The organism is uncultured Psychrobacillus sp., assembly GCF_938022135.1.
GTDB lineage: Bacteria > Bacillota > Bacilli > Bacillales_A > Planococcaceae > Psychrobacillus.
The window spans coordinates 1-46,869 of sequence record NZ_CALIED010000085.1 but is presented as its reverse complement, the minus strand read 5'-3'; the positions used below and the strand labels follow the sequence as shown (position 1 = coordinate 46,869).

Genomic DNA, 46,869 nt, shown 5'->3' with positions numbered 1-46,869 from the left:
CAATCTTCACAATTTCAGGAAGCTTGGCAATATCCCCATCCATCGAGAAAACTCCATCGGTAATGATCATGACTTTGTTATACAATCCGGACTCCTTTGCTTGACGTGCTTTTGTCCGTAAATCGTCCATGTCGGAATGGAGAAAGGGAATAATTTTCGCCTTGGATAATCGGCATCCATCAATGATTGAAGCATGATTCAGTTCATCTGAAAGAATGGCATCATGTTTATCCATCACTCCTGAAATCGCTGCCATATTACAGTTAAATCCAGATTGATAAGCAATGGCTGCTTCTGTATGTTTAAATTCAGCAAGCTTTTCTTCTAGCTTTACGTGTAGATCTAGCGTTCCGTTAATCGTACGTACCGCTCCTGCTCCAACACCATATTTATCTATCGTTTCTTTTGCAATACGCTTCAACTCATCATTTGTAGCTAGTCCCAGGTAATTGTTTGAGGATAGATTGATTAGCTCGTTACCGCCAACTATAATTGTTGGTCCGTTCGCTCCCTCTACTGGATCGATTTCGTTATATAGACCTTGACTCTTTAGTTGCTCTAGGTTTTCTGTCAGAAAACTATTTAATACATTAGACAAGTTCATCTTCCTTTCACACAAATATTCCACTTTATTTTACCATTGTTGTAGAAGAAAGACTAAGATATGTCCCTTTGAAAAATCAGAGCTCCCCGCAAATAAAGAAAAGCGAGTAGGAAACCCTACTCACTCAACTGTTTCTAGCATTCTATCGTGAATCTCTCTCCATTTTTCCTCATCTATTGCAGAGTCGTAAAGCGATTTAATAAGCTTCGCCTCTGCAAAATAGGTACTGATGTAATCCGTAGCAAGCTCCATTTCACTCGTATAAGCCTCTCGAATTTTCGTCAATTCATCTTCATCCCATTTTGTTTGGTCAATATATGGGAAGAAATCAACAATGTCATCACCCTCGCGTTCTGGATCGTAGACATGAGGACTTGTTGCATCAACAATGCTCAATTGAAGCTCTGGAACCACAACCCCGTCAATACTATTTGCATCGAGTCCGCACCAAATGTATTGAACATCTAGTCCGTGCGATTTCGCTTCTTCTCCAAACTTTTTCATAAAGGAGGACTTTCCGCTCCCTGGCAGTCCCTTTATATACAAGCGGGTTTTTAAATTTTTGGAAATGGAAGCAAACGTATCTTTTGCTCCTAAAGGTGTGAGCGAACCCATTAAACGATGAGTCAGCTTAGGTTTTTTTTGAAGCTTTACGAATCCTATATGCTTCTTTTGAAGTTCCTCTAATAAAGAATTAATGCCCTTCCAATCCATCCCCGGCTGGATGAGCTGCTCCCAATCATCATGGATGAGCTTAGCTCTGGATAGTGCTTGCAAGCCCTTCGCTAGCCAAGCCTCTCCCTCAAGGTGCTTATCACGGACAACTAGTCCCACATCACGAAGTCTGTCCGGTTGATAGGCGTCATAGTAAGTTACCCATTCATGACCAGTCCCATAGAAGAAGGGATCAATAGTATTTGTTTGAAGATAAAGTGTTTTTGTATCCACAATATAAACAGCCTCTACTGCGTCCTCATCTAGCGGATCTAAAAACCATTCCATATCATTGCCTCTCCGTATCGCTGCGTATCCAATTTCCTTTAACGTATCTGAGAGTCTAGAACTTGCTGGCCCTTTAAAAAAATATACCTTTTTTGCTTCCTGAATGATCTCCTTATAGAAGTTTTTAACACCTTGTCCTGTATAAGATTTGCCCATAAAGTGCGTAATTGTTCCGTTCAAATAGTCATCCTTTCTATGGTTCATTCAATAGATAATGTATGCTCCGCTAATTTAAAATATGAAAAAGCGCTGAGAATCATATATGCTTCTCAGCGCTTTTGTTCATGAAGGGTAGTGTATAGCCACTTATCTTTTGTAAATATTTTTGTGAGGCGGGTAATGTGTAATGCACGAGCTGGCCAAGACCAAACGCAATAAGGATAGTCCCAATCCCCACCGGTCCACCAAGCAGCCAACCGGCAATAGCTACGATAACTTCAATACCTGTCCGCACCTTCTTTAAGCTCCAGCCTGTCTTGTCCATTATAAAAAGCATTAAAGAATCCCTTGGTCCAGCGCCAAGATTCGGTGATACATAAATCCCGATCCCGATGCTCATAACTATTACCCCTAATATAAATATCACTGCCTGACCCAAGAATTCTGTCGGATTAGGCAAAAGCCAATTAAACATATCGATGAATGATCCTACAAACAAGATATTAAGCCATGTACCTAATGCAGGAATTTTTTTAGTGCTGATCATTGTAATGAAAACAATTATAATGCCTGTCAAAATAGCCCATGTACCAATGGATAACCCTAAATGATTAAAAAGACCAACGTGTAAAACATCCCAAGGTCCTATACCAAACAAGTAGCCTTTAATAGTCATCGAAATTCCTAATGACATAATCGTTATGCCCACTATAAAAAAGGCCCAACGCAAACCAAGTTCCTTCATAATTCAGTCCTACTTTCCTTTAACGAAAAAACCATTCTCAACTAAACAGTTGGAATGGAATCATTTCTAACTATATCTATTATAATCGCTTGAAGGAAGAATGCTAGTCCATTTTGGAATTGGTAATTAAAGCCGTTTTGCCATTCGTCATGTGAAGTAAGTCAGCTAGTGTCACCTTCACCTGAAGCCCTATCCTGCCTCCACTAACAATGATATAGTCATTATTTTCTGCGCTACTGTCCACAATGGTTGGAAATAACTTTTTCATTCCGATAGGAGAGCAGCCTCCTCTTATGTATCCAGTCGTCGGGAGGAGATCCTTTAGATGTAGCAGCTCCACCTTTTTCTCTCCAACCTCCCTTGCCACTCTTTTGAGATGTAACTCCTGGTCCACAGGGGTAATGCAGACATAATATTTGTTTGGTCCGGCTGTCACAAGTAGTGTTTTATACACGACAAAAACGGGGTAGCCTATTTTATTTGCTACAGTTACCCCATCCACTTGATCGCCAGTCAGCTCATATTCAATTAATTCAAATGGTATTTTTTGCTGCTCCAGCATGCGGACAGCATTGGTTTTTTGTTTTTTAGCCATTCTATTACTCCTATGCTATCTGGAAAAAGCTCGGTTGTTGATCAGAAAAGCCATACATTTTTAAATGAACCTGATAAGAATATTTGGCAATTGCCTGCTCCTTTAACCGCTTCGCTTGTAGATTTTGCAAATCATCCTCCAAAACCTTTGGTGTTTGAAAATCTACCTGCATAGAGCGATTAAACACTTCAGACTCTATATCCTTTTGTCGTTGAACCTCAATCTTGATTTGTCTATTCGCCATTTCATTTAACGTAAGCTGGGCTTGCTCTTGTCTAATTTTCGAGGTTGCACTTGCAGCGACCAATAAATGCTGTGGCGTTGCAGGTGTTTCTGCAAGTGCTTGACTGCGAACCTTTTCCAATAGTTCTATTGTCTTTTCAGGTGTCGGTCCTCCTATGCTTTGTATGGGAATACCCGGCCCCTTAATATCCATTATAGATTGCTTTTCCATTTGCTGAAACTCACGAATAGCAGCAGAAAGCTCTGGTGTGTCTTTCTCTTTTTCTTTATTCCCCAGTAAAAGTTCTTCTAAATCATTTAAAGAGGGAGTTTTTGGTAGGAAATACTCTGCGTGCCTTCTATATGCCTGACCTGCATCTTTACGTTGTACTGTCTTTATACTAGCCGTAAAGTTAGACATCCCATTGCCAGTCTCTTTAACTAAGCTCATCCTAATCACCATCCCTTCCGTACCTTATTGTTCTTTATAGTTTAACTAATTTGTCAAAATAATTAAATAACCTTTAGTCATAAGTTGATATGAGGCATAATAATCAATTAAAAATTTATGTATTTTTCTATCAATTAGTATAAAATACCTAATTTTATGAATGGAAATAAGACAGCTATAAAAAGATATAGCTGTCTGGTAATTTTCCCTTTTTTTACGCGACCATTTGACGACAAATTTCAGCACATTTACGACAAGATTCTGCACATTTCTGACAGTGTTCATGATCGTGTTTGGCACACTCTTCACCACACGCATCACAAATTTGAGCACAAAGCTTACAAATTTCCTGCACAAACGGGCTATTTCTTGTCATAGCCTGGACTGCATATGCACAAATATCTGCACATTCACGATCTAAACGTATGCAACCTGCCATCATTTTTACATGATCTTCCTTGAGACAAGCGTCATAACAATGATTGCAAGCCTCTAGGCATTCTAAACACGCCTTTATACATTCTTCATACTTTGTATTCATCATTAGTCCTCCTCAAGTTTTACGTAACTTTTATTATTTTTCCCTAACAGTTAAGATTTAAACAATAGAGCTTTCGGTCACTTAGCTTCTGATAGTTCATCCTCTGTAACCCATTTATGATTCTTAACCTCAGTATCATCGGTAGTCGAAACGTAATCAATCATGTAAACTGTCGTGTCCTCAGACGATTCAATGATAGCCTCTGCTCCGTCCATTCCATCCATGTGTTTAGCATTTAGTATCACATTAGAGCCAACTATTCCCTTGCCATCCGTAGCTTCTAATTCCTCATGTATTACCCATTTATGGTTCTCTACTTTTTTCCCATCCGTTGTAGACTCGTAAGTAACCGCATATACAGTTGTATCGAAGGCACCAACAATAGTAGCCTCTGCACCGTTCATGCCTTCCATATGATCTGCTTCTATTATGGCCTTGCTTCCTACTTCAAATTTAGGTTTCTCCGCCTCAGCCAAGCCCTCCGGAATTACTCCACCGTCGTCCATATGATCCATATGAGCATGCTCCTGCTCTGTAGTTGTGTCTTTTGCAGCTTCCTTACTATCATCACCACAGCCTGCCAGTAAAAATAATGAGCATAATCCTGTTATAGCTATCTTCTTCATCTATCTCGCTCCTCTTTATGCATCGTCTATATTAAATAGTATTTTTCTTATGTAAAGAAAACGACCGCCACTCAGCAGCCGTTTTCCTTATTACTCTATTTATCCAATTTAACGCGTTGTAAACGTAAAGCGTTCAAAACTACCGAAACAGAACTAAATGCCATGGCTGCTCCAGCAACCCATGGTGCGAGCAAACCGACTGCTGCGATTGGGATACCTAATACATTATAGGCAAATGCCCAGAATAGATTTTGCTTAATATTTCTCATTGTTTTGCGACTCATTATAATAGCATCCGCAATACTGTTTAAATCTCCGCGAATTAATGTAATATCAGCTGCCTCCATGGCTACATCTGTTCCTGTGCCAATCGCCATTCCTATATTGGCAACTGCTAATGCAGGTGCATCATTGATGCCGTCTCCAACCATCGCTACTTTTTTCCCCAAGGATTGCAGTTTTTTAATTTCCTCTGCCTTACCTTCAGGAAGCACCTCCGCTATAACATGGTCAATTCCAGCCTGTTTTCCTATTGCCGCAGCTGTTAGCTGATTATCACCTGTGATCATCATGACCTCAATGTTCATATCCTTCAATCGTTGAATTGCCTGAATGGAAGATTCCTTAATGGTGTCAGCAACAGCTATCATACCAGCGTATTTTCCATCTATACTTGCGAGCATAGCTGTCTTTCCTTGTGCCTCTAGTTCCTCCATTTGATTAAGAATGGCCGCTATTTGGACATTGTTTTGATTCATTAATTTTTTAGTCCCAACCAGTACTTCCTGATCATTGATCATTGCTTTTACACCGAAACCAGGAATTGCCTCGAAAGATGTGACTTGCTGCAGCGTTATTTCACGTCCTTTTATGCCATCCACAATCGCCTCTGCCAGAGGATGTTCAGACTGTTTTTCAGCAGCCCCGATATATGAAAGAAAGTCGAGTTCTTTTATTCCCTCTGCCACCATTACATCTGTTAGCTTTGGCTTCCCATAAGTGACTGTGCCAGTTTTATCTACAACTACCGTGTCAATATGGTGTGTCGTTTCTAAATGTTCGCCACCCTTAAACAATATTCCAAACTCTGCAGCCCGGCCAGAGCCAGCCATTATCGAAGTTGGTGTTGCAAGGCCTAACGCACATGGACAAGCTATGACGAGAACTGCTATTAACGCTTCCAGTGCTGGCGTAATTTCTCCGGGATCGACGAGGAGGAACCAAATGAGAAATGTAACAATTGCAATTCCTACTACAATGGGAACGAAAATCCCCGAGATTTTATCTGCCAAACGCTGAATAGGAGCTTTTGATCCTTGAGCGTCCTCTACTACTTTAATAATTTGAGCAAGCGCGGTGTCTCTTCCAATTTTTGTTGCCTGCATTTGAATGGATCCGTTTTTATTGATAGTTGACCCAAACAATGAAGCTCCAGGTACTTTATCAACAGGTATACTCTCTCCGGTTAGCATGGATTCATCAACTGCACTATTTCCATCTACTACTATTCCATCGACCGGAATTTTCTCCCCTGGCTTCACAAGGATCGTATCACCTACTAGCACTTCCTCAATGGGAATCATTAACTCAGAGCCATCTCTTAGTACCAATGCAGTTTTCGCTTGAAGACCCATTAATTTTTTGATGGCCTCTGATGAACGTCCCTTCGCCTTCGCTTCGAATAATTTCCCTAATAAAATAAGCGTAATCAGGACCGCACTTGTTTCAAAGTAAAGCTGAGCCGAATGGTGTTCACCGACCGTTATAATAGCTTGATAAACACTATAAAAATAAGCCGCCGATGTACCTAACACGACAAGGACATCCATATTAGCACTACCATTTTTCAATGCTTTGTAAGCACTAATATAAAACTGTCCCCCAATGATAAATTGAACAGGTGTTGCTAGTGCCATTTGCACCCACGGATTCATCAAAAATTCAGGTACATATAGAAACGTTGTAAAAGAAAAATGACCGACCATCGTCCATAGAAGTGGTAAGGAAAAGATCGCTGCAATAATAAACTTTGTCTTTTGCTTCTTGATTGCTTCCTCTCGGTAGTCAACCGTCTCTTTATCCTGAGATTTTATAATTGCCCCATACCCTAGCTTTTCTACCTTTTCGATAATGTCATTTACCGTAAGATTGGAAGGGTTAAATTCTACAGTTGCTCGCTCCAGCGCTAGGTTCACATTGGCAGAGCTTACACCTTCTAATCTATTTAAACCTTTTTCAATACGGGCTGAGCATGCTGCACAAGTCATGCCGGTAATAGCAAATTCTTTTTTTTCTTTCACCACACCATAACCAAGTGCCTCAATTTTTTTCTCAAAGTCTTCCTCTGTCACTTTCTCCGGGTCATATTTAATGACAGATTTCTCTAGTGCCAAATTAACATTAGCTTCTTCTACACCGTCCATTTTGTTAATAACCTTTTCAATTCTCGCGGAGCATGCTGCACAGGTCATACCTGTTATCTTGTAGCTGGTCTGCTTTATGTTGTTATCCATTTTCATTACCTCTCCTCACATACGGCTAGGGGGTATATTCAGATTAAATAAAGAGAGTGCTAATTAGCACCCTATCTATTATTGAACGTCGTAGCCTTGCTCATCGATCGCATCTTTAATTTTAGCTAGAGTAACTTTATCTTCTTCATAGGAAACATCTACTTTGCCCGATTCCAAATAGACTTTTACTTGCTCTACGCCATCAAGATTACCTACACTCGTTTCTACTGACTTAACGCAATGTCCACATGACATACCTTTAACTTCTAATGTAACTTGATTTAACATTTCCATTCCTCCTATTTTCTCATTAGTTTTTGAATCGTCACAAGTAATTCATCTAATACTTCTTCATCGCCTTCTGCTAGCCTTTCAGCTACGCAGCCTTTTAAATGCCCTTGCAAAAGAACTTTAGCGACGCTATTTAAAGCCGACTGAGTTGCCGACAGCTGAGTGATAATATCATCACAATAGATATCCTTCTCAACCATTCCTTTAATACCCCGGATTTGACCTTCCACCCGATTCAGTCTATTGGTTAAATCTTTTTTTACATGCTCAGGATGGTGACTTTTCCTACAGGACAAATCAGTTGGTAATATTATATTTTCCTCTATTACATTGTCCAAGTAACCAACCTCCTATTCTTATTTACAGTATATGATACCCTTTGGGGGTATGCAAATGAAATGATTTGAAATTTTCGAGAATAATAAATTCAAGTCGGATGAATAAAATGAAATAGAATAGTTCATGCTTCTAAAAAAGAAAAAGGAGAACAAAATGATAAACTTAAACGATTTTTATGTAGACATCCTTAATGACCTAGTAAGACAATTTAATGAACTCATACCTGAAAATGCACCTTATTCCTATTCCTCACAAGATGTTATTGAATTACTTATCATTCGTGAACATGTAAATAGCGAACTAAAATGAATAGACCTTGAAGAAGGTCTTTTTTGTGTTTTAATGAGCATTTTCTTTGTACAAAAAATGAGCTGGTCAAATATGATCCAACTCATCTTTTGTAGTTATTTATCGAATTTTATACCTTTTAATAAATCCGCAAATGCATTATTAATCGGTTCTTCTTCTTTATTTTGTTTTTTCAAGTACTGCTGCACTGATTTTTTATCTACTTTACCGCCGCCTTCTTTTTTGCGACGAGCTTCAAAAGCAGATAGCTTCTCACGGTGACCACATTTACATACGAAGATTTGACCATCGCCTTCCCCGCGAAGCTCTAACTTTTTCTTACATTGTGGGCAACGAGCGTTAGTCACGCGTGCCACATTTTTACGGTGACCACATTCCCGATCTTGGCACACAAGCATTTTACCTTTTTTGCCGTTCACTTCAAGCATAGGTTTTCCACAGTCAGGACAAGTTTTAGTGGATATATTGTCGTGCTTATATTTTTTATTACTGCCTTTAATATCAGAAACGATTTCTTTCGTATAGTTCTTCATTTCGGCTATGAAAACTTCTTTTTTCAATTTCCCTTTAGCGATTGCTTCCAGCTTTTGCTCCCACTCACCAGTTAACGTCGGAGATTTTAACTCTTCAGGTACTAGGTCAAGCAGCTGACGGCCTTTTGATGTAATATGAATATCTTTCCCACGCTTCTCAATTAAAAATGAGTTGAATAGCTTATCAATGATATCCGCACGAGTTGCAACTGTCCCTAGTCCACCGGTGGATTTTAACGTGTCCGCGAGCTGTTTATCCTGCGTTTCCATATATTTTGTAGGGTTTTCCATTGCAGTTAGTAACGTAGCTTCATTGAAACGTGCAGGTGGTTTTGTTTGACCCGACGTTTGAGCTATTAACTTAACATGTAAAGAATCTCCCTTTTCGATTCGTGGTAAAATCTGTTCCTTTAAATCCTCCGTTGACTCATCTTCCATATGATTTTGATAAACTTCTTTCCAACCACTCACTAATATCGTTTTTCCTCTAGCAACAAAGTTCTCGTCACCAATTTTCGCACGCAACGTTAATTGTTCGTACTCAAATGCAGGGAACATCACCGCTAGGAAACGTTTTACAACTAAATCATAAATTTTACGTTCCTTATCATTGAAGGCAGAGAAGTTTACATAACCTTCCGTTGGTATAATTGCATGGTGATCCGATACCTTGCTGTCATCTACAAATGATTTAGAGGCCTTTATAGGCTTGCTTAAAATTTTATTTGCTAATGGTCGATACTCACCCACCGCGCAGGCTTTCAAACGTTCTGGGAGAGTGCTCACAATATCGGATGAGATAAAACGTGAATCTGTACGTGGATAAGTTAATACCTTGTGTTGCTCATACAGCTTTTGCATGATATTCAACGTATCTTTTGCAGAGTAGCCAAAGATTTTATTGGCATCACGTTGCAGCTCAGTTAAATCATACAGGCCAGGGGCGAATGACTTCTTCGGCTTTTTCTCAATTTCTGTTACGGTAGCGTTACCTTTACCAAGCTTTTTCACGATCACGTCTACTTTTTCTTTTTCAAAGCTACGACCATTTCCTTTTGCATCCTGCCAAGTAAGCTTTAAATTATCTACTGTTTGTGCTTCAATTCCATAGTAGGTTTGCGCTTTGAAATGCTTGATCTCATCCTCACGTTTTGCAATAATCGCCACTACTGGAGTCTGAACTCGTCCACAATTAAGCTGTGCATTAAATTTGGTAGATAGTGCACGGCTGGCATTAAGCCCAATGTACCAATCTGCCTCAGAACGGGCTACTGCAGAAGCATAAAGATTTTCATATGCTTTACCTGGTTTTAAGTTTGCAAAGCCATCCTTGATCGCTTTATCTGTTACGGATGAAATCCAAAGACGTTTAACCGGCTTATTCACCTTTGCTTTAGCGATAATCCAGCGCGCAACTAGCTCACCTTCTCGTCCAGCATCGGTAGCAATAATAATCTCATTAATATCACCACGTGTAAGCTGTGATTTAACAGCATTATATTGTTTACCTGATTGTTTAATCACAGTCAGTTTAAGGTTTTCTGGTAACATCGGTAAATCTTCTAAATTCCATGTTTTATATTTAACATCATAGCTTTCTGGGTCTGCTAATGTTACGAGGTGCCCTAGAGCCCAAGTCACTACATAATCTTTACCCTCTATATAGCCATTTCCTTTTTTATCACATTTAAGTACTCTTGCAATATCTCTTGCCACAGATGGTTTTTCTGCTAATACTAAGCGTTTTGCCATTCCAAACATCCTTTCGTAAATCCCTATGAATAATATAGCATAGGTTTTCGCTAGATTCAGTTAGCAGCGCTAGAGTTACTTGGTTTTATCACCGTTCGGAGGGGGTTATCACCGTTCGGAGCCGTTTTATCACCGCTTATCGAGATTTATCACCGTTCACAGTAGTTTTATCACCACTTAGCTTAAACTAACCCACAATAAAGGGATAATCTACCCTACACAGGTTGATTATCCCTTTTGATTAAACTAGCTTTTGTCCACAGTTCGGACAGAAATTGGCACCTGTTGTTTTTTGTCCGCAGTTTGGACAGAAGTTTGGCATTTGACCATTGCTTGAGCTTCCACTGCTCGATTGGTTATTTTGTGATGAAGACTGGCTTTGACCTTGGCTCGAGTTACTTTGGTTCATGTTTTTCATCATTTCATTTGCCATGTTCATACCCATCATCATTCCTGCCATGTCTGAAGCCGTGCCTGATCCAGAAAGCTTTCCAGAGGCCATTGCATCTGTAACAGAAACCTGCTGATATTTAGAGAGATCTCCAATCATGCCATGAGAAGCATTTTTGGTAATCATATCTTGAATCTCCTTAGGATAATTGAAGCTCATAATATGGAAGCCAGTGATTTTCATCCCCATATCCATGATTTGCATGTCTAAATCGTCTTTAATACCGCTAGCTATATCTGAGGCATTAGCCTGAAGGTTGAACATATCCTTGCCTTCTTTGCTAATCCATTTCATTAATAGCTGATCTAAAACAGAGGTAATACGAATTTTAATATCCTCTACTAGATAGCTTGTGCGAACGCCAGCAATCTTGTCGATTAGGGCCATGTAGTCATTTACTTTAAAGTTGAATGTTCCGTTCGCTCGAATAGGCATTCCACCTGGCATCTGAGGCGTTGGAATATTAATTGGATTCTGTGTTCCCCATTTTACAGTAAATTCCTTCGTATTGACGAAAAGAACCTCCACGCGCATCCCACTATTAAATCCAAATCTAAACCCTTTTAATGTAGAAAGAAACGGTATGATTTGAGACTCAATATCATATTCGCCGTCGTCCTCGAAGACTCCTTCGATGCGTCCGCCATTGAAAAACACAGCGTCCTGACCAGGGCGAATGATTAGCTTACTCCCTTTCTTAATTTCTTCATTGCTCCACTTCCAAAAAATCATATCTTCTCTGAATTCTCGCCATTCCACCACATCTGAAAATTGATTTCTAAAAAAAGACATATCCTCATTCCCTTCATGATTAAGAAAGCTTTAAGCGTTAAAATTTCCCGCTGCTTCCGCTAAATGATCTACCACCACTTGTAACACCGCCACCACTGCTTCCTCCGCCATTATTATTGTTCGTAGGCTTCTTTACTTTGGAAACCGTTTGATTGACGAAGACATCACGCTTACTGTTTATTCTTGAATTATTTTCTTCAAAGTAGGTTCTACTATTTACTGTTACCCTACCTCCCGAGTTAAATGCCATCAGCCCAACAATTATACCTCCAAGAGCTAGAGAAGCTCCAAGCTGGAACCACCATTTGAAAAGGATACTTTCAGGATTTACACCAGGATTATATTCCATATATTTATCCGCGGTAAGGATAAAATTACTAAATGCATCGTAATAGCTTCCTGCAGATAACTCAGGCGTAATTTTATCTCTGAGTAGGTCCATTCTTTGATTATCAAGGTATTCCTCAGCTTTATCGAAGCCCCTCAATACAACATCTCTATTGACCATATCTATGCCTACTATGGCAGCACTGCCATTGTGCTTACCGTAGCCAATTCCTGTACGATCTGCAAAGTCTTCTACGTAATTATCTAGTCCCTTATCATCTGCTCCATTAGTTGTAAGAAATACAAAATCTGTTTCGTTTTTCTCGCTATATTCGGATGATAGCTTCTCTAATGCGTCTATTTCGCTAGCAGTCAATAGCCCCGCCTCATCAAAAACGCGTTGCTTTGTGTCGGCTGCTTCGGTTAGTCCTATAGGAAGCAATAAAAGGAATAGTGCAATGAATAAAATAGAATACTTTTTCACCATAGAACACCACCAACTGCAAAGGAAATGCCCTTCAGTATAATAAAGGACGCGGCAGCTATACCACCAAACCAGCCAGCAACCTTGCCCATACTAAGCGGTGGCTTTCCTACTACTTTTCCTGTCTGGCCATTCATAGCAAAAATATGCTCTTTATTGCCAAAATCATAATAAACCATCCAAACTGGCAAAAGGACATAGTGTGCCGTTTTCTTATTTGTATTAATTTGTTTATTTTTATATTGAACAGAGGAGTAACCAGCGACTGTAGAGCTAATGTAATTGTCTATGTACGGCTGTACCTTCGTTTTAACTCTAGAGAATAGTTCCTGGTCTGTATAGTTGTATTTCTCCGCTATATAGCCTGCTAAATAAGGAGTTTTAAAATCCTTTAAATTGCTGTAATCATACGGCTCCAGCTTATCCATTAGCTCATCGTCCAGCTTTTCAGATGCATCAACAGGTACCTTTACATACCTAAGATCTAAATCTCGATATACATCATAGAACTTAGTTTCCGTATAAATATAGTCACCTCTTGTATAGGTTCTCACCTTTGTACCAACTGCATCGACTTTTGCCTTTGTATCTAAATCATACAGCCAAAAGGGCACATAGATCCCGGTGATTCCTTTTACTCTGTCCGCAGTCATAAATCCAGCAGGTGTTAGCCGACCGTTCTTACACCATTTACGAAATGCTTCCATCGCCTGTTCCTTATTAATGGTAAAGGGAATAACCTTAGCAGGAGCAAGATCACCGGACAATCTGTCCCCTAATACTACAGCCGCTCCACAAAAACTGCAGCTAGTGGCTGTCGTATCTGCCTCCGTGATAATAACAGCTCCACAGTTGTTGCAATTGTATTGCTTTGCTTCGTCCTCCTCAAATGTCGTCGTAATATATTCATCTGAGAAGTCCTCTATGTTATCCTTTCTACCACAGCTATTACAGGACAACATACCTGAAGTGCTGTCAAATTCCATATCAGATCCACAGTTTGGACATTTATAATGGATAACCATCTTTTCGCTCCTCGCCTTTTCGTACTATTTTTTAAATAGGCTGCAGCGTATGCCACAGCCTATTTATTATGTCTACTCTATTCTTCTTTCGTTTGTAGCTGTTCCTTTAAAGCTGCCAGCTCATCATCTACGTTTAATTGAGCCTTCAGTGCAGAAAGTTCGTTTTCCACATTTGAATCTGTATCATACTTAGAAGCAAGATCCTCAATGTTTTCACCTGTGCCTTTGTTTAGCTCAGCCATTGCATTTGCTTCATCTAGCTCCTGGTTTATTCTAGCTTCCATTTTATCAAATGCAGACATTGAACGAGTTGCCCCTCCTACGGAAGTTGCAAATTCGTTGACCCTCTTCTGAGTCTTGGCTACAGAAGCTTTTCCTTTAAGAATGGATCTTCTAGATTCCAGTTCTCCAATATCCTCTACTAGCTTATCGTGCATTTGTCTCATTTGAACCGTATTCGCGGAGGCTAATTCTTTTGCCGTTTTTAAATCGGTTTCCTTCGCCGTGCATTCTGCCTTTTTGCTCAGGAATTTCCTTGCATCCTCTTCATTACCTGCTTCTAATGCCTTTATTGCATACTTTTGCATATTTGCGATATCTTTTTGACACTCCTCTAGCTCGCGTGTCGCACGTTTTTCAGCAGCCATAATTGTTGCTGTTTCAGATTTTACTTTACCAAGATCTCTATTTAGGTCGCGTAAGTATTGGTCAATCATTTTTTCTGGATCCTCTGCCTTATCCAATAAAGCATTGATGTTACTCGACATAATGTCACGGAATCTTCTTAAAATTTCCATTACGCACTCTCCCTTATCGTTTTATATTATAGTTTAACAATTGGATATAACTCCTACAACTGTAAGGGATTTCTGTTCTTATCACCATTTTAAATTGGAGCTATTTTAAGCTACCTTACCTATGAGTTATATCTTTTATACGAGAAAATGCAACCAAAGGTTTCATCCTATTTACAAATATAAAAAACCACTGAAGTTAAAAGTAACTTCAGTGGTTGAGAATTTTTTTACCTATTAGTAAGTAGTCCAACCGCCATCAGCTGTTACTACTACACCATTGATGAAGCTAGCATCTTCAGAGCCTAAGAAGATAGCAAGTTTTGCGATTTCTTCAGGTTGTCCAGCACGTGGGTTTAATGGCATACCTAGCTGTTGTTTTCCAGCTCCGTATGGGCTCACGTTGTTCATAGTGGAAGAGATATTTGTTATTACTGCACCTGGTGCAATTCCGTTACAACGGATTCCTTTGTCAGCAAACATGAATGCTGTGTTTTTAGTTAAACCAACAACTGCATGCTTAGAAGCTGTATAAGCTGCCCCAGCACGTCCTCCATAAAGACCACCAGCAGAAATGTTGTTAACAATTACACCGCTTCCTTGTTTTAAGAAAAGGTCAGTTGCAATACGCATTGTTTTCATTGTTGCTGTAGTATTCACTGCAAATACCATATCCCAGCGTGCATCTGAAATTTCATTTACTGGCTCCATGCCATCCATAATTCCAGCGTTATTTACAAGGATATCTAGCTTGCCATACGTTTTAACCGTTTCATCAAATAAACGAGTAAGATCGTCATCCTTAGTTACATTTGTGTCAATTGCAAATGCAGTTCCACCATTAGCTATGATTGCTTCTGCAACCGCTTTCGCACCTTCTAAATTCATGTCCGATACGACAACTTTTGCACCTTCTGCTGCATAGCCTTCTGCGATTGCTTTACCCATACCGGATGCTGCTCCAGTTACGATAGCTACTTTGTCTTGTAATTTCATGATTTTTTCCTCCTTTAAGGATATTTTATTGTACACCTGTTCATTTAAAATTATACTTAATCTAACTACTTTTCACAAACAACACAAAATCTAAAAATGTACATTATAGGACGAAATCCAAAAATATGTTTATTATCATTTGGAGGAAAATAATGAAAACTGATTTACGGATTATAAAAACACAAGAAAGCCTGCGAAATGCACTTCTAATACTACTTAAAACTAAACCGTTAGAATCCATTAATATTGCTGAGCTTTGTCGGTGTGCCAAAATTAATAGAGGCACCTTTTACCTTCACTATCAAAATGTACATGGTGTTTTTGAAAGCTATTTCGAGGAAATCATAGATGACTTAAGAAAGTCTTATGAAGAGCCATATCATCAAACTGACTTTAATATACAAAATTTAAAATCCGATATGATTATTATCTTTCATCACGTAAAAAGGTATGAAGGGTTTTACCAAATCATTTTTGATGAAGCCAATCCTGTTAAGTACTATTACAAGTTATTTCACGCGATCCGAAAAATGATGAAGGAAATGACGATGAATTCTATCGACTACCTTCCAGATGAAAAAATGGAGTATTTTGTTAGCTACCAAACCAACGCCATTATGGGTATTTTAGTGGAATGGCATAGCAAACAATTTGCTACCTCTCCTGACGAGCTAAACGAGTATCTCTACTCTTTTTCCAATTCACTCAACTGGTTCCCGAATAAGCAAGGGGATGCAAACTAATTCATGCATGGGCTAAGAATTGGGAAAAAATCGTTAAGCCACGATAAATTTTGGCCAACAGTGATAAACCTCGCAACGCTCCATATAAAAAACGTCTGAGCGATAAACTCAGACGTTTTTTTATAAAATAATGAGTAGCCAAATATAGAGACCTACCAGCGTTATAAAAAGGGTTGGTACAGTAAGAATGATTCCTACTTTAAAGTATGTGCCCCAGGAAACTTTTACTCCTTTTCTTGAAAGCACATGCAGCCATATTAATGTGGCAAGCGACCCAATCGGAGTAATTTTCGGTCCAAGATCGGAGCCTATAACGTTAGCATAAATTAGAGCCTCACGCATAATTCCAGTTGTGGACGTTTCCGCAATGGCTAACGCATCAATCATGACCGTCGGAAGATTATTCATTACTGAAGAAAGTATAGCAGCTATAAAGCCCATCGATATTGTTCCAACGAAAAGACCCTGGTCTGCTGCCAATTGGATCACATCCGCTAAGATCGAAGTCATCCCGACGTTTTGTAGTCCATAAACAACGACGTACATTCCAATTGAAAAGAAAACAATATTCCAAGGTGCTCCCTTAATAATTTTACCGGTTTCAATTGAAGGGCTTCTTCTAGCCATAATTAAGAAGAAAATCGAAATAACTCCCACTACAAAGGAAACAGGTACTCCAATAAATTCGCTAGAGAAGTAGCCTATCAGTAAGATCGCTAATACATACCAGGATAGCTTGAACATTTTCACATCTTTTACTGCTTCCATCGGACTCTTCAAATCAGCGGTGTCATAATTTTTGGGAATACTTTTTCGGAAGAATAAATAAAGCACGAGGATACTAGCTACCAATGAAAATAAGTTAGGCACAATCATTCTGGATGCATACTCTACAAATCCAATTCCGAAAAAGTCAGCAGATACAATGTTGACTAGATTACTTATGACAAATGGAAGTGACGTAGTATCTGCGATAAATCCGCTCGCCATGATAAACGGAAAAACCATTTTTTCATTGAAGTTCAAGTTGCGTACCATCGCTAGAACAATTGGAGTTAAAATTAGTGCAGCTCCGTCATTGGCAAACAAAGCGGAAACTACCGCACCTAAAACAGTTACAAATATAAACATACGGACTCCATTACCTTTTGCAGCTCTCGCTACATGGAGTGCAGACCATTCAAAGAATCCTATTTCATCTAAGATTAAAGAAATGATGATGATTCCTATAAAGGCAAGAGTCGCATTCCATACGATACTTGTCACATCGAGTACATCCTGTAAATCAACTACTCCAACTAGAAGGGCTACTACCGCCCCCCCGCATGCAGACCAGCCGATGGACAAATTTCTAGGCTGTAAAATAACTAATGCGAGAGTGATAATAAAAATGATAATTGCTAATACAGTTGAAACCATAAAAACCCTCCACTACGAACGAATCAAATAATATTACTATAATCGGTTGAGTGGATATAGTAAATAGGTGTTTGCTAAAGTTAAATTAAAATTTAGAGCAAGAATGAGAATGTTTATAAAATATATCTCACTTGTAAATAAGACTCTCCTAAAGGAAAGCTGATTAACCACATTGGATATTTATTTAATTTAAATATAGGGCTATAAACAACTGGGATTTGTATGTGCTTTAGAGAAAGTCATATGGAGGAGGAATATAAAGATGGCAAACCATGAGAACGAAGAAATTCTAACAGGAGGAAACGTCACGAATGTTTATCGTTCGGGAGATAGTGTTCGTAGAGAATTAAAGCCTTATAGCCATAAAATTCACAAGTTATTAAAGCATTTAGAGAACAAAGGTTACAGTTATGCACCAAAGTTTTTAGGAATCGATGAAAAAGGAAGAGAAATATTATCTTTTATAGAAGGTGAAGCTGGCAACTATCCTTTAAAAGAATACATGTGGTCTAATGACGTTTTAGAGGAAATAGCGAAGATGCTCCGACTTTATCACGATTGTGTGAATGACTTTTCAATTGAAGAAGGTTGGAGTTCAATAGATAATACCCCAAAGCCATTTGAAGTAATCTGCCATAATGATTTTGCAATCTACAACATTATATTTAATCGCAAGAGACCAGTAGGCATTATTGATTTTGATGTAGCTGCTCCTGGTCCAAAATTGTGGGATATAGCCTATACTCTTTATACTTGCGTCCCTCTAAGTAGAGTATATCATTCTGAAACAGGTGAAGCTGTTGCTTATAACTCCTTACAGCATGCCAGCCGTATAAAACAAAGAGTTAAATTGTTTTTTGAATCCTACGGTGGAGAGTTAGATGAGGGATATTTGGAGATGGTATTGCTACGGTTAGAAGGTTTGTGTAAAACCATTCAAAGAAAAGCCAATGAAGGTGACATTGCTTTTCAAAAGATGATAGATGAAGGCCATGTTGAGCATTATCAAAACGATATAACATTTATTCGTGAACATGGACATGAGTGGGCTCAAGGAGAGCTTTGGGATGAGTTAAAAATTCCTTTCCAAAATGAATAGACAGAAAAAATGAGCCTGGAACAAATTCTCCAAGCTCATTTGACTATTGTTTTTCATTTTATCTGAATCGATGCGGAGCCCTTTAAATAATTTGGATAAGCATAAAACGGCAGCTTTATTGGGTTGATCATATTCCCTTCTAGCTGAATTTCGGCATATTGGTATTCTTCGTAATGCCAACTTGATTGAGAAGTTATATCTACTATGTCTCCATTAGCGTTCTCTCCCTGTGAGAACAATGAATAAGTATGTTTTTCTTTCATCGGTTTATATCTCAGCTCCAAACCTTCCGATACAATTTTCGTAACTTCTATTTTTTCAAAAGATGGCTGATTTAAAACTTCCTTTTTATCAAAATCAATCAATAGGTAGCTTTCCTCTTTCGGCAGTACCTGCACCTTATCAAACTTTAAATATAGCTCCTTTGGCTCCTTAAAATAGTTACTTTGCAGAAAATAAGTCTTCTCTATATCTTCAACTCCGCCAAAGCCGGTGGCACCATTTCTTATAGAGCTCCATTCTTCTCCTTTTTCATCCTCCAGTCGTAAGTCCTCAAATTGAAGAAATAACATATCGTTGCCTTCGTCAAAGCGCATCGTAAGAGCTACTCGAAGTGGGTAAACTTTTATTTCTTTTATGAAGACTCTCTGCCTATCTATCACTACTTCCTTATTTACCTCATATACTTTACCGCTCATTAAATCATTTTTAATCGTAAATGGAACTTCAAAGTTTGTATTGTTTCCTCCTTCTTCTATATCAAAATTAATTGTAAAATTTTTTGTATCAAATTTCTCTATCTCACTAAAGGTAAAACTAAATTTGTCTACTTTTCGATTATCTTCTTTTTGATTGGGAGAATTGTAACTTATTGAACCGGTTAGTTCTTTATCACCATTAAATAACTTTATATCGGTATATTCTATATTTTCTATCGACCTGGATGCCTCGAGCGTATAAAAAATCTCCGCTCCAGTCTCGTCTATAATTACTCCATCTAACGTGAAAGTAATATGATCCTTCGTCTGACTAATACCAACTGGCTCATAGTATTGGTTTTCGATGATTGCTTCAAGACCTTTATCAAACTCAGGCTGAAGTACATGAACAAATCGTTCTAGTCCTGGGATTGATGCTACTGCACTTGCAAAGGCAGGTGAAACACGTATAGAAGTCACAAATGAAATCATCAGTATTGCTGCCACTGCAAGCGCCCAAATCGTTTGTTTCTGTTTACGCTTTTTTGCCTTTGCTTTTCGCAGACCATCTAGAATGGCATTATCTATTGATTCATCAGGGATAGTAATCTCCTCTAACCGTTTCTTCGATTTGTTTATCATCTCTTCCTCTCGCTCATACATGATCGGTCCCTCCTTTCTCCGTCAGAAAATCCCTTAATGATTTAAGTGCTTTATGGAGCCTCGATTTTACAGTACCTTCAGGTATACTTTCTATTTCAGCAATTTCTTTAATCTTAGAGTCTTGATAGTATTTCATATAAATGAGCTGCTGTTCCTTCTCTGACAAGGTCGAGATTGCTTCCTCTATGTCTAAGTAGGAGCTATTCTCGTCATACCTTTGCTCCTGAAGAAAATCGCTAGACAGGAATCGTTTGTTTTTCTTTAACTGTGTTTGGCAGTAATTAATCATGATTCGGACCAGCCAGGTTTTTATATAGTTTGGTTCCTTTACGGTATGTATTTTTTGATAGGCTCGAAACGTGACTTCCTGCATTGCCTCTATCGCATCATGCTCGTTTTTTAAAAAAGCATATGCTGTACGATAAAGAGCAGCCTTATGCTTCTGCATTAATTGCAAAAAAGCCTGCTCATCTCTTTGTATCGCTTTCTTTGCAATTTCTAACTCCTCCACATGGACACCCCTTTTTAGCTTTCTTCTATACATTAGACACACGAACACAGAAAAAGTTCATCGAAAACATTATTTTTTTCTGAAAATTAGCTGAGTAGGTAAATGAAAATGAGCATAAAAAAAGACTATAAACAACTTTGAAAGATTGTTTACAGTCTAGGTCTGTCTTCCCCATTACTAGAGCATAGGGAAAGCAATTAATTTATTCGAATCGTTGCCTCTTTTGTTAGGCTGTTGCTCATATCTGCATATAAAACAAATACGCGAGCAAGTTCCTTTAATCGAGCATGGACATCTTTATCAATGATTTTGTTGTTTTCATCAAAGTGACTCGTTTGCGTGTACACGTAGTTTGGAGTAACTAAGCATTTAAAATAATCTAGAATAGGCTTCAACTGGTTTTCTACCACTAGATGATGCTGGAATGTACCTCCGTTAGCTACGATGGAAACCGGCTTGTAACGCATAGATTTTGGATGCAAGAAGTCGAAGGTATTTTTTAATACGCCTGGAATAGATCCTTGAAAAATAGGCGTCGCAAAAATAAACCCGTCTGCTTGATCAAATTTACTAACCAATAGCTTCATGTCATCGTTATATTGTTGAAATGGTCGCCCGTCCACAAATTGATGCTCATAATTAGAAAGCTTGATGATTTCCAATGTATAGTCTTTATTGATTTCTTCTATATATTCTTTCACTTGTTCTAGTAATACACCTGTTTTTGTTCCGATAATTGTTCCGTCCACCAATAGAATTTTCACCTTAACAGAACCTCCTTTTTCCGTTCTTATTATATCAAAAAAATAGCTCCATTTTAGTAGAAAAGTTCCTGTTTGATGAAGTTCATCCTTTTGACTGAAATAGCTCCCTTCTGGGCTACACCCAGTTTTATCCCTGTAAATACGGGATTACCTAGTTTAATGCAGTATATGCACTTCTTGCATGAACGACAATAGCATCTTTCTTACTAATTCTTTTTTTCCTTATCTACAAAAATACCTTCTCTTTTCTCCCAATTAAAAAGGTCTTCTCTAGAAATAGGCTGCTCTTCCTTCACTTCGATTTGTTTAGCATTTAAAATATCTATGTTTTGATAAATATTCACCTTATTCCTCTGACCATGAAGGGCGTAATGATACATAGCAAAGGCAAGCTGGTGTCCTTCGACTGCCCTCATCTTTTTAAAGGGACCTGTCAGCACTGGGTTGAACACTTTAAATAAACCTTCGGATAGACGTTCGCCTAATCTGAATTCCTCTCTCCCACCGATTATTAGAGATGGCTTAAAAATGGAGAGACTCGGCATATTTAGTGCTATTAACTCTTCCTCTAGTTTGCCCTTTACCTGACTATAGAAAAAAGGAGACTTTTTGTTTGATCCAACCGCAGAAATTACATGAAAATTAGGTATACCTCTCTTTTTTGCTAGGGAAGCAATTTGTAGAGGGTACTCAAAATCCACTTTTTGAAAATTTTCTTTCGACTTAGCTTTTTTTATCGTAGTCCCTAAACAACAAAACAAGTCATCTGCAATTTCTAGATCCTTTTCCTCCAGTTGCTCAAAATCCTTTACCCTTACGTCAAGCTTTGGATGATTAAAATCAGGTTTCCTTCTAGCAATAATTGAAATTGCTGTATATTCATCACTCTCACAGAGCTGCTTTACTAAAAATTGACCTGTAAAGCCCGTCGCTCCAACTACTATAGCTGTTCTTTTAGTCACTTTTATACCTCCTCTTAAATGTAGTCATCACTTTCCTAGCCAAATTGTCATATCCCCCTGCCCGTCCCCATACAATAGAAGGAATATGTCTGAAAGGAAGATGATGAAATTTGAAACTTGCTTATTTATTAAACACGCTGCCTCATCGTGGATTGTATCCTGCCGATCGTGCAAATAGCCTTCTTTCTGCAATGAAGATGAAGGAAAACAAAGTTTTTGTTCCTTCTACTAATACAAGCCTCATTTACTACTTAGAAAAAAAGCAGATTAAACCTTTCTTGTATAAAACAAATGCTCAATTAGTAGCAGAGATGGACTCCTTCCAGCCGGATTGTATCATTCACGATAGTGGTAATTCTGAGAAAGACCTCATTAAAAGATTAAAAAAGGATAACCGATGCCTGGTTCATTTTGATGATCATGGAGATGGCGGATTACTCGCTGATATTGTCTTTCAGGCACTCTATGAAACTCCTAAAGAAGTTTCCAAGGAGAATTATGTATATGGGCCAACTGGCTACATTCCTGTACACAAGATCGTTTATAAAAATAATAACATGCCGGACTTGCCTCCGCATATAGTGGTCGCTTTTCCACATGAGGATCCCGAAAACTTAACGTACCGAACACTTCGGCATCTAGTACAGCTCCATATTCCATTGCGCATCAGTGTACTTGTGAATGATCAATATAAGCATGATGTAACGGAGCTAAAACGTTTCGCTCTCACAAGGAAATCTATCGGCATTATTAAAACGAATGAACCGGAAATTTATATTCCATTAAGCGATATCGTGATTAGCTCGGGATCCTATGTGCCTTATTTAGTTTCACAATTCCAGGTACCATGTATTGTCCTATGTGCGCATGAGGAAGAGGTTAACTACGGTTTTCCTACTGAGAAGCATGGTTTTACAAATCTGGGACTCGGAAGAAAGATAAAACAATCCTACTTGCAAAATGCAATAATGGAAATCATTCTCCACGAGAATCGCAAAAATGCCTACAAATATAAACAAAAGCAACTAGATTTTAGCAATCACCTTACAGATGTAGTGGAACTCATAGAACAATTGATAGTCTCCAAAAAAGAGGAAGAAGAAATTGCGCATTAAGTTAATTTTTGTGCTACAATGGAGCAAAAAGCTGAAGGTGAACATTCATGACAAAACAACAGCTGCAGACACAAATCGCTGAGTTAAAAATGGACTATATTCGATTACAAGGTGACATGGAAAAGCTTGAATCAAATGGACACCCTACTCAAGTCGAGAATGCTGAGCGTAGACTAGCACAAATGGAAGAAGACCTTGCTAAACTAAACAAACAGCTCGCTGAACTGTAAAACGTATTTTTCTGTTTGCAGATAGGGGAAAGAGACGTATGGAAACCCGTCCTTTGGTAGGGTTGGAGTATGTTAACTGCCCCGTCTGTAATCTTTGCGATGCTTTTTTAAGCAAAGATACAGAGAAAATTATCGTTTTATCAGTTTTGCGAGCTTTCTTTTTGGAGGAAAAAATCATATGTTAAACGTAGTAAATTTGGGACATACATTCGGTGATCGTACATTATTTAAAGAGGTTTCATTTCGCTTAGTTGAGGGCGAACACGTAGGGCTAGTTGGGGCAAATGGTGTTGGAAAATCAACATTGATGAGCATTTTAACGGGAGAGATTATATATGACGAGGGTCGAGTAGAATGGCTTCCAGGTACGCATTATGGATATTTAGATCAGCATACACGCTTACAGCCAGGGCGTTCCATGTTCGATACACTTCGTGATGCCTTCTTACCTCTTTATAAAAAGGAAGAAGAGCTTAACGAGATTATTGGAAAAATGGGTGATGCTACACCTGAAGAGCTTGAAGTGTTACTCGAACAAATGGCAGAAATTCAAGATGCACTGGATGCTGGAGACTTCTATTCACTAGATATGAAAATCGAAGAGGTTGCTAGAGGACTTGGTCTAGATGCAATCGGACTAGACCGTCCAGTAGAGGCATTATCCGGTGGTCAGCGTACAAAGGTTTTACTTGCCAAGCTTTTATTGGAAAAGCCAAAAGTTCTTTTACTAGATGAGCCTACTAACTATTTAGATGAAGAGCATGTAAATTGGTTATCCAACTATCTTAAAAACTATCCACATGCATTCTTATTAATTTCTCATGATACAGAATTCATGAATGGAATTGTAGATGTCATTTTCCATTTAGAATTCTCGAAGCTTACACGCTACACAGCTTCCTATGAAAAATTCTTAGAGCTTGCGGAGCTAAATAAAAGACAGCATCTAGACGCTTATGAAAAACAACAGGATTTCATCAAAAAACAAGAGGAATTCATCGCTAAAAATAAAGCGCGCTACTCTACAACTGGACGAGCTAAGTCTCGCCAAAAACAATTGGATCGCATTGAGCGTATTGACCGTCCTGAAACTGCAGCGAAGCCAGAGTTCGGCTTTAAGGAGTCTCGTAGCTCTGGGCGTTATGTCATTGAAGCGGAGCATTTAGAGATTGGTTACGACAAGGCACTTCTTCCCCCTTTAACGTTTACGATAGAGCGCGGAGAGAAAATTGCCCTTGTAGGGATGAATGGTATTGGTAAATCTACCTTACTAAAAACCATGCTAGGGAAAATCCCTCCAATTGGTGGAAAAGTAATCCGAGGCGACTTCCTCTTCCCTTCTTACTTTGAACAAGAAGTAAAAGCTGGTAACATTACACCAATTGAGTCTGTATGGGAAACTTATCCAAGTATGGAGCAAAGCCAGGTTCGAGCAGCATTGGCACGCACCGGACTTAAAAGTGAACACATTACTCGCCCTCTTTCCAGTTTAAGTGGTGGTGAGCAAGCGAAGGTTCGTTTATGTAAGCTAATGATGGAAGAAAGTAATTGGCTAATTTTCGATGAGCCAACTAACCATTTAGATATTCATGCAAAAGAAGAGTTGAAACGTGCAATGAAGGAATTCAAAGGCACAATTGTTCTTGTCAGCCATGAGCCTGAATTTTATGAGGGCTTAGCGACAAAGGTTTGGAACGTTGAAGAATGGTTCTCTACAGGGAAAGAAATTATTGAAGAGTAAAACTTTAACCTGATAAACATTAAAAAGCTGATCGTGAGAAGTATCGCGATCAGCTTTTTTGCATATTCTTTTGACTGGAAACGTTAGTTATCTCCCATATCGACAGTTAACTCTAAGTCTATCTCTTTTTTCATAGCATGCCATTTTGCTTGATATTTGGCTTTTGGAATCCCAAGATTTTGTTCATAACGGCACATCCAACAAGAACAATGAACCTTGCCTTTGTTAAACTTACCTCTTACGGGCAGAAATTTTTCTTCGTTGTCGTCCCAATTAAAAACGTTTCTTACGATTCCTATCTTTTTTTGAATGGCTCGCTCTCGCTGATGGCGAGTGTAAGATTTCGAACGATTTTTCATATTGTATCAGCTCCCTTGAGAAACCCGAGCTTGCAAGGTGCTTCAAGGAATGGCAATAGCGCACCCTACAAGCTCGGCATGTAGCTGAACAATTGGATTATATAATTCATAGTGTCTTACCCCTCTATTTTTTTACAATAATAGCATATCTCAAAGCAGAACACTAACAGCTATTTCTATAGCATATTGCATAGAAATTTTTTTGTTCATCGTGTATAAAGTTATAAAAGAGATTATTTAAGGAGATTAATACAGTGAAAACCAATGCTCTATTTTATAAAATACAAAAAAGAACTGTGACCACTAAGGACTATGTGAATTGGTCCCATAACTTATTAGCAAACGATATATCATCACCATCCGTAAATATACTTTCTTCCATCTCATATAATGAGAGTATTTTCGAAGTGGAAGTTTATTTCAAAAGGGCTTTACAAGAGTTATCAATACAAGCACCAACCCTTGAAACATGTACAAGAGATTATTTAGGTTATTTAGCAGCTAAAATACTAGAGGCTAATAGTCATTCTGCGATATTTGATTTAGCTTACATGATGTATCGGATTATTGCATCTGATTTAGATTATCCGGACGATTTGATGGAGTGGTATGAAGTAAGTGAGCTCATCGATCAGCTGCGCTATAGCGTTGAACCTACTGAGCTTAATGAAGAAGAAGTAATATCAAGGATTAAAATTGAAGCTAGCAATTATCCCGTTGAGCAAAATGTTTATACTTCCCAATCTACTAACAAAGACTAATTAAAATAGAAAAACGAACTTGGATTTGCTATTCCAAGCTCTTTGCCTTTTTATAAATATAACGTACGTGTCTTATCATTCTTCCCATTGGAGTCGCAGCCTACTGCTACAATCGGCACAAATAAAAAGTTCATAATAATCGCCGCTTTTGTCATCGATTTCATTCAATTGAATTTATTGCCTAACTAAAAAATACTAAAACGTGAAACCTTCATCAAGATTTCACGTCCTTATTTATACATATTTTACGCAAAAGCTAATGATTCTTTTGCTAAATCATCATTCATAATCATTTCTTTTAGACGTTGTTTTGCTCGGAATAAGCGAGATTTTACAGTTCCTATAGACACTTTCATAACCTCTGCAATTTCATTTAGTGAAAATTGATGTACATAGAAATACATGACAGTCTTTTGATAAATAGCATCTAGTTCAGAAATCTTAGTGCGGACAATTTCACAGACGTCTTCTTTTTCTAGCTGCTCCTCTACTGATAAAACATCTGAAGCAATGAGGTCCAGCAATGAAATATCTAACTGATCAGGTTGATTTGCAACGTATTTACTGCGTCTTACTTGCTTACGGTAACGGTCGCGGAATGTATTCATACAAATAGTTGTTAACCATGCTTTTACGTGGTCTACTTCCTTCATATAAGACTCGTACCTTACAACTTTCATCCATACCTCTTGCATTAAATCTTCTGCTTCTACAGGGTTTTTAGTCAGTTTCAGACATAGGTAGTATATGTAACGGTTATATTCTTCATATATATTCTCAATTGTAATTTGCATTTTTAATATCCTCCGGTTGGCTTTTCTTATAACTATATAATGCCAAATCCTAACCTTACCCTCCATCGGATTCTCTTTCAGAAAAATTACAAACGTGTAAGAAACAAGAAAGGTATCATGTAGTAAAGTACGCATCAACCAACCTGCACTATCTACTAGCGGCCAAAGCCAACCACTAACTTCCTAGGAGGAATATAATTTTGGAAAATGGGAAATTAATAACTTGGGAACCAATACAAAACAATCCATTTGACCGTTTTAAAGAACCAATGGACTTAGTATCAATGCATTATGATTTTGAAAAGTTCGAATTAACATTCGCAACATGTACACTCAACAACCCAGTACAGGAATTTAAATTCACATATAAGCAAGACGAGAATTATTTTTATCCAGTTCGTCATTTTCGCATTTTGGAAGAACATATAAGATCGGATTTGGAAAACCTTTTTGGTGAAATTTACAAGGAAAGAAAAGACGCTGGTTTGCCAAATCTCTTATACGATTCTACTTTTTACAAAATAGAAAATTCAAGTTTTGAATCCTGGTATAAAAGTATTGACGGTAGTCTTCCGTTACCAGAAGATTCTACTCTTGAACATCACTTATATGTAACAGGCAATCATTTTATTGAAGTATTAAGTGAAGTACAACCCACAATTACTAAAATAAAATAGATAATATAACCACTGTATACTTTTAGTTCGATCTATTGCATTGTCTTCTATAAAAAACCAATAAAAAATGGCCACCTAAATAAAAAAACACAAGAGAATTTAATCCTCTTGTGTTTCGATAGTATCGTCCTCTGAATCCTTTGTAATCGTTACTCGTACAATTCTATTGCGATCCATTTCGTTTATTTCTATATACAGGTTTTCAAAACGGAACTTTTCATTCTCTTCTGGTACATGACCGAGTTGTTCTAAAACGAGACCACCTATTGTATCATTTTCTGTTTCAATAGAAAGCTCGAACATTTCATTTAGGTCTTCAATTTCAAAACGTCCGGAGCATACCAGATGGTTTTGCGATTGTTCAAACAGAAGGATTTCTTCATCCTCATCCGTCTCATCCTCAATTTCTTGGCCAATCATTTCTTCTATTAAATCTTCATGCGTAACAATACCAAGTGTACCCCCGTATTCATCTAAAACGATGGCCATATGCTTCTTCTTGTTGAGCATCAACTTAAATACTTTTTCTACACTTAATGTTTGTACGACAAACAATGGTTCTTTATCAACAATTTCCTCTAGCGTAAGTGACGGTTCTATAGACCATTCTATTAGCATTCGTGAATAGAACATTCCAACAATCGTGTCTAAGCTCTCTTCATATATAGGATAGCGCGTATATGAGTGTTCTAAAATGATATCTCTTACTTCTTCGTAAGTAGCTTCTATTGGGATACCTACCACATCTGTTCTATGTGTACAAAGAACATCCGAGACATCCTTATTTGGAAAGTCCAAAATTCCTCTAATTCTCTCCGACTCCTCTACCTCAAACGTACCATCACTTGAAGCAAGATCCACCATGGAAAGCAATTCTTCCTTCGTAATCATTGTTTCTTTTACTGCCCCATTAGATCCTATTCTGATGAGCATATTTGTAAATTCTGAAATCAAGATAGTAATAGGACGAAGAATTGCGACTAAGAAACGTATTAATGGTGCTACTATGTAAACAATCGTTTCAGAAAATGTTGCTGCAATTGTTTTCGGCAATACCTCACAAAATAATATTATAAATGCTGCTACAACTACAACGGACCAACCAATATGCCATTCATAGTGATCTGCTATTAATATAGCTAATAACGTCATAGATGTATTAGCTACCGTGTTACCAATAAGAATCGTTATAATCATTCGGTCCGGCTTCATTAGCTGGGCAAGTAATTTAACTGCAGCAACCTCCCCTTGCTCTGCTTTCAGCTGGACCTTTGTCCTATTTACTGTCATTAAGGCTGTTTCACTTCCGGAAAGGAAAAAGGAAGCTACAATGGAAACAGCTAAAAGTACAAATTCTATGTACAATTTAAAATCCTCCTATTTATTCACGTTCATGTATATAACTTCTTATAAATATAGCATACTGTCATTTTAGTTGTCACAACACAGACACTACTCAATTTGTATTTTTTGCCGTTTAATTAACTTCTAGAGTAGGATACTATACAGCTTTAAAGTAACATAAAAATTTATCTACTCTTATCATTATACTCTATTAGAATTTTTCCATGCCGATAAATTGCAAAAAAACCTTCCAATGTGGCAAGAAAGGATTTTCGGTAATTCTGATTATCCCCTTAAACTTTCCATACACCCCCAGCCGTCTTATAATTGTCGACAGAGTAAAAAAGGAGATTCAAGGCATGAATGAAGAATTAGAAGATGCATTTATAACATTTATACGCACCCAGCAAATGTCGCTATATTTACTGGCGTATAGCTACACAAAAAACGAACAAGATGCGCTTGATGTCGTGCAAGACAGTATTCAAAAAGGTTGGTTGGCGATTGAGAGACTGACAAATCGTGAACACATGAAAAGCTGGTTTTATACGATTTTAGTTCGCACAGCGATTGATTTACTACGAAAGCATAAGCGTGTCGAACTTATTGGAGACGACGCCCTCCTGCAATTATCTGAGCTAGATACATATCGCAATCTTGACTTACAGCAAGCATTGCACCATTTACCTCTACAGCTACGTGAGGTTATTGTACTTCGTTATTTTGAGGATTTGAAGATCGAAGACGTAGCAAGCATTTTGACGATTCCACTTAGCACGGCTAAATCAAGACTCTATAAAGCATTAAAGCTGTTAAAAATTGAGCTAGAGATGGAGGAGGATTTGGTCAATGGATGACAAGTTAAAAAAACTACAAACTCAATATAAAGATGTACCAATCCCAGAAGAACTAGAGATAATGATAGAAAGAAATTTACAACATCGTCCTCATAAGAAAAAACGCAAACTACCGATTTTTTTAATATCTGCAGCTGCAGCTGCAGTGCTGTTCACAGTGGGGCTAAATACAAGTCCAACAATGGCAAAAACTTTAGCAGATGTACCGGTAATTGGACCAGTAGTTCAGGTGCTTACCTTTACCAAGTATGAGATGGTGGAGGGTGAATATACAGCAGACATTCAAGTCCCTCAAATTTCCGGCTCATCTGCTGACATCGAGGCTTTGAACGCAAAATACGCTGAGGAAGGCAAAGCACTATATGAGCAATTTAAGACGGATATAGAGGAAATGGAAGCTGGAAATATGTCCTTAAATAGCGGCTATATTATCGAAACTGATACCGATGAAATATTGTCATTTGGTCGCTATGTAGAAGTCACCGTCGTCTCATCTTCTACTGTGATGCAGTACACAACGTTTGATAAAAAGGCTGAAACGGTCATTACATTACCGAGCCTATTTAAAGATGATCGCTATATAGAAATTATTAGTCGCTATGTAGAAGATGAAATGCGTAAGAAAATGATTGAAACAAACGGTGATGATATGTACTGGGTAGGTGGTACAGAGTGGCATGACGAGTCATTTGGTGTCTTTACAAGCATTTCTCCTGATCAAAACTTCTATATTACCGAAGAGGGAAAACTTGTGATTTCCTTTGATGTATATGAGGTAGCACCTGGATTTATGGGACTTGTAACGTTTGAAATCCCTACTGAGTTGCTGCAAGATGTGCTGATAAGCAATAAATATATTAAATGATGAAAATTGAAGTGAAAGATTAATTCCTGAACCTAAAAAAACAGGTGCACCTCTATTAATAGATGCACCTGCTTTTCTAAAAAATACAACTGAATGCCAATCTTACCTCATCTTGCAAGAAAATATCATCAGCTTTTCTCTACTTTTATTCATTTAACATTTTGTACATGTCCTTGTTCAACATTAAATGTACAGAAGATTACGCACGGTCAGAAATGATAATCATCTTCCGAAATAACCATTTCCTTCGGGTCATACGGTTCAATGTGGACAAATGTAACGGCCTCACTGTTAAGAGATTGTATATGTTGTTCAATTTTATTAGAAATATCGTGTGATCGACGAACGTTTAAGTTTGGATTAACACTAATGGTTATATCAATTAGCATCATACCACCATGTTGACGGCCTCGAATTTCAGTAATTTCACGTACTTGTGGCATTCTTTCTATATCTGCACGGATTTTAGCTAAAAATTTACTGTCAAAGCCATCTGTTAACAAATAAACAGCCTCTTTAAATATATCAATTGCAGTCTTAATAATGATAATACCGATGATAAAAGCTGTTATCGTATCAATAATAGGGAAGCCAATTATTGCTGCTACAATCCCAACAGCTGTTCCAATACTTACAAAAGCATCGGATCTATTATCATAAGCAGCGGCCTTTACGGCTGTACTTTTAATCCTTTCAGCCAAATTGTAGTTATATTTGTAGACGCCAAACATAATGACTGCGCTTATTAGGGCGACAAAGATTGTTAGTATGTCGGGGGTTACTTCCACAGGATTAGTCATACTCTTTACAGCAGATATCAATACCTCGATTCCAACGTAGATCATAATAAAGGAAGCAATTAGCGAGGCTATTGTTTCGGCACGAAAGTGGCCGTATCGGTGGTCATCATCTGGTGGTCGCTGTGAAATACGTAACCCGATTAACACTGCAACAGAAGCAATGATATCTGTCGTATTATTAAGACCATCGGCCCTTAAGGCTTCTGAATTTCCTAGATATCCTGCTGTTAGTTTAAAAATACTTAGGACAATATAAGTTACTATCGATAAGTAAGCACCTTTTTCACCGGCGCGCAAGTTTGTGTAAAGCTCCAAAATGTTTCCCCTCCGCAACTTCCCTTAAAACACGAAAGAGGCTACCCATTGCCAACTGACAAATGGGTAACCTCTATACTGAGTTTTTTTATTATATCATTCATTTGATCTTAAAGAAAGATTTATACCGAACAGATTAGTAATTTAACTATTCACTATTCTCGCTTATATATTGATTCTATTTCAAAGTCTAATCGCTATTCTTCCACTTGTACGATGACATTAACTACCGAGGCATCATGGTCTTTGATACGTAGTGGTGCAGTGAAGGCAGAAATAAGTCTTTTGCCTATTAAAGGTTCAGGGTTAATGTCTTCATAAATAAGCATGGTCGGTTCTTTGTACCTTTCATGATCTAAGAAAGCATGGTGTACGAAATAGCCATTCTCTTTTGCTTCTGTTAAGTTTTCAATGCTTAGCGTATCAATAGCGACTGCTTTACAGTTCGGCAATTTTGTCCGAATATATTCGGCTGCTTCAGGTGAGACAGTCGGAAAGTTATTAGCATATTTTTCAAAGTCAGTTCCGCGGTGTTTCCAGTTTCCTGTATTAAAGATAAGAATATCAGCAGTCTTAAGATCTTCATATTTTTCAAGTAGCTCAATTGTAATAAAACCATTAGGACCAACTGGACAATCAATTAATAGTGGATTTTCGTAAATGAAGTCTTCAATTGGAATAGCATCTATCCCCTTCCCATTATTTAAATGGTGATATGGTGCATCTACATGGGTACCAGCATGAAGATACATGCTAAGAACGCTACCGTTCCAATCATCCCCTTTTTCCAAACGCTCTCTTGGCTCTAATTTAACTTCTGGTAAACCGGGATAAACAGGCATCCCTTCATAGATTGGATAACCTATTTCAACATATTTCTTCATTCCTATCCACTCCCTCTATCATTTTGATTTTTGTTTTTATTGTACTAGCCTATATTCTATTTGAGTTAATCGTATCTTTGTTAGTATTCTTTATACATAAGCTAAATACCTTTATAATTTACATAGTGATTAATTCGTTAATCTCTATATTTAACAAACTTTTCTAATGATTTAGTTACCTTGAAATTGTGATATACTATTTTTACTAAACTATCTTTGGAAAGAAGGATAAATCTATGAGCCAAATAACTAATTTAGATAACTATTTTGCAGAAAAAAGAGAACAACATTTAGAAGAATTAAAAAAATTCCTTAGCATACCAAGTATTTCTTCCTTATCAGAGCACAAAGCGGATATGCAAAAAGGTGCAGAATGGCTTGCAAACTCCTTTAAACAAGCAGGACTAGAAAATATTGTAATAGATGAAACGAAAGGTCATCCCGTAGTATACGCAGACTGGTTACATGCGGAAGACAAGCCCACGGTGCTGATCTATGGACATTATGATGTTCAGCCTGTAGATCCATTAAACCTTTGGGAATCAGAGCCATTCAAGCCTGAGGTACGTGATAATAAGCTATATGCTCGTGGTGCCAGTGACGATAAAGGACAAGTATTCATGCATGTGAAGGCAGTTGAAGCACTTCTAGAGTTAGAGGGAGCTCTACCTGTTAATGTGAAATTCCTAATTGAGGGTGAAGAAGAGGTTGGAAGCCCTAATCTAGAAGAATACATTGAAAATAACAAAGATAAGCTTGCAGCAGACGTCATTGTTATTTCTGATACAGGAATGCAAGGACCTGGGCAACCAGCAGTATGCTACGGTCTACGCGGTTTATGTGGCGTTCAAATTGATGTAAAAGGCGCTAAAGGAGACTTACATTCTGGACTTTACGGTGGCGGAGTACAAAACTCTATCCACGCTTTAGTATCCATTCTAGAGTCTTTCCGTAATGCAGAGGGTACAATTGAAGTAGAAGGCTTCTATGACAACGTTCGTCCTTTATTGGAAGAAGAACGTGAAGCATATGCTGCACTTGGTTTCAGTGAGGATGAATTGAAACAAGAAGTAGGTGTAGATGAGTTATTTGGAGAAAAGGGTTATACACACTTAGAACGAGTTTGGGCTCGTCCAACTCTTGAAATCAACGGGGTATTTGGTGGCTTCTCTGGGGAGGGCATTAAAACGGTTTTACCAAGCGAGGCAGGAGCTAAAATTACTTGTCGCTTAGTACCAGACCAAGATCCAGATGAAATAGTTGAAAAGCTGAAGGCTCATATTGATCAGCATAAACCAGCTGGCGTAACCGTAACAGTAACTGAATTTGATAAAGGTAAACCTTTCATCACTCCTTTCGACCATCCAGCTATTCAAGCTGCAGGACGTAGCTATGAAAAAGTATACGCTGTACCAACTGCCTATACACGCGGTGGCGGATCTATCCCAATCGTAGCAGCATTTGATGAAATTCTTGGACTACCGGTAGTGTTGATGGGCTTTGGCTTATCTACAGAAAACTTCCATGCACCTAATGAGCATTTCCATCTAGAAAATTTTGATAAAGGATTACGCGTTATTGGTGATTACTATAATGAGCTCGCTAGCCTATCAAAAGACGAATTAAAAAAATAAACCATGAAAAGCACATGAATTCGTTCTGAGTTCATGTGCTTTTGTCATCAAATTACTGTATAATTTTTTCAACAAAAACAAATTTTAAAAATGAAAGGAGACTTTAATGAAAGAACAAGCTTTAAAGTTATTAGCTAGAAAAATTGTGACCACCCTCATCACTGCCATGCTTTTTGCTTTAAGCTTTTCTTCTTATGGCCTGATTGGTAACGATTCTCTTTCACCATATGATCGTGGTGAAGAATTTATTGGCTGGGCTTCTCTATTTTTTTATTACGGTGGTATCATCATTTTCATATACGGGACAGCTGTTTCTACTGTTTTAGAATTGATGATGAGAAAAATATTACCCAAGTATAATTGGTTATATATTTTATTTCATGGCTTATTTGGTGGTATTTTCTTATTCCAGGATCTAGACATACTATTTTTAGGAGTAGTTCCGGCCTTCATATACGGCCTAGTGGATAGATGGCTATACACTCAAAATATGGATGGTCGCCATATTAAATTTGGACTTCTTATTCCGGTTGCCCTCACTCTAGTACTATGGGCAGTTTTCTCCCTCACGTCTGAGACACGACCCTCTTTTACTAGTGAAGAGGCAATTGAGCGTGCTACATCTGGAGAAGGTACTATTTCTAGTAACTTTCCAAAGGATAAAAAGAAATGGAATGGGGAAATTGAAGGTTTTCAGGTATCTAGAAAATCCTCTGCAAGAAAAAGAGGTGATCATAAGTATATTGTTACCTTCACAGAAAGCTGGGAAAAGGGGTATTTGAACGGAACTTACAAAATTCATTATATAGTTGATCGAAACACAGTATCTCTTCATAGTGAAAGCGGCCTAGTTCCTCCCTACTATAAAAAATAAGGCAAGCAAAATCAGGGGTTCCCCTCTTTTTGCTTGCCTTTTGCATTTTACTTTCGATTGCCAAAGAATGTTACAACTTCATCAATACTCTTACGTGGTTTTGGTTGAGGTGCTTCATTGTAATAACCAACCTGGAACATGCTGATAATACGTTCTCCAGATTGAACTCCTAAAGCTTCACGGAACTTTGGATTGTCTAGGAATCCTGGTGTCTTCCAGCATGATCCAATACCTTTTTCCCAAGCTAGAAGTTGGATGTTCTGCACAAGCATACTAGCTGCTGCATAATCCTCTAAACGTTCCTTTTGACGTGCATCTTCCGGAACAATGACAAATAGGTATGCTCCAGGATTTTTAAATTTTTGCATTTGCTTCTCTAGAGCATCCTCTGAAAGCTCTTTCCATTTTGGAATGCCATATTCTTTTAGCAGCTCATGCAATTCTGTTAAACCTTCTTCGCCGCATGCTGCGATAAAACGCCATGGCTGTCTCATCTGATGATTAGGAGCCCAAAGAGCGTCCTCCATAATAGACACTAATGTATCTCGATCAACTAGCTCTCCATTAAATAATTTAATAGATCTTCTTTGGATAATTGCGTCACGTACTGATAATGATTGTTCCGTCATATTAACACCCTCTTAATTGTCAGTCTTTTTTATCCTTCTAATCATACCAATTTCTATGAAACTTTAAAAGTCTTCAGTTACTACTAGAATTATGTATGCAGCAGTCATACTTAGTGTAAAATATAGTATAAATAGGAAACAATACAAATGTTATTTTGAGGTGATTTGTTGGTTCTCTACTGGATTTTCAGCTATTTTGTCGGCAACATTCTAACAGCCTGGTGGATTGGCAAATGGAAGAAAACTGATCTTCGGCACTTGAGAAGTGGGAACCTCGGTGCTAGAAATGCAGGCGCTGTTCTAGGCAAGACTGCCTTCATCTTAACCTTTCTTGGAGATGCTTTAAAAGGAGTTCTAGTACTTTATATTGGACATTATTTAGATTTTTCGATTCTGGTTATTTCGATTGCAGCATTCTTCGTCATCATAGGGCACCTATATCCTGTTTGGTTAAAAGGAAAAGGAGGCAAAGGAATAGCTACGTTCATTGGGGTATCATTAGCACTTAATCCATTTTTATTTGGAATGCTAGCTATTATTTTTTTATTTTTCTTAGGTCTTTCCAGAAGTGCAACCTTAAGCATGATTTTCGCCTTCAGTGCATATGGTGTTTTATGCTTAGTTATACCTGAATACCGAGAGCTTGCCCCCTTATCTCTAGCTATTGCCATTATTCTTTTCCGTCATCGGTTTGATATAGTTGATTCCTGGAATGAACGTTGGTGGAGCAAGTCAAAAGAAACTAACAACTAGTCAATATAACACTTACATTTGAATATGCTACATTATTATCGTAAATATATATAGATAGGATGTACAGAATGATTCCACATAAAATTGCATGGGTTATTGATAGCAGCGCATATATAAATAATTATTTACAAGAACATCCCGATGTCTTTATAGTTCCGATTAATATACATTTCGGTACGGAGCAGTTTGTAGATGGTGTAGACTTAACGTCTGAGCAGTTATACGAACGAATTCGTAATGGTGCGAATTCTATAAAAACCTCCCAGCCATCAGCAGGTGAGTTTGCTCAGCTTTACTCGAAGTTAAGTAAAGAATACGAATCCATCATCGCCATACATGTATCAAATAGTTTAAGCGGGACCCTTTCATCGTCTGTTGCCGGAGCACAAATTGCTCAAGTGCAAGTAGATTGTATAGACTCCCTATCACTTTCTGCTGGAATTACTGGTTTAGTTGAAAAGGGTATTAAACTACAACATGAGGGACTACCCTATACCGAAATAGTAGAACACCTAAAATCAGAGGCTACTAAGTTTAAAAACTACATCTTGATCGGTAATCTTACTCAGTTATATAAAGGTGGACGTTTAAGTAGTGCCCAATTTTACTTAGGCAGTCTCTTAAAAATAAAACCAGTTATCCAAATAAATAATATGGGACAGCTACAGGAGCTAGATAAGGTACGTTCCCATAAAAGAGCAATTCAATATTTAGTGGATAAAGTTGTAGACTCTGTTGAAAATGATGGTATCGAGACTGTTTATATTATGCATGCCAACGCTCTTGGGCAAGCGGAAAGCTTAAAAGAAACTATTTTGCTATCTTGTCCGAATTTAGATGTAACCATAGGTGAGATAAGCACCTCTCTTGCAGTACATGCAGGTGAGGATACAATTGCAGTCCTATGGTATTTGCCTTAAGTAAGAAAGACATTTTAAATATCAATGCTCCCGAGTAGGTTCGGGAGCTTTTATTGTTCTGGTATGCGTAATTTACTTAAAAATCATCCTTTACATGAAAGAATACATACTTCGTATTAGGGGTGTACGCATAGGAATCCTGATATTCCCAATATCTATTTCTACTGTTGTTTGTATGAGCATTCACGTACGGCACCCCGTCTTCAACCCTTGTAACAATCGTAGAATGATCCCACCTTCCATCCCCTTGGAAATCATAAAAGATTAAATCTCCTAGTGTTAGCTGGCTTGCGGAATTAACCTGTGTTGCCTGCAATCCAATAGTAGATCCAGCTAAGTACCACCGTAACGAATGGGGTGTCGTCCAGCTTAAGCTCCATGAATTGTTACTTAACCACCACCCTTTTTCCCTATTTGGCTGCCCTCTCATAGGGGCCCCACCTGCCAATAAACATTGTGAAATATAATTTGTACAATCCACATCAAATATAGGGAAATTAGGATTATAGCTGTTCCACCATTGATCCGCATATTGAATGGCAGCGTTTCTATTATATTTTGCCATTTTTACCACCTCCTCCTATCTTGTTTATATGTATTTAAGAAGAATATATGCTAGTATGAAGTTAACTGAACAATCTTTTATCTTTTATTCTATATTTTTGGGAAAGGAAGTTGGCTGATGCGACAACATGCAGAAAAGGAAATCTTAGTGCCGACTTTGCTCTGCGATGATAAGGGAAATTTAAATCCGAAGGCAATTGGATTCGCTAGAAGACCTATAATTGAAAGTAATCTTAAAGGTCACTATATGCGAAAGAAAAAATGGAATTATTGGTGCATCTTTGGAGATGAAGTCCTATTTTCAGTAACTATTAGTCATTTAGATTATGCTGCTGTCTGTTTTGTTTATTTCCTAAATTATGAGACGCAACGCTTTGTCGAAAGAACGGTAACTATCCCTTTAGGTACAAAGGTGAAAATGCCAACTAATGTACTGGAAAGCGTTCGATTACAGTCTGAGGAAATGTCCATTCAGCTCCTATATCTTCAAAACGAAACTCATATGACAGTTACAGTTCCAGATTTTGATGGAGAAGTTTTGCATGCTGATTTGGTTATTTCTCATCCACCAGATGAGGATTCTTTAAATGTGGTTATTCCATGGAATCGAACTCAATTCCAATTTACTGCGAAGCATCACCTCCTTCCTGCTAAAGGCTTTGTGAAGATGGGTAGTTCCTCTTATTCCTTTCAAGGCGAAGATAACTTTGCAGTACTAGACTATGGAAGAGGCGTTTGGCCTCGCGAGGCAATTTGGAACTGGGGCTTTGCATCTCAACGTGTAGGGGCAAGAAAAATTGGGCTTAACTTTGGAGGTAAATGGACAGATGGCACTGGGATGACAGAAAATGCTGTTATTGTAGACGGTCATTTGTCAAAGATTCACGAGGATTTAGTGTTTCAGTATCAAAATACTGATTTCATGGTCCCTTGGAAAATTAAGACTAAGTTTTCTAAAGACGTTGATCTCACCTTCACTCCTTTCTTCCATCGAGTAGCGAAGACAGATGTTAAGTTGGTTTCCTCGGAAGTAAATCAGATGATGGGGTATTATAATGGCAAGATTCATTTAGAAGACGGAACAATTCTAACGATCCAGCAGATGTTAGGATGTATTGAGGAGCACAAGGCTAAATGGTAAAAAGGCTACCCAGTTAGGGAAGCCTTTTTTTGTGGAATGTTGTGCCTTCTCCTATTCTCCAGGTTAGGTGACACTTTTCTAGGTTTAGGTGTGGCTCCCCCAGTTAGGTGTTAATTGCTAACCTTTAGGTGGCATTCTTCACCTTTTAGGTGCACTTTTCATTCTATTAACGTGACACTTCTCTACCATCCCTTGTCTTGGACAGTCATAGGGTCTTTAAATAAGCTGTTTTTGCATTTGTTTGTTCTTTTCCTTAAACATGTCGTTATGAGAGGATACCATGGCAAAGCTATGTGCATCTGGTTCAATGAATTGTTTCGCTCGGTTTACCGCATTTGCTGCATCTTGGAAAGTACCTGCAATTAAGTGCAGTTTTCCTGGATGAGCTAATATGTCTCCAGCTGCGTAAATACCTGGAACAGACGTCTCACTTTTACTGGTGCCGGCTACGTAATATTCATCCTTCACTGCTATATTTACCGTACTTTTTTCAATCAACTCTGCATCTCGTTCATAGCCATGATTGATAATGACTTCATCCACTTCAAGATAAGTAATTTCCCCTGTTTCATTGTTTGAAAGGGCTACCTGTTCAATAATGTCACGGTTATTAGAAGCGATCAGCTTAGTGATAGATGTATTGAATAAGCAGGTTACTGAGCTATTCATCAATTGAGTTATTTGAGCTTCATGTCCATTTAACGCATCCTTGCGGTAAGTAACAAATACTTTTTTGGCAATTGGCTCCAGTTCGTTTGCCCAATCAATCGCAGAGTTCCCTCCACCTGAGATGACGACGGTTTTATCCTTAAAGCGACGAATAGATTTGATCGTATAGTTTAGGTTACTAACCTCAAAGCGATCTGCTCCACGTATGTCTAGTTTAAGAGGGTTTAGGATTCCCCCCCCGATTGCAAGGATAATGGTTTTGGAATAATGAATTTCTCCAGAAGCTGTAGTTAAACAAAAGACATTGTTATCCTTACTAATTGCTTCTACCTTTTCGTTTAATACTACTTCCGGATTAAATGTTAACCCCTGCTCTACTAGCTGATGGATTAATCGTTCACCCGAGATTGGAGGCTGTCCCCCCACATCCCATATCATTTTTTCTGGATAAACATGAACTTTACCACCTAGCTGGGGTTGGAATTCAATAATCTTTGTTTTCATTTCTCGTAATCCACTATAAAAAGCAGAATATAAGCCTGCTGGGCCACCACCAATTATCGTTACATCAAATATATCACGCATACTGTAATCCCCTTTGAAATTTATTGTTGACTTCTGCCCAAAAATTCCATATGCTTTCTTTATGATAATGATAATCGTTTTCATTTATTTTATCAACTGTTAGTTTGGAGGTTTTTAAATGGTTCGCCTTTATACGGAAGATTTGTCTATAGGCTATGGAGAAAAACTTATTGTGAAGGAGCTATCTATACAAATTCCTGACCAAAAAATTACAACAATTATTGGCCCTAATGGCTGTGGCAAATCCACCCTTCTAAAAGCAATTACGCGGATTATTCCACACCAATCAGGATCTATATTGTTAGATGGGAAAACAGTTTCAAGAGAAAACACAAAAGTGCTTGCTAAGAAGATGGCGATTCTCCCCCAAACTCCGGAAAGTGCAAGTGGACTTTCAGTTGGTGAACTAGTATCCTATGGTCGTTTCCCCTACCAAAGCGGTTTTGGACGTCTCACCAAAAGAGATTATGAGGTAATAGATTGGGCAATGGAAGTGACTGGAACCCTTGGGTTTAAATATCTACCAGTAGATTCCCTTTCAGGAGGACAGCGTCAAAGAGTCTGGATTGCTATGGCGCTTGCACAGGAAACGGAAATCATCTTTTTAGATGAACCAACCACCTATCTCGATATGGCCCACCAATTAGAAGTACTAGAGCTTTTACAGAAGTTAAATGTTCAAGAAAAAAGAACTATTGTTATGGTTTTACATGATTTAAACCAAGCTGCACGCTTTGCTGATTATATTATTGCTCTCAAAGATGGCCATATTATTAAGGCTGGTAATTGCAAGGAAGTCATCACAAAAGAAATTTTAAGAGATGTCTTTCAAATTGATGCTGAAATAGGCTTGGATCCGAGGACAGAAAAACCAATGTGCATTACATATAACCTACTAAAGGGAGAATATAAAAAATGAAAAAGCTTCTTATACCAATATTGTTTTTACTTATCTTATTAATGAGCGCTTGTAATAATGACGAAACAAATGGAACAGCTAATGAAAATCCCAAAGAGTCTACTACTATTACATATAATTCAGAGGAAGGTCCGATTGAAGTTCCTGCTGATCCGAAACGTGTTGTGGTGGTATCTACCTATGCGGGGAATGTAGCCGCACTCGGAGTAAACCTTGTTGGGGTTGATGCTTGGTCGAAATCTAATCCTCAGTTTGATAAGTATTTCGCAGATGTAGAAGAGGTTTCAGAGGATAACCTAGAAAAAATTATTGAGCTAGACCCGGATTTAATCATTGGACTTTCCACTGCTAAAAATTTAGACAAATTAAAAGAGATTGCTCCAACTGTTACGTTTACGTATGGAAAAGTAGATTACCTTACTCAACATTTAGAAATTGGAAAACTATTAAATAAAGAAAAAGAAGCTCAGGAATGGATAGATGATTTTAAGAAACGTGCACAAACAGCAGGTGAAGAAATTAAAACCAAAATAGGTGATGATGCAACTGTCTCTGTTATCGAGAATTTTGACAAGCAATTATATGTATTTGGTGATAACTGGGGTAGAGGAACAGAAATTATCTATCAGGAAATGAAGCTAGCAATGCCTGAAAAAGTAAAGGAAATGGCTTTAAAAGATGGGTTTTATGCTTTATCGCTCGAAGTATTGCCTGAATATGCAGGAGATTACATTATTTTCAGTAAAGCAGGGACACAGGATAACTCCTTCCAAGAAACTGATGTATACAAAAATATTCCTGCCGTAAAAGAAGATCGAGTTTTTGAGGCTGTTGCTGAAGAATTCTACTTCAATGACCCAATTTCTTTAGACTATCAACTAGCGTTCTTTAAGGAAAATTTTTTAAACAGTAAATAGTGTACTGGAGGGATTCATATTGGAATTCCTCCTTCTTCATGTCAGAAAGGAACTAAAATATGAACTCTTCTCTGCATTTTAGTATTAAATTAATAATAAGCTGCTTCCTGCTTATCATTATGTTTGGCTTTGCTATCATCTTTGGAGCTGCAGAAACTAGCATTGTAGATGTGTGGAAAGCAATTTTTACATCCCAAAACAACGATTCAATAAATATTATTCGAGAAATACGTCTTCCTCGTGAGGTGGCTGCAATTATAGTAGGTTCAGCCTTGGCTATATCGGGAGCTATCATGCAAGGGATGACAAGAAACCCTTTAGCCGATCCTGGTCTACTTGGTCTAACCTCTGGGGCAAATGCAGCTTTAGCTGTAACTCTTGCCTTCTTACCGGCTACCAACTATTTAGGTATTACATTTGCTTGCTTTGTTGGTTCTGCGTTAGGGGCTATATTAGTTTTTAGTATAGGGGCTGCTAAAAAAGGCGGATTCTCTCCTTTGCGCATCGTTCTTGCAGGAGCTGCCGTCTCAGCCTTTTTATATGCCGTTGCAGATGGAATCGGTATATATTTTAAAATATCAAAGGATGTTTCTATGTGGACCTCCGGTGGTTTAATTGGTACATCGTGGAGTCAGCTACAGGTCATTGCTCCATTTGTTATAGCAGGCGTTATTGTTTCACTTTTACTATCTAGACAGCTTACTATTTTAAGCTTGAATGAAGAGGTAGCAGTTGGATTAGGGCAAAGAATTTTTTTAGTGAAGACCATTCTATTTTTAGTAGTTATCTTATTAACCGGCGCATCCGTAGCATTAGTTGGTAACATGGCTTTTGTTGGTCTGATGGTTCCTCACATCGTTCGGGCCATTGTCGGCACTGACTATCGATTTATTATCCCTATGTCCGCTATTTTAGGAGCTATATTAATGCTTTTAGCTGACACTATCGGTCGTACGATTAATATTCCATATGAAACCCCTGTGGCGGCAATCATTGCAATAATGGGTCTACCATTCTTTTTATTGATTGTTCGAAAAGGAGGGAAAATATTTCAATGATTCATCCCAAAGTTATAAAAAAACAACGTATATTATTTGTTAGCTTTCTAGTTTTAATTTTAGTGACTGCTTTCGTGAGTGCGGGAATTGGCTATTCTTCTCTATCCTTTGACCGCTTGATTCCAACTATATTAGGAGATGGCTCCTTTAAGGAAGAGTTTGTACTATTTTCTATCAGGCTCCCACGAATTATTATTACCTTACTTGCAGGCATGGCTCTTGCTTTATCAGGAGCTATACTCCAGGGGATTACTCGAAACGATTTAGCCGATCCTGGGATAATTGGTATCAATTCTGGAGCAGGTGTAGCAATTGCTTTGTTTTTTTTATTTTTCCCTATAGATCCTGGTTCATTTATTTACCTTTTACCTATTGTGGCATTTTTAGGAGCTTTACTTACAGCATTTCTAATCTATATCTTTTCCTATAATCGCGAAGTTGGACTCCAGCCAGTACGTTTAGTATTAATAGGTGTGGGCTTTTCCATGGCGCTTTCAGGCTTAATGATTGTTCTCATTTCTTCTGCTGATACTAAAAAAGTTGATTTTATAGCCAATTGGTTAGCAGGAAACATTTGGGGCGCGGACTGGCCCTTTATTTTAGCCTTACTACCTTGGTTGATCGTACTGGTTCCTTTTACCATGTATCGAGCAAACCGGTTAAATCTATTAGGACTCAGTGAGCCAGTGGCGATTGGTGTTGGAGTTTCCATTGAAAAAGAACGTATAGCCTTCTTAATAGTGGCAGTAGCTTTAGCAGCAGCTGCAGTTAGTGTTACGGGTGGTATTGCATTTATTGGTTTAATGGCTCCCCATATCGCGAAATCGCTAGTAGGTCCAAGACATCAGCTATTTTTACCAATTGCAATCCTATTAGGCGGCTGGTTATTGTTACTAGCTGATACAGTCGGACGAAATATACTTGAGCCTAGCGGGATACCAACCGGTATTGTAGTTTCCCTTATTGGTGCTCCTTACTTTATGTATCTATTGCTAAAAAAATAAGCGATATTTTGTTTAAGGCATGTGTCTATACACGGATAGATTCCCATTTAAATTCCAATAAGAAAGTAATTAAAAAATGGTTGATATCCTTTAAAAAAGTACTTAAGTAAAAGCTTAAGTACTTTTTTGTATGGAAGAATAAAATCAGAGAATAAAGCTAAAATAACAAGGACATTTTTCTAATTCTATAAAAAGGAGTAAATAGTATGAAAAATCAGTTTTTGAAGTCAACCGTATTGTTAATGGCCCTTGTTTTGATTGCCTCTCCATTAACTACAGAAGCGCAAGAAAACGTACCCCAAGAACAATGTGTTAGCCAAGCTGCATGTCAGCTGAAAGGAGACATAAGAAAGCTATGGACTGATCACGTCATGTGGACGAGACTTTATATTGTAAGTACGTTGGAAGGTCTTGACGATCAAGAAAAGGTGTTAGCAAGGTTATTAGAGAATCAGGAAGACATAGGGAATGCTTTCAAGCCGTATTATGGTGAAGCACCAGGCAATAAATTGACCGAGCTGTTAAAGGACCATATCCTCCTTGCCGGAAAAGTTGTCGATGCGGCAAAAAGCGGTAACAATGCTAATTTTGAAAGATACAATAAAGAATGGTATAAAAACGCAGACGATATAGCTGATTTCCTTAGCAAAGCCAATCCCAATTTGCCTAATGAAGAATTAAAAGAATTTTTGGAAATGCATTTAGAATTGATTACGGAGGATGTAAAGGCAAGATTGGCAAAGGATTGGGATTCAAGTATTATTGCTTTAGATAAAGGGATAGATCATATCCTCAAGCTTGCTGATACACTTTCAAATGGAGTCGTAAAACAATTCCCTAACAAATTTTAAAATAGTGTTGGACTACCAGGTTGGTAATAAACCAACTGAAATCACCTGAAGAAGAGCCCATTTTGTTCATTTTTTAAAATGGACTCTTTTAATTATCATAAAATACATTTTATCAATGTATTTTCGATAAAATTTCATAGCTACATCAGCTTCGTTAATAGAATTAAATACTGTAACACCTGTCAGTTCACGACCTACTTCTTTATTCCGCTTTCCTATTTATTAGGAAAAGTACAAGCAAAGAATAGACGAGGTGCAGTAGTAAATGAAAGTTCATAAAAAAAAGAAAGTGTGATTTTTTACTTTCACACTTTCCTTTTACTACTTCCCACTATTTAAGTAGTCTAGCATTTTCTTTGGGTAGTCAGTAAAAATAGCATCGATCCCAATCTCTTCTAACATGTCCACATAAGCTTCATCATTTACTGTGAAAACACGTACCTTTTTCCCGCTTGCTACTGCGTCATGACCCATCTTTCTTATAACCGTTGGGAAAAACGCATGTAACGCATCTGCTCCTACTAAATCTGCATATTTGTGAGGAGCAATCATTACTTCCATAAATAAAATGGCTGTTTCTATATTTGGTGCCTTCCTTTTAAAACTTTGAATTACCTCGTGATTAAAGGATGACACGACGACACGATTTGTGAGCCGGTAATCTTGGAGCATTTCAATTACCTTGTCCTCCATCCCTTCATAAGGGAATATATCTGATTTCAATTCAATGTTTATATGATGATGAGTATCTTTAAACACATATAATACTTCTCTTAAGGTTGGTATTTTTTCTCCTCTACACTTTTGAGAATACCAAGCTCCAAAGTCATACGCTTCTAACTGGGAAAGAGTCATATCTTTTATAAAGCCTTGTCCATTAGAAGTACGATCAATTTTTTCATCATGAATGACGACAAGTTCTCCATCCTTTGTCATATGAACATCAAATTCTACTCCGAATATAGGTAAAGCCGCCGCTGCTTTAAATGCTGAGATTGTGTTTTCTGGATGAGTTCCAGCCGAGCCTCTGTGTGCATAAATTTTCATGGTATGCCCCCCTCATATAGATACATTAAGTATATCTTCACGTAGAATATAATGGAAATGAATTTTCTAAAAATTTCAAGAAAAGCGTAATCGCCTGTCTCTGCCCCGACAGGCAAATGGAGAAAAGCGAGGAGGCAGCTCCTCAGCCACCG

Annotated in this window: 50 protein-coding genes; 20 read left to right on the top strand and 30 right to left on the bottom strand. The window is 38.0% G+C overall.

Annotation, left to right across the window (positions count from 1 at the left end; all coding sequences use genetic code 11):
* The 10 genes from Q0371_RS17940 to Q0371_RS17895 all read right to left on the bottom strand — a co-directional run.
* Positions 1-598 (bottom strand): aminotransferase class I/II-fold pyridoxal phosphate-dependent enzyme (locus tag Q0371_RS17940; RefSeq protein ID WP_298473735.1); only part of this gene is annotated, 598 nt, incomplete at its 3' end.
* Positions 599-724: 126 nt separating this feature from the next.
* The gene (locus tag Q0371_RS17935; protein ID WP_298473732.1) at positions 725-1,786 is read right to left on the bottom strand and encodes a hypothetical protein; all 1,062 of its coding nucleotides are present in this window, start codon (positions 1,784-1,786) and stop codon (positions 725-727) included.
* Positions 1,787-1,862: 76 nt separating this feature from the next.
* The gene (locus Q0371_RS17930; protein ID WP_342567525.1) at positions 1,863-2,510 is read right to left on the bottom strand and encodes a YitT family protein; all 648 of its coding nucleotides are present in this window, start codon (positions 2,508-2,510) and stop codon (positions 1,863-1,865) included.
* A 103-nt stretch (positions 2,511-2,613) separates the two neighbouring features.
* On the bottom strand, positions 2,614-3,105 hold the full coding sequence (ybaK, locus tag Q0371_RS17925; protein WP_298473729.1) for a Cys-tRNA(Pro) deacylase: 492 nt from the start codon (positions 3,103-3,105) through the stop codon (positions 2,614-2,616).
* Positions 3,106-3,115: 10 nt separating this feature from the next.
* Positions 3,116-3,778 carry a hypothetical protein gene (locus tag Q0371_RS17920; RefSeq protein ID WP_298473726.1) on the bottom strand — a complete coding sequence of 221 codons (663 nt, stop codon included), beginning with the start codon at positions 3,776-3,778 and terminating at the stop codon, positions 3,116-3,118.
* 214 nt (positions 3,779-3,992) lie between these two features.
* Positions 3,993-4,319, bottom strand: coding sequence for a four-helix bundle copper-binding protein (locus Q0371_RS17915; RefSeq protein WP_169360873.1), 327 nt, complete (start codon positions 4,317-4,319; stop codon positions 3,993-3,995).
* A gap of 77 nt (positions 4,320-4,396) precedes the next feature.
* Entirely contained in the window at positions 4,397-4,945 is a 549-nt protein-coding gene (locus tag Q0371_RS17910) for a YdhK family protein (protein WP_298473723.1), read from the bottom strand.
* A gap of 95 nt (positions 4,946-5,040) precedes the next feature.
* A complete protein-coding gene (locus tag Q0371_RS17905; RefSeq protein WP_298473721.1) occupies positions 5,041-7,458 on the bottom strand; it encodes a heavy metal translocating P-type ATPase in 2,418 nt (805 codons plus the stop codon).
* Positions 7,459-7,536: 78 nt separating this feature from the next.
* Positions 7,537-7,746 carry a copper chaperone CopZ gene (gene copZ / locus Q0371_RS17900; protein ID WP_298473718.1) on the bottom strand — a complete coding sequence of 70 codons (210 nt, stop codon included), beginning with the start codon at positions 7,744-7,746 and terminating at the stop codon, positions 7,537-7,539.
* Positions 7,747-7,757: 11 nt separating this feature from the next.
* Positions 7,758-8,087, bottom strand: a complete 330-nt coding sequence (locus Q0371_RS17895; protein ID WP_298473715.1) for a metal-sensing transcriptional repressor — start codon at positions 8,085-8,087, stop codon at positions 7,758-7,760.
* 154 nt (positions 8,088-8,241) lie between these two features.
* Between Q0371_RS17895 and Q0371_RS17890 the strand changes: the two genes are divergently transcribed.
* Positions 8,242-8,397: a hypothetical protein gene (locus tag Q0371_RS17890; RefSeq protein ID WP_298473712.1), complete on the top strand. Its 156-nt coding sequence runs from the start codon at positions 8,242-8,244 to the stop codon at positions 8,395-8,397.
* 95 nt (positions 8,398-8,492) lie between these two features.
* Here the strand turns inward: Q0371_RS17890 and Q0371_RS17885 are convergent, their stop codons facing one another.
* The 6 genes from Q0371_RS17885 to Q0371_RS17860 form a co-directional block, all read right to left on the bottom strand.
* The gene (locus tag Q0371_RS17885; protein ID WP_251553490.1) at positions 8,493-10,682 is read right to left on the bottom strand and encodes a DNA topoisomerase III; all 2,190 of its coding nucleotides are present in this window, start codon (positions 10,680-10,682) and stop codon (positions 8,493-8,495) included.
* Between the two features lie 241 nt (positions 10,683-10,923).
* A complete protein-coding gene (locus tag Q0371_RS17880) occupies positions 10,924-11,925 on the bottom strand; it encodes an SPFH domain-containing protein (protein WP_298473709.1) in 1,002 nt (333 codons plus the stop codon).
* Positions 11,926-11,962: 37 nt separating this feature from the next.
* Complete coding sequence (locus Q0371_RS17875) at positions 11,963-12,739, bottom strand: TPM domain-containing protein (RefSeq protein WP_298473706.1); 777 nt, start codon at positions 12,737-12,739, stop codon at positions 11,963-11,965.
* Complete coding sequence (locus Q0371_RS17870; RefSeq protein WP_298473703.1) at positions 12,733-13,761, bottom strand: TFIIB-type zinc ribbon-containing protein; 1,029 nt, start codon at positions 13,759-13,761, stop codon at positions 12,733-12,735. The genes Q0371_RS17875 and Q0371_RS17870 overlap by 7 nt, the downstream gene beginning before the upstream one ends.
* A 77-nt stretch (positions 13,762-13,838) precedes the next feature.
* Entirely contained in the window at positions 13,839-14,558 is a 720-nt protein-coding gene (locus Q0371_RS17865) for a PspA/IM30 family protein (RefSeq protein ID WP_298473700.1), read from the bottom strand.
* Positions 14,559-14,792: 234 nt separating this feature from the next.
* The gene (locus Q0371_RS17860) at positions 14,793-15,551 is read right to left on the bottom strand and encodes a glucose 1-dehydrogenase (RefSeq protein ID WP_169360857.1); all 759 of its coding nucleotides are present in this window, start codon (positions 15,549-15,551) and stop codon (positions 14,793-14,795) included.
* A gap of 152 nt (positions 15,552-15,703) precedes the next feature.
* Between Q0371_RS17860 and Q0371_RS17855 the strand changes: the two genes are divergently transcribed.
* The gene (locus Q0371_RS17855; RefSeq protein WP_298473697.1) at positions 15,704-16,294 is read left to right on the top strand and encodes a TetR/AcrR family transcriptional regulator; all 591 of its coding nucleotides are present in this window, start codon (positions 15,704-15,706) and stop codon (positions 16,292-16,294) included.
* Between the two features lie 120 nt (positions 16,295-16,414).
* Here Q0371_RS17855 and Q0371_RS17850 read toward each other — a convergent pair whose 3' ends face one another.
* On the bottom strand, positions 16,415-17,713 hold the full coding sequence (locus tag Q0371_RS17850; protein ID WP_298473694.1) for an arsenic transporter: 1,299 nt from the start codon (positions 17,711-17,713) through the stop codon (positions 16,415-16,417).
* 262 nt (positions 17,714-17,975) lie between these two features.
* Between Q0371_RS17850 and Q0371_RS17845 the strand changes: the two genes are divergently transcribed.
* Positions 17,976-18,812, top strand: coding sequence for a phosphotransferase (locus tag Q0371_RS17845; RefSeq protein ID WP_298473691.1), 837 nt, complete (start codon positions 17,976-17,978; stop codon positions 18,810-18,812).
* A gap of 53 nt (positions 18,813-18,865) precedes the next feature.
* Here Q0371_RS17845 and Q0371_RS17840 read toward each other — a convergent pair whose 3' ends face one another.
* From Q0371_RS17840 to Q0371_RS17825, 4 genes are all read right to left on the bottom strand, one after another.
* Positions 18,866-20,173, bottom strand: a complete 1,308-nt coding sequence (locus Q0371_RS17840; protein WP_298473689.1) for a DUF4179 domain-containing protein — start codon at positions 20,171-20,173, stop codon at positions 18,866-18,868.
* A complete protein-coding gene (locus tag Q0371_RS17835) occupies positions 20,166-20,684 on the bottom strand; it encodes a sigma-70 family RNA polymerase sigma factor (protein WP_298473686.1) in 519 nt (172 codons plus the stop codon). The genes Q0371_RS17840 and Q0371_RS17835 overlap by 8 nt, the downstream gene beginning before the upstream one ends.
* Before the next feature lie 197 nt (positions 20,685-20,881).
* Positions 20,882-21,448, bottom strand: coding sequence for an NADPH-dependent FMN reductase (locus Q0371_RS17830; protein ID WP_169360854.1), 567 nt, complete (start codon positions 21,446-21,448; stop codon positions 20,882-20,884).
* 206 nt (positions 21,449-21,654) lie between these two features.
* Positions 21,655-22,410 carry an oxidoreductase gene (locus Q0371_RS17825; protein WP_298473682.1) on the bottom strand — a complete coding sequence of 252 codons (756 nt, stop codon included), beginning with the start codon at positions 22,408-22,410 and terminating at the stop codon, positions 21,655-21,657.
* A 110-nt stretch (positions 22,411-22,520) separates the two neighbouring features.
* Here Q0371_RS17825 and Q0371_RS17820 point away from each other — a divergent pair, with 110 nt between their 5' ends.
* The 3 genes from Q0371_RS17820 (at position 22,521) to Q0371_RS17810 (ending at position 25,496) form a co-directional block, all read left to right on the top strand.
* A complete protein-coding gene (locus tag Q0371_RS17820) occupies positions 22,521-23,525 on the top strand; it encodes a hypothetical protein (protein WP_298473680.1) in 1,005 nt (334 codons plus the stop codon).
* A 47-nt stretch (positions 23,526-23,572) separates the two neighbouring features.
* Positions 23,573-23,755, top strand: coding sequence for an SE1832 family protein (locus tag Q0371_RS17815; protein ID WP_169360851.1), 183 nt, complete (start codon positions 23,573-23,575; stop codon positions 23,753-23,755).
* A 178-nt stretch (positions 23,756-23,933) separates the two neighbouring features.
* Positions 23,934-25,496 (top strand): ABC-F family ATP-binding cassette domain-containing protein, encoded by a 1,563-nt coding sequence (locus Q0371_RS17810; protein WP_169360850.1) that lies wholly within the window; start codon positions 23,934-23,936, stop codon positions 25,494-25,496.
* An 83-nt stretch (positions 25,497-25,579) separates the two neighbouring features.
* On the opposite strand, the gene Q0371_RS17805 is transcribed toward Q0371_RS17810, so the two are convergent.
* Positions 25,580-25,855, bottom strand: coding sequence for a hypothetical protein (locus tag Q0371_RS17805; protein ID WP_298473675.1), 276 nt, complete (start codon positions 25,853-25,855; stop codon positions 25,580-25,582).
* Positions 25,856-26,109: 254 nt separating this feature from the next.
* Here Q0371_RS17805 and Q0371_RS17800 point away from each other — a divergent pair, with 254 nt between their 5' ends.
* Positions 26,110-26,616 (top strand): hypothetical protein, encoded by a 507-nt coding sequence (locus Q0371_RS17800; RefSeq protein WP_298473672.1) that lies wholly within the window; start codon positions 26,110-26,112, stop codon positions 26,614-26,616.
* A gap of 245 nt (positions 26,617-26,861) precedes the next feature.
* Here Q0371_RS17800 and Q0371_RS17795 read toward each other — a convergent pair whose 3' ends face one another.
* The gene (locus Q0371_RS17795; RefSeq protein WP_169360847.1) at positions 26,862-27,410 is read right to left on the bottom strand and encodes an RNA polymerase sigma factor; all 549 of its coding nucleotides are present in this window, start codon (positions 27,408-27,410) and stop codon (positions 26,862-26,864) included.
* A gap of 200 nt (positions 27,411-27,610) precedes the next feature.
* Here Q0371_RS17795 and Q0371_RS17790 point away from each other — a divergent pair, with 200 nt between their 5' ends.
* A complete protein-coding gene (locus Q0371_RS17790; protein ID WP_298473669.1) occupies positions 27,611-28,087 on the top strand; it encodes a hypothetical protein in 477 nt (158 codons plus the stop codon).
* Between the two features lie 99 nt (positions 28,088-28,186).
* On the opposite strand, the gene Q0371_RS17785 is transcribed toward Q0371_RS17790, so the two are convergent.
* Positions 28,187-29,452 (bottom strand): CNNM domain-containing protein, encoded by a 1,266-nt coding sequence (locus tag Q0371_RS17785; RefSeq protein ID WP_366518624.1) that lies wholly within the window; start codon positions 29,450-29,452, stop codon positions 28,187-28,189.
* A gap of 338 nt (positions 29,453-29,790) precedes the next feature.
* On the opposite strand from Q0371_RS17785, the gene Q0371_RS17780 reads away from it, so the two are divergent.
* Entirely contained in the window at positions 29,791-30,288 is a 498-nt protein-coding gene (locus Q0371_RS17780) for a sigma-70 family RNA polymerase sigma factor (protein WP_298473667.1), read from the top strand.
* Positions 30,281-31,153 carry a DUF3298 domain-containing protein gene (locus Q0371_RS17775; RefSeq protein WP_298473664.1) on the top strand — a complete coding sequence of 291 codons (873 nt, stop codon included), beginning with the start codon at positions 30,281-30,283 and terminating at the stop codon, positions 31,151-31,153. The genes Q0371_RS17780 and Q0371_RS17775 overlap by 8 nt, the downstream gene beginning before the upstream one ends.
* A 209-nt stretch (positions 31,154-31,362) precedes the next feature.
* Here the strand turns inward: Q0371_RS17775 and Q0371_RS17770 are convergent, their stop codons facing one another.
* On the bottom strand, positions 31,363-32,268 hold the full coding sequence (locus tag Q0371_RS17770; protein ID WP_251553506.1) for a cation diffusion facilitator family transporter: 906 nt from the start codon (positions 32,266-32,268) through the stop codon (positions 31,363-31,365).
* Positions 32,269-32,465: 197 nt separating this feature from the next.
* Complete coding sequence (locus tag Q0371_RS17765; protein ID WP_251553507.1) at positions 32,466-33,152, bottom strand: cyclase family protein; 687 nt, start codon at positions 33,150-33,152, stop codon at positions 32,466-32,468.
* 236 nt (positions 33,153-33,388) lie between these two features.
* Between Q0371_RS17765 and Q0371_RS17760 the strand changes: the two genes are divergently transcribed.
* Together Q0371_RS17760 and Q0371_RS17755 are read left to right on the top strand one after the other, a co-directional pair.
* Positions 33,389-34,786: a dipeptidase gene (locus Q0371_RS17760; protein WP_298473658.1), complete on the top strand. Its 1,398-nt coding sequence runs from the start codon at positions 33,389-33,391 to the stop codon at positions 34,784-34,786.
* A gap of 106 nt (positions 34,787-34,892) precedes the next feature.
* On the top strand, positions 34,893-35,660 hold the full coding sequence (locus Q0371_RS17755; RefSeq protein ID WP_298473655.1) for a hypothetical protein: 768 nt from the start codon (positions 34,893-34,895) through the stop codon (positions 35,658-35,660).
* Positions 35,661-35,707: 47 nt separating this feature from the next.
* Here the strand turns inward: Q0371_RS17755 and Q0371_RS17750 are convergent, their stop codons facing one another.
* Entirely contained in the window at positions 35,708-36,289 is a 582-nt protein-coding gene (locus tag Q0371_RS17750; RefSeq protein ID WP_298473652.1) for a nitroreductase, read from the bottom strand.
* A 168-nt stretch (positions 36,290-36,457) separates the two neighbouring features.
* Here Q0371_RS17750 and Q0371_RS17745 point away from each other — a divergent pair, with 168 nt between their 5' ends.
* Together Q0371_RS17745 and Q0371_RS17740 are read left to right on the top strand one after the other, a co-directional pair.
* Positions 36,458-37,042 (top strand): glycerol-3-phosphate acyltransferase, encoded by a 585-nt coding sequence (locus Q0371_RS17745; protein ID WP_298473649.1) that lies wholly within the window; start codon positions 36,458-36,460, stop codon positions 37,040-37,042.
* 68 nt (positions 37,043-37,110) lie between these two features.
* Positions 37,111-37,962, top strand: coding sequence for a DegV family protein (locus Q0371_RS17740; protein WP_298473646.1), 852 nt, complete (start codon positions 37,111-37,113; stop codon positions 37,960-37,962).
* A gap of 76 nt (positions 37,963-38,038) precedes the next feature.
* On the opposite strand, the gene Q0371_RS17735 is transcribed toward Q0371_RS17740, so the two are convergent.
* Entirely contained in the window at positions 38,039-38,527 is a 489-nt protein-coding gene (locus Q0371_RS17735) for an amidase domain-containing protein (RefSeq protein ID WP_298473643.1), read from the bottom strand.
* A gap of 117 nt (positions 38,528-38,644) precedes the next feature.
* On the opposite strand from Q0371_RS17735, the gene Q0371_RS17730 reads away from it, so the two are divergent.
* A complete protein-coding gene (locus tag Q0371_RS17730) occupies positions 38,645-39,667 on the top strand; it encodes a DUF2804 domain-containing protein (protein WP_169360834.1) in 1,023 nt (340 codons plus the stop codon).
* A 216-nt stretch (positions 39,668-39,883) separates the two neighbouring features.
* On the opposite strand, the gene Q0371_RS17725 is transcribed toward Q0371_RS17730, so the two are convergent.
* Entirely contained in the window at positions 39,884-40,921 is a 1,038-nt protein-coding gene (locus Q0371_RS17725) for an NAD(P)/FAD-dependent oxidoreductase (RefSeq protein WP_298473640.1), read from the bottom strand.
* Between the two features lie 118 nt (positions 40,922-41,039).
* Here Q0371_RS17725 and Q0371_RS17720 point away from each other — a divergent pair, with 118 nt between their 5' ends.
* The 5 genes from Q0371_RS17720 to Q0371_RS17700 all read left to right on the top strand — a co-directional run bounded on the left by Q0371_RS17720 (position 41,040) and on the right by Q0371_RS17700 (position 45,670).
* A complete protein-coding gene (locus Q0371_RS17720) occupies positions 41,040-41,840 on the top strand; it encodes an ABC transporter ATP-binding protein (protein ID WP_169361511.1) in 801 nt (266 codons plus the stop codon).
* A complete protein-coding gene (locus tag Q0371_RS17715; RefSeq protein WP_298473636.1) occupies positions 41,837-42,757 on the top strand; it encodes an iron-hydroxamate ABC transporter substrate-binding protein in 921 nt (306 codons plus the stop codon). Before Q0371_RS17720 ends, Q0371_RS17715 begins: the two co-directional genes overlap by 4 nt.
* A gap of 59 nt (positions 42,758-42,816) precedes the next feature.
* The gene (locus Q0371_RS17710; RefSeq protein ID WP_298473633.1) at positions 42,817-43,815 is read left to right on the top strand and encodes an iron ABC transporter permease; all 999 of its coding nucleotides are present in this window, start codon (positions 42,817-42,819) and stop codon (positions 43,813-43,815) included.
* On the top strand, positions 43,812-44,819 hold the full coding sequence (locus Q0371_RS17705; protein ID WP_298473630.1) for an iron ABC transporter permease: 1,008 nt from the start codon (positions 43,812-43,814) through the stop codon (positions 44,817-44,819). Before Q0371_RS17710 ends, Q0371_RS17705 begins: the two co-directional genes overlap by 4 nt.
* A gap of 206 nt (positions 44,820-45,025) precedes the next feature.
* A complete protein-coding gene (locus tag Q0371_RS17700) occupies positions 45,026-45,670 on the top strand; it encodes a glycosyltransferase (protein WP_298473627.1) in 645 nt (214 codons plus the stop codon).
* A 321-nt stretch (positions 45,671-45,991) separates the two neighbouring features.
* Here Q0371_RS17700 and Q0371_RS17695 read toward each other — a convergent pair whose 3' ends face one another.
* The gene (locus Q0371_RS17695) at positions 45,992-46,717 is read right to left on the bottom strand and encodes a glycerophosphodiester phosphodiesterase (protein ID WP_298473625.1); all 726 of its coding nucleotides are present in this window, start codon (positions 46,715-46,717) and stop codon (positions 45,992-45,994) included.
* Positions 46,718-46,869 lie beyond the last annotated feature (152 nt).

Bases quoted from the DNA above. Each gene is read 5' to 3' on its own strand.
- Q0371_RS17780 (WP_298473667.1), top strand. From the start codon at position 29,791: ATGAATGAAGAATTAGAAGATGCATTTATAACATTTATACGCACCCAG.
- Q0371_RS17905 (WP_298473721.1), bottom strand. From the start codon at position 7,458: ATGGATAACAACATAAAGCAGACCAGCTACAAGATAACAGGTATGACC.
- Q0371_RS17885 (WP_251553490.1), bottom strand. From the start codon at position 10,682: ATGGCAAAACGCTTAGTATTAGCAGAAAAACCATCTGTGGCAAGAGAT.
- Q0371_RS17795 (WP_169360847.1), bottom strand. From the start codon at position 27,410: ATGCAAATTACAATTGAGAATATATATGAAGAATATAACCGTTACATA.
- Q0371_RS17860 (WP_169360857.1), bottom strand. From the start codon at position 15,551: ATGAAATTACAAGACAAAGTAGCTATCGTAACTGGAGCAGCATCCGGT.
- Q0371_RS17695 (WP_298473625.1), bottom strand. From the start codon at position 46,717: ATGAAAATTTATGCACACAGAGGCTCGGCTGGAACTCATCCAGAAAAC.
- Q0371_RS17875 (WP_298473706.1), bottom strand. From the start codon at position 12,739: ATGGTGAAAAAGTATTCTATTTTATTCATTGCACTATTCCTTTTATTG.
- Q0371_RS17870 (WP_298473703.1), bottom strand. From the start codon at position 13,761: ATGGTTATCCATTATAAATGTCCAAACTGTGGATCTGATATGGAATTT.
- Q0371_RS17750 (WP_298473652.1), bottom strand. From the start codon at position 36,289: ATGACGGAACAATCATTATCAGTACGTGACGCAATTATCCAAAGAAGA.
- Q0371_RS17710 (WP_298473633.1), top strand. From the start codon at position 42,817: ATGAACTCTTCTCTGCATTTTAGTATTAAATTAATAATAAGCTGCTTC.
- Q0371_RS17805 (WP_298473675.1), bottom strand. From the start codon at position 25,855: ATGAAAAATCGTTCGAAATCTTACACTCGCCATCAGCGAGAGCGAGCC.
- Q0371_RS17700 (WP_298473627.1), top strand. From the start codon at position 45,026: ATGAAAAATCAGTTTTTGAAGTCAACCGTATTGTTAATGGCCCTTGTT.
- Q0371_RS17705 (WP_298473630.1), top strand. From the start codon at position 43,812: ATGATTCATCCCAAAGTTATAAAAAAACAACGTATATTATTTGTTAGC.
- Q0371_RS17840 (WP_298473689.1), bottom strand. From the start codon at position 20,173: ATGTATGAGCGAGAGGAAGAGATGATAAACAAATCGAAGAAACGGTTA.
- Q0371_RS17765 (WP_251553507.1), bottom strand. From the start codon at position 33,152: ATGAAGAAATATGTTGAAATAGGTTATCCAATCTATGAAGGGATGCCT.
- Q0371_RS17890 (WP_298473712.1), top strand. From the start codon at position 8,242: ATGATAAACTTAAACGATTTTTATGTAGACATCCTTAATGACCTAGTA.
- Q0371_RS17730 (WP_169360834.1), top strand. From the start codon at position 38,645: ATGCGACAACATGCAGAAAAGGAAATCTTAGTGCCGACTTTGCTCTGC.
- Q0371_RS17865 (WP_298473700.1), bottom strand. From the start codon at position 14,558: ATGGAAATTTTAAGAAGATTCCGTGACATTATGTCGAGTAACATCAAT.
- Q0371_RS17755 (WP_298473655.1), top strand. From the start codon at position 34,893: ATGAAAGAACAAGCTTTAAAGTTATTAGCTAGAAAAATTGTGACCACC.
- Q0371_RS17720 (WP_169361511.1), top strand. From the start codon at position 41,040: ATGGTTCGCCTTTATACGGAAGATTTGTCTATAGGCTATGGAGAAAAA.
- Q0371_RS17855 (WP_298473697.1), top strand. From the start codon at position 15,704: ATGAAAACTGATTTACGGATTATAAAAACACAAGAAAGCCTGCGAAAT.
- Q0371_RS17715 (WP_298473636.1), top strand. From the start codon at position 41,837: ATGAAAAAGCTTCTTATACCAATATTGTTTTTACTTATCTTATTAATG.
- Q0371_RS17850 (WP_298473694.1), bottom strand. From the start codon at position 17,713: ATGGTTTCAACTGTATTAGCAATTATCATTTTTATTATCACTCTCGCA.
- Q0371_RS17725 (WP_298473640.1), bottom strand. From the start codon at position 40,921: ATGCGTGATATATTTGATGTAACGATAATTGGTGGTGGCCCAGCAGGC.
- Q0371_RS17880 (WP_298473709.1), bottom strand. From the start codon at position 11,925: ATGTCTTTTTTTAGAAATCAATTTTCAGATGTGGTGGAATGGCGAGAA.
- Q0371_RS17735 (WP_298473643.1), bottom strand. From the start codon at position 38,527: ATGGCAAAATATAATAGAAACGCTGCCATTCAATATGCGGATCAATGG.
- Q0371_RS17845 (WP_298473691.1), top strand. From the start codon at position 17,976: ATGGCAAACCATGAGAACGAAGAAATTCTAACAGGAGGAAACGTCACG.
- Q0371_RS17760 (WP_298473658.1), top strand. From the start codon at position 33,389: ATGAGCCAAATAACTAATTTAGATAACTATTTTGCAGAAAAAAGAGAA.
- Q0371_RS17915 (WP_169360873.1), bottom strand. From the start codon at position 4,319: ATGAATACAAAGTATGAAGAATGTATAAAGGCGTGTTTAGAATGCCTA.
- ybaK (WP_298473729.1), bottom strand. From the start codon at position 3,105: ATGGCTAAAAAACAAAAAACCAATGCTGTCCGCATGCTGGAGCAGCAA.
- Q0371_RS17810 (WP_169360850.1), top strand. From the start codon at position 23,934: ATGTTAAACGTAGTAAATTTGGGACATACATTCGGTGATCGTACATTA.
- Q0371_RS17910 (WP_298473723.1), bottom strand. From the start codon at position 4,945: ATGAAGAAGATAGCTATAACAGGATTATGCTCATTATTTTTACTGGCA.
- Q0371_RS17740 (WP_298473646.1), top strand. From the start codon at position 37,111: ATGATTCCACATAAAATTGCATGGGTTATTGATAGCAGCGCATATATA.
- copZ (WP_298473718.1), bottom strand. From the start codon at position 7,746: ATGTTAAATCAAGTTACATTAGAAGTTAAAGGTATGTCATGTGGACAT.
- Q0371_RS17775 (WP_298473664.1), top strand. From the start codon at position 30,281: ATGGATGACAAGTTAAAAAAACTACAAACTCAATATAAAGATGTACCA.
- Q0371_RS17930 (WP_342567525.1), bottom strand. From the start codon at position 2,510: ATGAAGGAACTTGGTTTGCGTTGGGCCTTTTTTATAGTGGGCATAACG.
- Q0371_RS17920 (WP_298473726.1), bottom strand. From the start codon at position 3,778: ATGAGCTTAGTTAAAGAGACTGGCAATGGGATGTCTAACTTTACGGCT.
- Q0371_RS17815 (WP_169360851.1), top strand. From the start codon at position 23,573: ATGACAAAACAACAGCTGCAGACACAAATCGCTGAGTTAAAAATGGAC.